The sequence below is a fragment of the Methanohalophilus levihalophilus genome (assembly GCF_017874375.1).
Classification (GTDB): domain Archaea; phylum Halobacteriota; class Methanosarcinia; order Methanosarcinales; family Methanosarcinaceae; genus Methanohalophilus; species Methanohalophilus levihalophilus.
On the sequence record NZ_JAGGLK010000001.1, the window covers coordinates 1 to 57,671 of the forward strand.

The window sequence follows — 57,671 nt, forward strand, 5'->3', positions numbered from 1 at the left end:
CCTCCTGTGGAATTTATATCCCTGGCAATGTAGCTGATTTTGAGATATATGACAGTGTCATCACCGATCCAACATATGGTATTCAGAGCTATTACCAGAATACCCTGAATGGTTTTGATGCTGTCAATGTTACCATTCTGAACCCCAGTTCCCGAGGAATATCTCTTCGCGACTCCTCTTCGTGGGGCAGTTTCATCAAGGACATTTATCTTGAAAATGTGACTGTTGACGGTTCTTCCGGTGAAGGCATTTACATCACTAACAGTCATCCTTCAAGTTCCAACACAACCATTGTTAACAGCAATGTAAATGGTTCTTCAAGTCATGGTATCTCTTTAACTTCCATGAAAAGCGTCATTCTGCTTGATAGCAACAATGTGACCTCTAACGGAGATTCTGCTTCAGAGTATGGTATTTATGTAACCAATTCCGGTATAACCAATCTGACTGTGGTTGATAATGTCATTACTCGCAACTCTTATGGTGCATATCTTCAGGCAGCTCTCTACTCTGATGTAACCTTGCTTGACAACCAGGTTTCAGACAATGATAACGGAATCCATCTACTTGGCTTCTCTAATCACACTTTATCCCCCACAAACCAGATATTCAACAACACTGGCACTGCATTTTCCCTGACTTCAACTGACAATGTAACTCTCCAGGATATTGTTATCAATTACCCGCATACTACCGGTGTGTATTTGAATGCAAACACCAATTTGACGCTTTCAAATGTCAGTATTTTGTACTCTGCAGGAAATGCAATCTCTTTCGGTGGTACAAGTTCCAACATTACATTTGAAGATCTTACCATTACCGATCCTGCCTCCTGTGGAATTTATATCCCTGGCAATGTAGCTGATTTTGAGATATATGACAGTGTCATCACCGATCCAACATATGGTATTCAGAGCTATTACAGGAATACCCTGAATGGTTTTGATGCTGTCAATGTTACCATTTTGAATCCAAGTTCCCGAGGAATTTCCCTTGAAGAATCTTCTTCATGGGGTAGTTTCATCAAAGATGCTTATCTTGAAAATGTGACAGTTGACTGTTCCTCTGGAGATGGAATCTATATCCAAAACAGCTACTCTGCCAGTAGTAACACAACTATTGTTAACAGTAATGTAAACGGCTCCTCTGGCTATGGCATTTACTTGGGTTATATGCGGGGAACAATTGTGCTTGAGAACAACACAGTCAGTTCCAGTGGATCATATGGACTTGACCTGCATAACTCTTCAATTACAGAAGTTACCCTGTTCAACAACACATTTGATTCCAATGCCAACGGATTCCGGGCCACACGTGTGACTTCAAACCTTAATGAATCTGTTTTCAACAGTTCCGGTGGTGTTGACATCACACTGAGTTCATCAGATATTGATGCATACAACACAAGCTTCAATACTTCCAGAACAAGTATTGATTCCAATTCAGAACTCAATGTCTACTGGTACATGGATGTGACTGTAGTGGATGGTTTCAGCTCTCCGGTTTCATCCGCTTCAGTGAGCATCTACAACTCAACCGACTCACTTGTTTACTCCGGTTCAACATCAGGAAGCGGTGCAATCCCTACTCAATTGTTCAGGGAATTCATGGACAATAGTTCAAGGTACTATGACTCCCCTTATCGTATCCTTGCGACTAAAGCAGCTACGGGTTCCAATGAAAGCACTTTTGATCTGAATGCATCTGCAGGATTCACTTTAATGCTTCTTCCAGAACCACCGATAATCACTTCATGGGGAAACAACCAGACTTCAGACAATAATCTCAATTTGACGATTGAAAAGAATTCTGTAGTCCGCTTCAATGCTACATCTGATCTGGTTGCAAACTGGATCTGGACAAATGCAACTTACATTTCAGGAAACACTACCGTCTCATCAGAAGCTGAATCTGCATTCAACGATGTGGGTAATATGCTTGTTTATGTAGTTGCTTCCAACTCTAATGGTTCCAGTAATATTTTGCAATGGAACTGTACGGTTGTTGATACCACCGGCCCTGCTTCAGTATCAGGTTTGGATGAGGATTCTGTAGGATACACCTGGATTAACTGGACCTGGACTAATCCGATTGATGCTGACTTTAACCATTCTATGGTTTACTTGAATGGTAGTTTTGTCCAGAATTCATCAGATGCTTTCTTCAACGCTACCGGTCTCAATGACAACAGCAGCTATGAAATTGGAATAAGGACTGTGGATCTTTCCGGCAACGTTAACTCCACATGGATTAATGACACGGCTTCAACACCGCTCATTCCGGATATTACAGCACCTGCCTCGGTTTCAGTTCTTGGTGAAGACTCTATAGGATATACATGGATTAACTGGACATGGACCAATCCTTCGGACTCTGACTTCAACTATAGCATGATTTACCTGAATGGCAGCTTTGTCCAGAATTCATCAGATGCTTATTTCAACGCCACCAGTCTAAACGATAACAGCAGCTATGAGGTTGGAATAAGGACTGTAGATACTTCAGGTAATATCAACTCTACATGGGTTAATGATACGGCTTCAACATTGCTAATGCCTGATACTAATGCACCTGCTTCTGTCACAGGTTTGGGTGAGGATTCTGTGGGGTATGAATGGATTAACTGGACCTGGACTAATCCGGTGGACGCTGACTTCAATTATTGTATGATTTACCTGAATGGCAGTTTTGTCTTGAATTCTTCGGATACTTACTTCAATGCAACAGGACTCGATGAAGACAGCTCTTATGAACTGGCTATTCGAACTGTTGATACTTCATACAATGTGAACTCTACATGGGTAAACGACACAGCTTCTACAGCTGATGATTCAACTGCACCAGCTTCGGTTTCAGACTTGAACGAAACTGCTGTTTCACATAATTGGATCAATTGGACATGGACGAATCCTGCAGATTCCGACTTTAATTATAGTACAATCTATCTGAATGGAATATTCCTTGAGAATGCTTCATTGGAATATTGCTACGTCAGCAACCTTGACAGCAATTGTACCTACGAAGTTGGTATCAGGACAGTCGATATCTATGGTAACGTCAATACAACCTGGATGAATGATACTGCAACAACTGATGTAAATCCTCCAGTTTCTGAGAAGAAGTCATCTGGAGGAACTGGAAGTGCTACAATTCGAACCAACGTGGACAACGTTAACGACACTGTAACAAATTCATCTGTAGTAGTTGATGCTGATAAAGGAGAGAAATCAGGTTCAATTGGAGATAGTACTTCAGGGAATAAAACTTATGCTTCAGTTCTCGGAGCAGAAGAAACTGATGATTTAGGAAATGGGACAAAGCCAGAACAGCAATCTCCTGGATTTGGTTCTTTGTTCATGGTTGCTGGTATCAGCATTGCTTTCATAATTCTCAACCGTTGCAGGAAAGCCTAAATTGGCTTTCCTTTTTCTTTTTTAATCCTTAACCACAAGAAATATATCTTACTAAATAAGGACTCTTTATGGGGGTTTTGGGAAACTTAAGGTATCACGGTTGTATTTTCGAAGATGTATGTGTTTGGAAACAACATGTGTGTCCACACATCATACCTAAAAATAGGTGATAAAATGTTCTGCTACCAGTGTGAAGAAACAATGAATTTTGAAGGCTGCACAAAGAACGGTGTTTGCGGCAAGAAAGGGGAAGTTGCAGACCTTCAGGATGATCTAATATACGTTCTAAAAAGCGTTGCATTCTACAATCAGAAAGCAAGAGATGCAAAACTTTCTGAAGAAAGTACTGATGAGTTTATGTTTGATTCATTGTTCTCAACCATAACAAATGCCGATTTCAGTGCCTCTGCAATTCAGGCACGCATTGACAGGGGATTCGAAATTCGGGATGATATCAGGCAGAAACTCTTGGATAATGATGCACTTGATGAGAGCGATTTACCTGAGATTGCCACTGTCACACCGGAAAATCTCAAGGACAGGAATACCGGTGTACTGGCGACAGAAGATGAGGATATTCGTGCACTGAGGGAACTGATAATTTATTCACTTAAAGGAATTGCAGCCTATGGATCTCATGCCATGATGCTTGGAGCCAGAAATAAGAAAATCACTAAATTCGTGGAACATGCCCTTGTTGCAACCACAGATGACAGCCTGACTGACAAAGATCTCATGTCACTGGCACTAAAATGCGGTGAACATGGTTTTGATGTAATGGCAGATCTCGATAAGGCAAATACCGGTGCATTCGGAACGCCTGAGCCTACAAATGTCAATATAGGAACCGGGAATAATCCCGGAATTCTGGTAAGTGGTCATGATCTAAAGGATTTGAAAGAATTACTGGATCAGACTGCGGGAACAGGCATAGATGTCTATACGCATGGTGAAATGCTGCCTGCACACGCATATCCGGAATTTAAGAAATACGATCATCTGGTAGGCAACTACGGTGGATCGTGGTGGACACAGAGAAACGAATTTGAGAGTTTCAACGGGCCCATACTGCTGACAAGTAATTGTCTGGTACCTCCAAAGGATACCTATCTTGGCCGGTTATACACCACAGGTGCCGTAGGTTTTGACGGTGCTACACATATTGTGGCAGAGGATGGCAAGAAAGATTTCTCGGCGATTATCGAGCAGGCAAAGGCATGTGAACCTCCGGTACAACTTGAAGAAGGTACTGTTCTTACCGGTTATGCTTACAACCACATATTGACCAATGCAGACAAGATAGTTGAGGCAATCCAGTCAGGTAAGATCAAGAGGCTCATGGTAATGGCAGGCTGTGACGGCCGTCAGAAAGACAGGGAATATTACACTGAGTTCGCAGAAGCCCTGCCCAAGGATACTGTGATACTTACGGCAGGATGTGCAAAATACCGTTTCAACAAGCTTGACCTCGGGGATATTGATGGAATCCCAAGGCTCTGGGATGCAGGGCAGTGTAACGATTCATTCTCTTTGGTCATCATTGCTCAGGGATTAATGGCTCGCCTTGGCTTTATTGATGTTAACGAAGCCCCATTCTCATACAACATTGCATGGTATGAGCAAAAGGCAGTACTTGTGTTGATTACTCTTCTGAGGCTTGGTGTAAAGGACATTATGCTGGGTCCGAAACTTTTCCCATTCATCACACCGAATGTTTACAATACTCTGATGAAGGAGAAGTACGGTATGGTTCCAAATAGCACTCTGGAAGAGGACATGAAGACTCTTTTAAAACAAGACAATTAATTGCTAAAGGGAAGCCTCTCCGGGCTTTCTTTATTTCTTCTTTTTGTTTCTTAACTCACTTCTTACATCATAAATTATTTATCATAACAATCTCTATTTGTTTCCATGAGCTGGTATGTAGCAGATGCCCTGGATGGGGCTTATCGGAGAACAAAAAGTTGTCTTCTTGAACCATTTGATTTCTGGAAATGGATGAAGCTTGCCATCATTGTCATGCTTATTGGTGGCAGTGGGAGCAATTTCAATAGTGGTGGAGATATTTTTTCATCAGATTACTCTGATTCAGGTACCTCTGATGAGTTTAATGTTCTTTTCGAAGAAATCTTTGAATTCTTTTCAGATCCAAATCTCGTTCTCATCCTAACGATAGTTTTCTTTATATTGATCTTAATCCTGTTCTTCTCATATGTATCAAGCGTAATGGATTTCGTATTTGTGGATTCGCTTGTGAGCAATGACGTGCGATTCTGGGAATACACACGCAAATACCTTGGAAAAGGTCTGGGACTTTTCGGATTCAGAATACTGATAACAATAATCTTCCTCGCACTTATCGCACTAGTTTCTCTCCCGGTAATACTTCTACTGATTGAAAGCTCAGCCAATGGTTTTTCAGATTTTACTTTTGCAGGCTACTTTGCTTCCATAATGCTTGCTCTTGCAGGAATTATAGTTTTGTCTATCGTGGGAGCGATGGTAGATTCTTTTGTAAATCTGGCAATACCTGTAGCTCTTTACAGGGAATCCGGAATTATCAGTGCTTTCTCTGATGTATTCAGACAGTTCAGGAAAGACTGGAAGCAGATAGTTGTATATTGGTTCGGAAGAATACTTCTGGGTCTCGGTGTTGGAATTGCATTTGGCATACTGTTGCTGATAGTGATGCTTGCTGTGGGTCTTGTTTTTGCAATAATGGATGTAATGATTTATTTTGCACTATCAGCCCTGATTCCGGGTTCAGATACCTTGATCTGGATTATTCTCGGACCAATAATTGCCATACAGTTTATCATTCTGATTCTGGTACTTGCCCTTGTGGGTATGCCTGCAAGTGTATTCATGAAATATCACATGCTAACCTTCCTGCAGCAGTGGTATCCGGAAGTGGAAATCCCTGTATTTGACATGCAGGAAATCACTGAGAAGGAAATGCTTATTTCAGAAGAGTGAAAGTTGCTTATTCGAAAAAAGAGGAGATGCAGCAGTTAAATGCTGCTGCATTCTTTGGATTTCAGGAATTATTCTTCATCGTTATTCATATCTCAAAGCATCCACGGGTTTTAGTTTTGATGCCCGGTATGCCGGTACGGCTCCAGAAACAATTCCTATCACAACAGCGATAGCCAGGCCGGATAGCATGAGGGTGGGTGAAAGGACAATTGAAGCACTTCCTCCCATTAAAGTCACTCCCAGCATAGGGAATAGTGAAGTTGCCAGTGCCCCGCAGGCCACTCCTAGGAGTCCTCCTACAAGTCCCACAAGGGCTGAATTGACAATAAAAATCATCATTATATCGTGATTTTTTGCACCTATCGCCTTCATTGTCCCGATTTCTTTTGTGCGTTCAAGAACTGAAGTAAACATGGTATTGGCAATTCCCACGGCACCCACAAGCAACGACACGGCCGCTATGGCACTGAGGAACAATGTCATGGATTCGGTCATTTCGGATACACTGTCTGCCATTGACATAGAAGATGTAACACTAAAATCCCTGTCATCCTCATTATGAATCTGCCTTGAAATCATCAGCTTTTCTTCTATTTCTTCCGTGACTGAATCAACAACATCAGTGCTTTCGACTTTTATGGAAATGGAATCAAACACATCTTCCTCGGCATCTTCGATAACTTCGACTGCGCCATCAAGGGGCATAATTATTCCATTATCGGATCTTCCACCTTCAGATGCCAGTATTCCTACTACACGGATAGATTTTCCGTTAATTGAGATAATCTGGTTTAAACCTATTTCCCGGCTGAATACGTCTGTGGCGAGACTACTGCCTATCACAGCGACATTTTTATCAGCTGTTTCGAGCATCCTCCCGCTCTCCAGCTCCGAGGTTGTCATGTACTGCCATACCTGCGGATCAACACCTGTGATAGACAGGGATGCTGTTTCTCCCGCATAATTGATATCCTCCTGTCCTGATATCTGCCCGGATATGTATAATATGCCGTCAATGTTCTTGATAGCGTCAATATCCTTGTCTGTTATTTCCGTGTCATCGGCTGTGGAACTTCCTCCGCCTCCCGGGGGACCCATCATGGACTGGGCTCTTGTATATCCCGGAGATATGGATATGGTTGTCAGATCCATATCGTTCAGACGGGACTGGATATCCTGTTCCATACTGTCACCCAGGGAAATAATGCTGACAACCGCTGCAACCCCTATGACAATGCCGATAATAGTCAGCCAACTGCGGAGTTTGCTGTGTATCAGTATGTTGGTTGCCATCTTCAGGTAGGTTCTTTTTCTCATTCTAATCCTCCCTGCGGCAGTTGCACTTCAGTCTTTATTCTCTGGCTTTTCTTTTTTCAGGTACATTTTTATCCGGTTAAAAGGAAGTTCTTTTTCTTTCCTATAATAGACAACCCCTCCGATCAGCAGTAATACAACCGCCCCTATAAGGTATCTATTTGAAAGCAGGCTGCTATCGCTATTTCCTCCGGGTCCTCCGGTGGGCATATCTCCCATAGTGCCGGACGACGACATAAGATCGATTTCTACTTCTTTTGTAACTGAATGCCTTGTACCGATAGAGTCCGTGTACTCAATTACAACCTGAAGAATATTGTTTTGGGAATTCATGTCCTGCATCCCTATTTCCTCGGCTGCCCAGGCAACTCCTTCCTCTTCCCCACTCATAGAAGATGGGCCCGAAGCTGAACTCATCAGATCAAAAGATGCTATGGTATAGTCACCTTTTTCCAGGTTCCCAACAATTGTTGATGAGCTTCCGGAAACGGCGAAATTATCCTGTTCGGGAATTGAAACTTTTATCGAATAGGCCTGATTATTTCCCACATTAGCAAGTGATAATGATACGGTTCCGCTGTCACTTTCCGAGAATGAAACATCAAAATCTGTTTCTCCTCCCACAAAAAGCCCTGCGGTTGTTTGGATAGTGCTAACTGATGAGGTATCATAATCTTCAAATTCAAGGTTTATATTGAGGGTATACAACGCCGGATCAGCATTTACGTCAGCCATAATTGTATAAGAAACATCAATAGATTCCCCTGCATCCAGATAATTTATATATTTTGTATTATCCGAATAGACAGGAAGAATAACACCTTCAGGATCTTCCCATGAAATAACCATGTTCTTTAGGGCTGAATTACCTGTATTTGTAACGATAAACTCAAGCGGTTCTTCCGATCCCGGGTTAATACTTGCTTTGTTGATAGTTACAATCTGGGCATATTCCTTACCATGTACTTCCAGTTCTACGGTTCTCGTGGTAGTATACGAGTCTCCGTCTTCATTTGTCACGGTAGCCCGGATGTCAATTTCATAAGTTCCCGCTGCAGCACTGGAATCTGTCATTAACCTGAATTTCAGGGTTACAGCATCATCTTCATCCTGTCTTGCATCAAGATAGGCAATTTCCTTTGACAGGGATTCGCCTGTAATTTCACTGAATGGGTATTCAGGTTCAATTTCTATCGTAATGTCTTCAAGGTCTGAATTTCCATTATTTTGTACACTCAATACGATTTCTACCGGTTCCCCCGGTCGGGCCGTATCGGGATTCTGGGATGTAAGATCAACTTCAAGCGAAGGAGTATTGATATATGCGCTGGCATTACACACTAACGCAAGCATTAAAAAGGCGGCTAGCAGACAACTTTTCTTCATACAATTCCTCTTGTTAATTCTTTTCTTTATGTTCGATTTTTTCTATCATTCCGTCTTTGATATGGACGACACGTGTTGCATACCTCACAGGTAGCCTGTCGTGTGTTACAATGATGATTGTCTTGCCTTCTTCACGGTGCAGCTTGTCTAGGAAATCCAGGATATAGGCACCGGTTTTACTATCGAGATTTCCAGTGGGTTCATCTGCAAGAAGTATGGGGGGATTGACAGCCAGGGATCGAGCAATTGCTACCCTCTGTCTCTGCCCTCCCGAAAGCTGTGAGGGGAGGTTCTTGAGTTTGTCAGAAAGTCCTACGATTTCAAGTAAGAATTCAGCTCTTTTTTTTGCTTCTGATGGGTTAGCTTCCTGAAATTCCAACGGAAGAAGTACATTTTCAAGTACGCTTAGTGTAGGCAAGAGGTTGAAACTCTGGAAGATGAAGCCGATTGTCTGGCCCCGGATACGGGACAGCTCAGATTCATCCATTATGGCAATGTCATTTTCATTAAGGCAAACGATACCTTTTGAAGGGATATCCAGACACCCGATAAGGTTCATAAGTGTACTTTTCCCACTTCCACTGGGTCCCAGAATTACGATGAATTCACCTTCATAGATTTCCAGATCAATTCCCCGAAGAGCTGCAAATTCAACTTCCCCCATCTGGTATATTTTCCAGGCATCTTTTGTTTTGATTAAAGGACTTGCTTTTGAGGCTAGCATATTTTTCTCTCATTATCTTTTCAAAGGTTGTAATAGGAAATCTTTTACAGGTGGGAGACATCCTCTGGAAAGGATGCCTCAATGTAGGGTGGTGGCTTGTTAGGCTGGCTGATATTCTTCTTCCAGCATTCAAAAAAAGGCACAAAAGTCAATAAAAAGATACTTATTTCGATTTATCGACAAATATGAAAATATATGCTCAGAAAACTTTACAATTCTTTATTTGCAAAAATAAAGCTTAATGGTAAGCTATTCTGTAAAACAAAAGGATAATGGAGCTTTTATTTAAGAAAAACTCTATTAATTAACTATTTAATAAACAAATTCAAAAAAGGAAGTCGCGAACTCCTTGGAGAAATGCTCCATCACTTTAGCAGCTTTTCCATAATATTTTTGAATCTTGTTTTGCTGATGGGATGATCAGCAATAACTTTCCCGTTGTAAACTATATAAAAAACTCCAAAAGGACATCCTGCGTTCTGGACTTCTTCGTTGTTATCAAATTCCACAATTTGTGCCTTTAAGCCATAGAGCTCTTCGGCAACAGGTGGAATCTCTGACACGGGTTTTGCAGATGCCGGACATTGGCCAGAGGTTACAATTGTCAGGCCTTTTTCATATTTTTCGAGATTTTGATCCCACTTTCCTGTAAATTCAGGATCTGGTGCATCATCAGTAAATTTTCTTGCGACAAGCTGGAATCCTGGCGGAGCCTCATCGACAATTTCAAATCCGTTTTTCAGGAACAACTCATTGCCTGCCATCCATGTTCCCTTGCTTGTAACCACAGCTACTCCTTTCATGCCGGATTCTTTTGCGTCCTTCAAACATTCCTCAAGTAAAAGTGTTCCGTAACCTTTTCCCTTATAGTCTTTTTTGAGGATGAATATGCAATGTATGAACATATAATCAGGAGCTATTACAGGTCTCCATGCGTGTTTTCCCGGAATGTATTCGATGGCACCCAGAGCTTTCCTGTCTTCTGACACCAAAACCTTGTATCGCAATCCTTCTGCGAGCCTCTTTTCCATCCATTCCAGTTTCTTGCGATAACCTTCCTGCTTTTCATTCTTAAAGCCACAAATACCAAAATCTCGAATATTTTCAATATTTGTATCAATTATTTCTACTTTTTTCATGCTTTTGAATTAATCACAGATTGTATCTATACTTTTGTGCCTCATCTTTTGGAGGAAATATTTCTGAACTCTTCTCTGAATCCCTGATTTCTTCGTTGCTTATATTCAGTTTCACAAAAATGAAACATGAAACACATCTTCTGAAACTGGTTTTAAGGAACTCCAAAGTACTGTTTCAACGTATAGTCAATTGCAGTAATGGGTGTCAATCATCCATTCACATGAAGAAAATGAATGAAAAATACACAAGAGGTTATGTATGATGCATAGAGAAACGAAAAAAATGATCTCAACGGCACTTGTATTTTGTCTGTGCCTGAGTTTTGTGCTGCCTGTCAGTGCCAGCGCAATCAATGGTTCTGAGCAAGAATCTGAAATTGCATTATGTGAGATAGACGATACGTGGGAAGAGTGGTACGATGAAGATTTTGACTACAGTTATTCTTTCCCCGTAGAAATGTTTGATGACGATTTCTATGGCGACATTCTTGAGCAGGTATGGGAAGAATATCCTGATGATGTAACTAAAGTTGACAATACATATCAACAAGTTCTAATCAAAGGGGAAGCTCTTGAAATGTTCGATGAGCTTTGCATGGAAGGTCATGAATTTGAAAATGATTTTTTTCCATTTTCTCTGGAGATACCTGATGATGAACACTTCGATGTATTCTTTGGACAGGCTCAGAACGGCTCTTTGAATCTTGTTGAAAGCGAAGATTGTGAAGTAATTCTCAAGGGTATGGCTGTTGTAAAACCGGATGAATTCTTCTCCGGAGAACAAATCGTTGAAGGAATTCCTTTCCCTCCTGAGATGCTTGATGAAGAGCATCTAGATTCGGTTTTTGTGCAGGTTCAGGATGGGTTCCAAAAGCCTTTTGAAAGCAAAGAAGGTGAAATAATTCTCAAAAGCAAATCCATTGTAAAATTTGATGAATCCGCCTTTGAAGAACAAATGTCTGAAGGTGTTTCTTTCCCTGCCGAAATGTTTGATGATGAGTTCTACAGTGAGATTCTCGATCAGGTGAAGCAGGAATTCCCAGAACTTGTCGAGGAAGAGAATGTAACTTACACTGAAATTGTCATTGAAGGAGAAGCAATGGATCTGTTCGATGAGCTTTGCTACGAGAAAGAACTTGCTGAAGGTGTTCCTTTCCCTGCTGTAATGTTTGATAATGGGCTATACAGTGAGATTCTCGATCAGGTGAACGAAAAATACCCGGACCTTGTTGAAACCAAAGATGGTGAAATCATAATCAAAGGAGATGCTCTTCAGATGTTCGATGAGCTCTGCTGGGAAAACATGGAATTTGAAAAATGCTTTGTCTGTGGTATGGAATTTGGTGAAATGAAAGACGATGAAAATGGAACCGCTGCATTCATTGCGGGCATCGATTTGGGATGTATGCTTGTTCCATATTGAAAAAGCAGGAGAATGCATAATTCCTGAATTAAAGTAATATCCATTCTTTTGCCTGTCCTTGTCACAGAGACTGTTCAGGGGACACAAGGGAAGATATTGCATGAGAGGGCAGGTCATACCCCACATAACAAGTCACCATACACCTGCTCCCTCTTTTCCGTTAATCCTGGGATTTTTGTCCCTGTATATGCAATATGCCACTGGCAGGATAGATAAAAAAAATCACAATCATTTATAAATAATGGCCTGTAGAATAATCATGCAGATGGAGATATCATGGATCTGAGTAACAGCAGGACAATGGTTCTGTTAATTTTATTATGTCTGGCTGCGGCACTTTTGGGAGCTGCAAGCAGCTATGTATTTCTTGGATTCGAAGAACCCGGCTATCCGCCGGAGAGTTCGGAAGAATTGCATATTTCCACAAATCTTCTGAATAATAATGTATCCCTTGTTCTTGAGGAACTTGAAAATAAATATCCTGATGATGTATCTATTGGAACGGATGAAGTTGTCATCAGGGGATTTGATGCCATAACAGCATTCGATTCTTCATATTTTGAAAATGAACTCGAATTTAACTGGGACTTACTCGAATCTCAGGACGGTTACATCACCTACATTATTGATGTTGATGGTATTCGTTATTCACAGAACATTTCTGATTACTATAGGATGAGTTTAGCAGTTGGAGAACTGTATATTTCCAGGAATCTGGTTAATGACGAGATCAACATGACATTAAGTGAAATTAATGAAACATATCCGGGTTCTGTCTACATCAGCGATGGCGAGGTTGTTATTACAGGCTCGGAAGCACATGTTGAGTTTGATACATCCTATTTTGTAAATGAAATATCATTTGATTGGGATTTCAACTCATCTGAAAAACAACAGGTGATGTTTGTAGTAAAGGATGATGATTATATCCTGCATTCTTCAGATGTCAGCGGCCTTTACATGAAGGGATTCAAGGATCCGTTCCTGGCTGGTTATGGAATGGGTTTTGTTACAATTGATGAACCGGATCATATTTTTGTTACCTATGAGGAATTGGAAAATTTGCTGAATGGGGACAATGAAACAGTGCAGCATTTCCAGGGAATACTTGACATGCATCACGAAATGCAAAGTGATAAAATACACAATCATGACTGAATCCGGATAATAAGCGTGAAGTTTTGTATTGGTGGCAAAGATGGAAAAGAAAGATACAATATACGTAATTCTTCTTGCATTTTCTCTCTTTTCCTTATCTCTAATGCTTTTTTCACAGGGAATTACCAGCCTGTCTGTCTCCCTTCGTGACGGGAACAATGTTGCTGTGGAAGTTCCAAATTTATTTCCCCTGACACATGTTGTGGGAATGTTGTTCATGACAATGATTGCCACTTTTTGCCTGACAATGCTGATACAGGATATTCTTGTATCAAAAAGTGTTATCCCTTCATCCAACAGGCAAATTGCTGCTTCTCTTCCATATATTGAAGATCCCCGGATAGTTTCCGGACAGGTTCAGGATTGCAAAACAGTGGATGAAGCTACTTCCTCTAATCCATATGTTCCAACCAAAACTTCACATCTGCGAACTGATCCGGAACAAAAGACTATGATCGCATCTAAAATTCTGGAAGGCGATGTGCGAAAGGTCTACAAAATAATCGCTGAAAATGGAGAAATCCTTCAGAGTGATCTGGTTCTTGAATCCGGATTTTCAAAAGTAAAGGTTAGCCGGACTCTTAAAAAACTGGAGGATAAATCCCTCATTGAAAGGAAACCATATGGGAATACTAACAAGATAATTCTGTCAAAATAACAAAAATTCGAATTTGTTTTTCTTACCTCTGCAAACATTATAAATCTCATGAAGAGGTAGTTTTTATCGGGGTTTGAAATATGCCAACAATAACTCACTTAGACATCCCAGCGGATGATGTTGAGCGTGCAACGAAGTTTTATTCCGACGTCTTTGGATGGAAAATAGAGAAAGTTCCCGGACCGATGGATTACTACATATTTGAAACAACAGACAATGAAGGTAATCCAGGCGTAGGTGGTGGAATTGGTGAACGTTCCATGCCGGATATGCATACTACCAGCTTTGTTGATGTTCCTTCAATTGACGAATATATTGCAAAAGTAGAAGACAACGGGGGAAAGATCATCATGCCGAAAGCCCCTGTTCCCGGGATGGGCTATATGGCAGTTTTCCTTGATACTGAGGAAAATCCAGTTGGGTTGTGGGAAACCGACGAGACTGCTACAGAATAAATTTAAAAATGAAATTATGCTTGATTGCCTTTAAGCAATCAAGTCATCGATTTTTATTGTGTGATGATGTTCACAGGATTCGCCTTCTTTTTTGAAGTGTGCACCATGCCTTTTCAGTGACTTTTCAGTGAAATCCTTCATGAAGGACTTTAGTTTTTCCTTATCAATATTCGTGACTGCGCAAAGCAGAGCAAGGAATGGGCTTGTCCTGGCCTGGTTCTCCAGAACCTGTATGCCGATTTCCGCTTCTGCGGATGTTATACTTGCACGAATAAGTTTGCTACCTGTATTTACTGCAATTTTCATATGTCCTACGAATTCAGGATTAAGTTCAAGGATTGCTTCTTTCAGATTAGTAAGAACACCGATTGCAATGTTTTCTGCAATTTCTTCGTTAATTGTTCCTTCCTCTAGCTGGTATTTGATGGAATAAGCTGCAACGCCAGATTCTTCAATGGAGTTTCTGTCTGTGTCTTTCCTTGCTCTTGTGCTACTATGAGCAAGAATATCAATCAACTGCTGGAAATTCTGGTTTTCTTCGGTAGCTGAAGTTTTAAGAATAGTCGCTTCCGGGTTAATTTCCTGTAATGCATTGAAAACAGCTTCCACTTTTTCCTCGGGGGCAATATCAATCTTGTTGATTACAAGGATTTCAGCATCTTCTATCTGTGTCTGGATAAACTTTGGTGCCTGTCGGATTTCCGCACTGAAGCGAGTGCCGTCAATAATATTTACCAGAGGAGCAAATGTAACTCCTTCAAGATCCATTATTTCCAGATCATCCTTGATTTGTTTTGGAAAGGCCAATCCTGTAGGCTCCATTATAATGGTATCCGGTTCGTATTCTTCCTTCAGGCTCTGGAGAGTGTATTCCATGCTGATTTTGAGAGTGCAGCAGATACATCCGTCTGTTATTTCCCGGGTCTGGATGCCGGAAGTCGCAAGCGTAGTTCCGTCAAGTCCCACTTCTCCGATTTCGTTTACAATAATTGCGATTTTACGTCCCTGCTCGGTCAGGGTTTTTCCAAGGTTTAATAGTGTAGTTGTTTTTCCGCTTCCTAAAAAGCCGCCAATGATTATAATTTGCATAAGTACACCTGATTATCCTGAAGTAATGAGAAAAAAGCTTGAATATTTATCTTTTTGGACGTCTGGCATCTTTTTATTTTTTCCCCTTAGTGGCATGGTAGAGACCAGCTACATAGAGTAAAAATCCCAATGACCAGATGTCAGTATTTGTACCTGCACCTGCCACAGTCAGTAAAAACCCGACTGTAAAAACCAGCATTTTTTTTGTGAAAACCAGATTCATGTCCATTTTTTTGGTATGAACGAAAAATGCAGTGACGTAAAGCAGCAGTGATGTGATGAGATATTGTCCTCCGGATATCGATCTAATATCTCCTATTAAAAACAATGCACTTAGTAATGAAAAGAAGATTCCTCCCACTGCAAATAAGACTGTCCATATTTTCAAAGAGTTCGCTGCCATAGTCTGGTTTAGATTCATGGATATTAAAATGCGGAACAAGAACATATATTTTATTATTCCGTGAGGAGAAGATTCTTATCTAAAGCTTAAGAGAAGTATATACTAAGGGGTAAGATAATGTCGTCTTCAAATGAAGAGAATAAACCAACTATCAAAGTAACAAAAGATGGTCCTTATATTGTTAGTAATCTGGAAAACCTGAGGAATTCCAAGGGCGTTTTCATTGAAACGAAACCTGTTATTGCTCTTTGCAGATGTGGGGGTTCAACAACAAAACCATTCTGTAGCGGAGCACATACTACAAATGGATTCTCTGGTGACAAACAGGAAGATCGAGTTCCTGATCAGGTAGACACGTATGTGGGAGAAAAGATTACAATTCATGACAACAGAGGTGTCTGCTCTCATATGGGTCATTGTACTGACAATCTGCCAAATGTTTTCCGCATGAAAACCGAACCCTGGATTGATCCTGATGGTGCATCCCCTGAGGAAATAGAACATGTAATCAAGATGTGTCCATCGGGAGCATTAAGTTATACTAAAGATGGGGTTCTTCACAAGGAATATCCCCATGAACCGGAAATCTTTGTGGGTAAAAACCGGTCTTATAATGTTGTTGGCGGAATCGAACTTGAAGATCCCGATGGTTCAAAACCCGAAACTCAGGATCATTATACCCTCTGTCGCTGTGGTGGCTCCAGGAACAAACCCTTCTGTGATGGTACCCACTGGTACAATGAGTTTGACGATGAAACTAATTAATCGAAATTTAAGGGTGCAGCAACGGCATAATATAATTTATATATAATAAAGTGGAATATTAGTCTGAGTTTGCGGCTCAACGTTCCCTACTCATGGGAACACTTTTATTTTTTTGTTTTTCATGATGATTTAAAAGGAGAATATTATTTTGTCTCTTCCTGAATTGCGCGAAGTATCCATGACATCATTGCTAACTCTCTATTGTCACGCAATTGAAAGTCAGTCACGGGAACCCATCCTTGAAGATGAAAAGGCTGTTGAAATTACATCCTTGCTTGATAGGGAATTGTCGGATTCCAGAGATGCCCTTGCTCAGGTTCTTGTTCAAAGAAAAATAAAAAAACAGATGTTTATTCATATTGCTATCCGGGCTAAAAAGTATGACAAATATGTGACTGATTTCCTGCAACAGAATCCTTCAGGAGTTGTCGTAAACATTGGTTGTGGACTTGATTCCCGTTTCCTGAGGATTGATAATGGCAAGGTTATTTTTTATGATCTTGATTTTCCTGAATTGATTTCACTTAAAAAACGGTTCTTTGAGGAAACCGGAAGGTATCGTTTCATTCCATCTTCAGTACTTGATTTTGAGTGGATTGTTCAACTGAAAAATGAAAAAGGGCCATTTCTGTTTGTTGCAGAAGGAGTTTTCATGTATCTTCCACAAAAAGATGTGAAGGCTCTGGTACTCAAACTGCGTTCCGAATTCCCGGACTCGGAGTTGGTTTGTGAAGTATTCAATTCCTTCTGGCTCCAGAAACCTTTTAAGAAAATAGTAAATTTCAAAATGCAAAAACAACTTCACCTTGGAAAAGATGCGGAATTTCTTTCGGGGATTCGTAGTAGCAATGAGATGCAGCAATGGGGTTGTGGCATTGAATTGCTCGACGACTGGTCATATTTCGACAGTAATGAGAAGAAACTCGGATGGCTTAAACTATTAAGAAATTTTGGTTTTATCAGGAAAACCCAGTGGACGGTTCATTACCGGCTGGGAGGGTGCAAACATCCCTGAATAAGCATTCCACTTTATTATCTGGATGAATCCCCATGGGTAGCCATATAAATCATGATTAACATAATACAACAGTGAACAGAAATCTGATTATTTTCGGGGTAAATGAACTAAAATGAATCTAGTTGTCTGGATACTGATTTTTCTTTGTTTGGTACAATCTGCTATATTTTCCGGGCTCACAATAGGGCTTTTCGGATTAACCCGTTTAAGGCTTGAAACTGAAGCCGAAGCCGGGAATAAGAGTGCAGGAAAAATCCTGAAAATCAGGAAGGATTCAAATTTCCTGCTAACCACACTATTGTGGGGTAATGTCAGTGTCAATGTATTGATAGCGCTGCTTACTGATTCCGTTATGACAGGAACTGCAGCATTTATCTTTTCAGCAGTTTTCATCACCTGTTTCGGGGAAATTGCTCCTCAGGCTTATTTCACAAGAAAGGCTATGAGGGCTGGCGCATATCTTGTTCCACTGGTCAGGTTTTACCAAGTATTATTTTATCCCGTGGCGAAACCGTCGGCCATGATGCTCGATCACTGGCTTGGAAAGGAGCAGATGACTTATTTCAAGGAAAATTCTTTCCGTATAATGCTTGAAAAACACATTAAATCTTCGAAAACAGACATCGGAACCCTTGAAGGCATTGGTGCCCTGAATTTCCTTTCAATAGATGACATAAGTATTTCCGATGAAGGTTCTATAATAGATCCCCGCAGCATTATTACCTTACCAATCGATAATGGTAGACCTGTTTTCCCGGAAATCGCAAGGGATCCTTCTGATCCGTTTCTCAAACGGATTGATATGTCCGGCAAAAAATGGGTCATTATCACAGATCACCTTTTCCAGCCAGTCATGGTTATGGATGCCGATGGTTTTCTCAGGGCAGTTTTGTATACAGACAAACCATTCTATCCATTTACGTACTGTCATCGCCCAATTGTGATAACTTCTCCGGAAACAAAACTTGATAGTGTAATCCCCAGACTCAAGGTCTATCCGGTTCATCCCGAAGATGATGTCATCGATATGGATCTACTTCTCTATTGGGGGCCTGATGAAAAGCGCATTATCACAGGTTCCGATATCCTTGGAAGATTGCTGCGTGGAATCGTTGTGAGGGTTTGATTTGGTATCCCCTTCCAGAAGAAGAAAAAGGGAACGCAGATTCTGGACAAAAGTCTCCAGTGGATACGATGAGTGGATTAACAGGGATTTTGCAGATCAATACGAAACATTCAAGCCAAGGGTTGCATCTGCTGTGCTTCCGGAAGATGAAATCCTGGAGGTGGGAACCGGTACCGGAGAAATCGCAATTCATCTTGCACCAAAATGCCGGAGCGTGAACGCTGTTGATATTTCACCGGAAATGATTGCGATTGCAAACAGCAAGAAAATGGAATCCGGGACTGAAAATATCGAATTTAAAGTGGAAGATGCCTACAGTCTTTCTTTTGATGATTGCAGTTTCACGAAAGTGATTGCCGTTAATTCCCTGCAGACGATGAAACAGCCATCTGAAGCGATGCTGGAAGGTTACAGGGTTTTAAGAAATTCCGGTGAATTTATCAGCATAACGTATTGTTACGGTGATACAGGTCTTTTTGAAAGACTTAAGCTAATGAAATGGGCTTTCCAGTATGGTATTCCCGGCTACTGGAACAATTTCAGGAAAAAGGATCTGGTTTCAAAATTCAAGGAAGCTGGATTTGAGATACTTGAAACCGAATGGGTCTGGAAACATCCCCGAGTTCTGTTTCTCAGGTGCAGGAAAAATATCGGTTGTAATGATTATTCATGAAACATTCAAAGCCACTTTTTCTTCCTGAAGTAATATACCATTGCCAGCAGAATTGCAGTCATCACAAACCAGACTGCAGGGTATCCCCATCTCCATTGAAGTTCCGGCATGTATTCAAAGTTCATGCCGTATATTCCAGCAATAAATGTGAGTGGAATGAATATAGTAGCTATAATTGTCAAGATCTTCATGACTTCATTCATACGGTTGCTGACGCTGGAAAGATACAGTTCCACCATTCCGGAAAGCATTTCCTTGTAGGTTTCAACAGTATCAATGATTTGTATGGTGTGATCATAGAGATCTCTCAGGAAAATAACTGTTTTTTCCTGTATCAGAGGAGAATCCCTTCTCTCTAAATTGCTTATCACTTCCCTCAGGGGCCAGACGGCTTTTCTCAGGAATATCATCTCTCCTTTGAGGTAATTGATTTCTTCGAGAATTTTTTGGTCTGGATCTCCTATCAGCTCTTTTTCTGTGTCTTCAAGATATTCTCCCAGCTTCTCAAGCATCAGGAAATAATTGTCTATGATTGCATCCAGCAAGCTGTAGGCAAGGTAGTCAGATCCCATTGTCCTGATTCGACCCTTTGATTTTCGAATCCTTTCCCGAAGGGGATTAAACACATCCATTTCGGCTTCCTGGAATGAAATCACGTAGTTTTCCCCCAGTATCAGGCTGACCTGTTCTGATGTAATGTCATTTTCCTCTTCCTCAAAATAGAGCATTTTCAGGACTATATACATCAGATTCCCAAAATCTTCCATCTTTGGGCGTTGGTTTGTGTTAAGAATATCCTCAAGAACAAGGGGGTGCAAACCGAAATTTGAACCTATTTTTTCAATAACGTCGATGTTGTCAATACCGATTACATTGATCCAGGTAATTTCAGGTGTATTTTTGTATGGGTAAAGTTCCTCTACATTTTCGATGATTCGTTCTTCAAATTTTTCCGGACTGTAGTCAATAACAGTAATAATAGTCTTATCAGATCGTTTTTCCCCCACTCTCATCAATGTACCAGGGGGGAGACCTGCCTTCTTTGAAACCTTGGACGAATATCTTAACAAAAGGTTCACCCTCACATTTTGAATATAATATCTTCATTAATGTCTTCAAGTCTATTGCATGAAGTCATTACCATGGCTTTTTTGAGGTCAGCTTTCATGAAATCAATTAGTCGCTTTACTCCTTCACTGCCATGGGGAACAGCTTCTCTCACAAGCGGTCTTCCCGCCAGTACAAAATCAGCTCCAAGAGCAAGCATCTTCATAATGTCAAAACCTGTTCTGATTCCACCGTCAGCCGTGATGACAGCATTTTTTCCGTTTTTCGTGTTTCGTATTGTATTCACAATTCCGGGCAGCACTTCGGCAACACCGGGGTTTGCATCCAGCACACGTCCACCGTGATTTGAGATCCCTATTATATCGGCACCTGCTTCAAGAGCAGCCACTGCATCTTCTTCACACATTATGCCTTTTACCATAAAGGGCAGAGTTGTTGATTTTTTCAATTCCCTGAGGTCTTCAATTGTTTTCCTGTAAACCGGCTTTCCTGCAAGTGTAAAATTCACGGAACCTGCGCCATCGAGATCAATTCCTGCTGCAATAGCGCCTGCTTTTTCGGATTGTTTAAGCAGATCAAGCAGGACTTCCTGCGATTGGGGCTTGAAGATATTAACTCCGTTTCCGCTATATTCCTTTAAAGCATGAATTCCCGGATGTTCTGTGTATTCTTTCGCAGTATCGCCTGTGAATCCGATGGTTCCTGCTTCCTCACATCCTTTCAGGATAAATTTGATGAAATCCTCTTCCTCAATACTTTCAAAATAGCTTAATCCACCCATTGGTGCTCCGAAGAGTGGTATTTCCACTTCCTTTCCGAAAAAATCAGCTTTTGTAAAAGGTTCGTTGTGTTCTGAAATAAGCCGGGTACGTAGCTTGATTTTTTCCAGTGCCTTGAAATTATTGAGATATGATGAACCACTGCCAATTCCCGCAAGTCCAAGAGGTTTTCCGTATTCCTGTACAAGTTCAGGTCTCACCAGTGGGTTATCGGCAGCAATTGTGACAGTGACTTTTTTATCATTTCTGGAAGCCTCAGCCTGATCCCTGGTTTCATCAACTGGCCTCAGTTTGTCCTTTGTTGCCCCGCAAACAGGGCACTTCCAGTCATCAGGAAAATCATCCGGTAATGTTCCCGCTTCAATTCCGGTTTCCGGATCTCCCGTCCTGTCATCGTAGTGATAAATATTGCATACGGTACAATACCATCTTGTCATAATTCCCCCGCTCATTTAAATCTTAGAGAGGCTTTCCAAACCAGAAAGCTGAAAACTTTTATTTAAACTATTTTTTTGTAATATGACTTAAAGCTATCCGGGTACACAAACCGATTAATAGAATTGTTTCCAAAACTTACCATGGAATAAAATGGGGTTTTTTATGGAAGGTAATATGCCAAGGGGTCTTGAGAATATAATAGCACTTGAGTCCGAAATTACATTTATTGATGGTGAGCAGGGGATTTTGAAATACAGGGGTCATGATGTCCAGTCGCTCTCTTCACATTCTTATGATGAAGTTTCTTATCTTCTCATAAACGGGAGACTGCCGGATAAGTTTGAGCTGGATTCTTATTCGAAAAAGCTTAAACAGGAGCGTGTAATTGGGGACGATGCCATTGCAATTCTCAAATTCTGTAATTTCAATATTGAAGCAATGGATGCTTTAAGGACAGCGGTCTCATACATGTCTCATTGTGATCCGGAACTAAACGATAATTCTGCGGAAGCAAATGTAAATAAGGGAATACGGATGATAGCCAAATTTCCAACTATGGTAGCCGTATTTTCAAGACAAAGACGGGGTCTTGATGTGATACAACCTGACCTTTCCCTTTCACATGGTGCAAATTTCCTTTACATGCTCAAAGGTAGCAAACCAACGGATCTGGAATCCAGGGTACTTGAATCGGATTTTATCCTGAGCGCTGATCACGAATTGAATCCTTCAGCTTTTACGGCAAGGACAATTGCTTCCACATTGTCTGATATTTACTCATCTGTTATCGGTGGTCTTTGTGCACTCAAAGGGCCACTGCATGGCGGAGCCCGGATGGCGGTTATGGAAATGATAGATGAGATTGGTTCCCCGGAAAATGCTGAACGATATGTGATGGATAAAGTCTCCAACAAGCAAAAACTAATGGGATTCGGGCACAGAGTCTATAAAACATATGATCCAAGGGCAAGGGTTTACAAGCAGCTTGCACGGGAAATTGCAATTGAGAGTGGAAATATGCTGTGGTTTGATATTGCGGAAAAAATCGAAGAAATTGCTTACCGGGAATTTGTTGAAAACAAAGGCAAACCTATTTATCCAAACGTTGATTTTTACTCCGCAGTCGTCTATAAATACCTTGATATTCCGCCCAAGCTCGCAACAGCGGTTTTTGCAATTGGCAGGAGTTCGGGGTGGATAGCGCATTGTCTTGAACAGTATTCAGATAACAGGTTGATACGACCACGTGCAAAATACGTAGGTCCTGATCTTGACTAATTGCAGGTGTAATGATGAATAATGATTCCGGCGCCTTTGGAGCCAAAGATACATTCAAACTTAATGAAAAGGAAATTACTATTTACCGTTTGAGCAAACTTGAAGAGGAAGGAGTTTGTACCGTTTCCTCTTTACCCTATTCAATAAGGGTGTTGCTTGAAAACCTTCTGAGAAATGTTGATGGAAGCGTTGTAACCGAAGATGATGTCAAAAATCTTGCAGGTTGGGTTGCAGACAATGTTCCAAAAACTGACATCCCTTTTACTCCTTCAAGGGTTATCCTGCAGGATTTTACAGGTGTGCCGGCAGTTGTTGATATTGCAGCAATCAGATCTGCTATGGAACGACTTGGCGGGAACCCCGAGGAAATCAATCCGGTAATCCCGGCAGATCTTGTTATTGATCACTCTATACAGACAGACTGCTATGGAAGCTGCAATGCACAGGAATGCAATGAGAAATATGAGTTCCAGAGAAACAGGGAAAGATATGAACTCTTGCACTGGGCACAGAATGCTTTTGACAACTTCCGCGTTGTACCTCCAGGTAGCGGAATTATTCACCAGGTAAACCTTGAAAACCTCGCAAATGTTGTTCACTTTAAGGAGCAGAACGGTGAACTTGTAGGTGTTCCTGATACTCTTGTAGGAACCGATTCCCACACTACCATGATCAACGGTCTCGCCGTTCTTGGTTGGGGTGTTGGCGGAATTGAAGCTGAAGCCGTCATGCTTGGCCAGCCATACTACATGCCGATTCCGGAAGTAGTCGGATTCAAACTATACGGTGAATTGCAGGAAGGCGTAACTGCCACAGATCTTGTACTTACCGTAGTTCAGATGCTAAGGGAGCATGGTGTTGTAGGTAAGTTTGTCGAATTCTATGGTCCCGGTTACAGGGAACTTACACTTACAGACAGGGCAATTCTCGCAAACATGGGTCCCGAATACGGTGCAACCATGGGATTCTGTCCGGTTGACGATGTTACTCTTGATTACATGCTAATGACAGGCAGAAGTGCAGAGCATGTGGAAATGGTTAAAGCATACTGCATGGAACAGGGCTTGTTTGCAGCAGCAGATGCACCTGATCCTGAATACTCTTCAACACTTGAGCTTGATATGGGAACTGTCAGGCCTTCCCTTGCAGGTCCAAAGAGGCCACAGGACAGGATATTGCTCGAGGACATGTCATCCAGTTTCCACCAGACAATGAAAGATGTTTTTGCCCTGAAAAAAGGTGGGGAATTTGAGGAAGATTCCGAATACAGTCAATGGCTTGAAGAGGGTGGCTACAGTTGCGTGGAAAAAACCCACGAACACCACAGTGGTATTTCAAAGATGAAATGCGAAGATAACACTTCAGTCCTCTCACATGGTTCAGTGGTCATTGCATCAATTACTTCCTGCACCAATACCTCAAACCCTGCGGTTCTTATGGGTGCAGGTTTGGTGGCAAAAAAAGCTGTTGAGCGTGGATTAAAAGTCAAACCGTTTGTGAAAACAAGTCTCGGACCGGGTTCACGCGTGGTAACCGATTACCTGGAAGCTGCAGGTCTGATGCCATACCTCGAAGCACTGGGCTTCCACCTTGTAGGTTATGGCTGTCTTACATGTATCGGAAACAGTGGCCCACTTCATGAATCCATCTCAAAACAGATTGAAGATAAGGAATTGACGGCTGCAGCTGTTCTTAGCGGAAACAGGAATTTCGAAGGCAGGATAAGCCCTCATGTCAAGGCAAACTATCTCGCATCCCCAATGTTGGTTGTTGCTTTTGCTCTTGCAGGTAACGTTGACGTTGATCTGACTTCCGAGCCAATTGGATGTGATCCAAACGGACAGCCAGTGTATCTCGAGGAAATCTGGCCAACAAATGATGAGATTGAACAATACATCGCTGATTATGTGAAACCGGAAATGTTTGAAGCGGAGTATTCCAATGTATTCGAGGGAACCGAACTCTGGAGGGAACTCGATGCTCCAAAGGGTCTGCTTTATGACTGGGATGCAGATTCCACATACATTCAGGAGCCACCATTCTTCCAGGATTTCCCGCTGGATATCGGGAATATGGGAGATATTAAGGATGCCCGTGCACTTGTATTCGTTGCTGATAGTATCACAACAGATCACATCTCTCCTGCAGGTGCGATTCCACCGGAATATCCGGCAGGTAAATACCTGATTTCAAAGGGTGTTCTCAAAGAGAATTTCAATTCATACGGTTCCAGAAGAGGAAACCACGAAGTTATGATGCGTGGGACTTTCGGTAACGTTCGCCTCAAAAACAAACTTGTTCCGGGTAAGGAAGGCACTTGGACCATTTACTTGCCAGATGGTGAGGAAATGGCAATCTACGACGCATCCATGAAGTACATTGAAAACGATATTCCACTGATAGTTGTTGCAGGTAAGGAATACGGTACAGGCAGTTCACGTGACTGGGCTGCTAAAGGAACCCAACTCCTGGGTGTTAAAGCTGTAATTGCTGAATCCTATGAGAGAATCCACCGCAGTAACCTTGTGGGTATGGGTGTTCTCCCATTGCAGTTTAAGGAAGGCGAAAGTGCAGAAACCCTTGACCTGAATGGCAATGAGACTTTCAGTATTCTTGGCATTCCAAACATGCAGCCAGGTGGGGAATTGCAGGTTGTGGCAAAAGCTGCAGACGGTAACGAGAAAACTTTCAATGCAATTGTAAGACTTAATTCCAACATCGAAGTTGAATACTGCAGGAACGGTGGCATTCTGCACAAGTTCCTGAGGGATAAAGCGAAAGGGGAGTAACTTCCCTTTTCCAGATTCTTTTTTTTCTTTTTCCCTGCCGAAAATTCTTAAATCCTCTTGACTTCATAGTTTATTCAATGCCCTCTAACAAGGAATTGGTTACAATTCTCCAATCCCGGCTGGAATCAGTCGCGAAAATCAAGACAAAGGACTGGTGGGAAAAGTACCTGAAATATACCATTGAGTTTCGGGGTGTAAATCTCGCTGTAATCCGGGATGAACTCAAAGTCTGGTATACTGAACAGGGAATCGATAATCTTTCGTTAGATGATCAGTTGGATCTTGCCCTGTCCTTTTTTGAAGAAGAGTATGCAGAGGATAAGCTTGCAGGTGTGCTTTTCCTGCAGCTTTACCTCTATGATAGGTTTGAATGGAAGCTCCTGTTTCCAAGGTTTGAGGGGCTTTTTGAGAATAATTACATTTTTGACTGGAATGTCAACGACTGGTTTTGTGTCCGGGTTCTAGGTCCTATAATAGAGAAAAATGGAATGGAATGTGCAAAAGCAATTTCCGGATGGCATAGTTCTGGAAATGTATGGCAGGCAAGATGTTCTCTTGTGGCTTTTGCAAATCTGACCGGCAACGAAGAGTTTCGGACAATGCTTCTGGAATCATGTTCTATCCTGATTCAAAGGGAAGAGAGGTTTGCAAAAAAAGCGGTTGGGTGGATTATGAGGGAACTAGCCAAATCCGATGAAAAAGTTGTTGTTGGTTTCATTCAGGAAAATGGAAGCTTTTTTTCACGGGAAAGCCTTGAAAATGCAATAAAGTATTTCGATAAGGAAGAAAAGAAATACCTTCGTAAGTTCCGTTCATCCTGAGACTCTTATCAGGAAAGTCAATATATGAAGATACTACAATAAATTGTTTCAGTAAGCTGGCCTGCCGTGATTCAAAATAGTTATTAAGATTGCAGAGTATTATTTACATACCTATTTAGGAAGGGGTCGATATGAAGAAAACAATATTGATGTTAGCAATAGTCTTAGTTGCTTTCCTTGCAATCGGATGTACGCAAGATGGTGGGGAAACACCGGTAGTTGAAGAAGAAGCTCCGGCTGAAGAGACGCCTGAAGATGCTACGGAAGAATTGCCGGTTGATGATACTGAAACCACAGAGGATGAAGAAGAGCCTGCTGGTGTGGTTGTTGAAGTGGCAATAGAAGACTTTAAATTCGTACCTGAGTCCGTCACAATTACAACCGGGGACACTGTGATGTGGACAAACTTTGATTCTGCTCCACATACGGCAACAGGTAATGAAGGTGAATTTGATTCAGGTACTCTCCAAACAGATGAATCATTCAGTTTCACATTCGAGGAAGCTGGTTCATTTGACTATATTTGCACCATTCATCCGAGCATGGAAGGTGTAGTGATAGTAGAATAAGATCAGATTTTTGTTTAATCAAGGGCTGATATTTCCAGCCCCTGAACTCATTTTATACATGTTCAATATTTGTTCTATCTGAAATTTCGGAGTTTACAGTGCAGAGGTCTTCAGAGCTCAGCATGTGGACATCGTCGTTTCCTGTAAGCCTTGCAAAATCTTTCAGTTCATTGGTTGAAACCCGGAGGAAATTTTCCAGCTTTTTGGCAGAAAACGGAACCTTCAAACGCTTGCGCAATTCCGGATCCTGAGTAGCTACTCCTACCGGACATTTTCCTGTATCACAAAGCCTGTACTGCTGGCAGGCACATGCCATCAAAGCAGCGGTACCAATTGCAATTGCATCAGCGCCCATTGCCAGTGCCTTGGCAAAATCGGATGAAACCCTCAATCCTCCCGTTATTATCAGGGATATATCCTTGATATGATGTTCGTCAAGGTATTTCCTTGCCCTGTACAGCGCAAAAATGGTTGGTACTGAAGCAGTTTGTTTGACAAATTTATTGGAAGCTCCGGTTCCTCCACCTCTTCCGTCAATTGTAATAAAATCAGGATTTGCAAAAGTCGCTACCTCCATGTCGGCTTCGATGCTTCCGGCAGCGATCTTAATTCCTATTGGTTTACCTCCGGACATCTCCCTTAAGGATTCAACTTTTTTCCTGAGATCAAACTTGTTATTTATATCATCAAATCTTGCAGGACTGATTATGTCCACGCCTTCAGGGAATCCGCGGGATTTCCCGATTTCAGCAGTCACTTTTTCAGCAGGCAGATGACCTCCCATGCCCGGTTTTGTTGATTGCCCTATCTTAATTTCAATGGCATCAACAGCCTGCAGTGTCTCTTCATTCACATTATACTTGTTGGGGACGTATTCAAAAATGTATTTGTATGAACGCTCAAAGGATTCTTTCAATATTCCCCCTTCTCCGGAGCACATTGCTGTCTGCATTGCAGCACTTCCACTTGCAAGTGCCATTTTAACTTCTTTTGAAAGGGCACCAAATGACATGTGGGTAATGAAAACAGGAGTCTCGATAACAAGGGGATATTTTGCTTTTGGGCCGATAACAGTTTTGACACTGACCTCTTCATCAGGATTCAGAGGCATTTTCGCCAGCTGTGCACCTTTTACAAGAATCTCATCCCATGACAGAATGGGTAATTTGGTTCGCATGGGTTCATAAAGTGATTCACCGGTGACGGAAATCAGGTGAATATCACCCATGTGTGTTTCCAGGGCATCAGTCTCACGTCGCCATTCGCCAAGGTATCCACCTAATTCTTTTTTGGAGACCGTAAGCATAACTGAAAGCTTCTTGCCTTCCTTTGCGTCGTAAAGCATCGCTTCGGTTGGCTCAATGATAGTCTCTTCTTTTTCAATAACCGGTTTTAAGTGCGAACGTTTTGCCTTACAGATCGGGCACTCCCATTCCTCGGGGAAATCCTCGGGACTGGTTCCGGGTTTGATGTCAGTAAGAGAGTTTCCTCTTGTGTCATCATATTCAAAAGTCTGGCAAACATCACATCGGTATCTTGTCATGTAGTCCCCTCGTGTTAGAAAAAAATAATCATGGATGCAGTTTTACATCCCAAGCTGCTCTTTTTCTGAACCGCGTGTACAGAAATAAACGTTTTTAAGCCTCAATTCTTCGGTAACAGGGCAACCACCGCAAATACATCCACTTTCATCAGTTATGCAGTTGCTTTTACCGATTGCCGGTAAACAGTACCCGCCTTTCTCATCACATTCCACCCATGAAGGACAACTGGAACAAATGCACATGGATAGCACCATTTCCTCCTTTTGTTCCATTTCTTCAGGACTCATTACCATTTTTATATCCTCTATAAAATTTATTGGCTCGCTCGTAAGAATATCAACTCTAATAAGACGCGCTAATATGCCGATCGACCTAAATAATGTAAGTAAATAAAGAACTGTATTCTACAGTTTCCATTACGGTTTTTGTTTAATGCTATAAACAATTAATGGAAGTAATCCTGTATTTATTGGTAGTATCAAGTTAGTTACCAAATCATTCATTTTGGTTGACTGGAATTTACACCACACGCTTATTTATGGTTGCGGTGTTTTTTTCAATCAACTTTCATATTTATAGTTGCTAAAACTTCGTTTTTAATTACGGTGTTTCAGGTTTGGCATCATTTAATTAATAGATACAATTAAATAAACGTGTCAATATATTTAGGAAGGGTGTTTTTATGATCTTTAACGCTAATAAAAAATTATTACTTATCTTTATCTTGATTATAGCTTTATGTTCTTCCATTGCTTCGGCAGAATCTTCGACATTCGAACCTTATAGTGTCGCAGTTTATGATAAAATAATCGACAGTGAGGTTTCGGGCATAGAAATATTTCATAATTCTATGAGCAATGATGGCAATGTGATATATTTTAATGGAATTGAAGTGGCAACTGATGAAATGATTGTGGGTCGCATTAATTCGGATGGATCAGGACTTGAAACATATCCTGCTCCTTTTGGTTCTGCAATGAATATTGTTACAAATGGTGATGGTTCGATCGCTTATTTTAACAGCCTTAATGCCGTCCACAAAATAGAAGATGGAAGTATAGATGTTGTTGTAGAATTTGATGATGAGTTTTATGTTTGGATGCTTCAGACAAATGACAAAGGCGACTATGTGTACATAACCATTGAAAGCATAGGGAATATATGGAAAATAAACTCTGATGCAACTCATGATGTCTCTGTGGTTGACAAAGATGATGTCGAAGTGGATGATAAAAACGTTTCTAAAATTCTTGATTTCCGCGTCGCTGATGACGGAATAAAAACCAGTTTCATTCCTCATGGATATAGGGAAGGCGTAAATGTCAATGGATATTGGGAAGGCGGAGATACGCACGAATTAACTGAAGTGTTCTATTCTGAATATGGTAATTCAAACCAAATGACATTTGATGATGAAGAAGATGATGGAATTACAAAATTCCTTTTTGATATGAGTGGGAATGGTGCTGTAGTTCTATATGGTGTTGAAGAAGACACTTATATTGTCAAACCGGGAACTAAATTTGTTACAAAACTTGGGTCATTTACAGGTTGGGGGCACCTGAACTATGACGGTTCTATTATGTTTACTTCAGATGATAGCGATGGGGTACTTGTAAGCACACTTGATAAACAGCTTTTCCCTCTTTCACTTGGGGACCACCTTGAAGAAGATGTTGGGAGTATGGATGGAACTCTGATCAATAACGATGGGGATATTGTTTCCTTCATTGTAATGGCAGACGACTATTCCTCAACATCACTCTACGTCGGCCATTTCTACAGTAGCGCTGATGATGTCCCGGCAGCATCTCCAAATGCTCTTTATTCTGCAACGATTGCATACTCAGGTGAGCTTCCAGAGCCAGTCCTGATTTCTGAAGAAGTGGATGCTCTTGTCTTCGAGTCCCGTAGCAAACCAGCAGGGAGCAGTGTACAGATTCCGATTACACTATATGGGAATGAGGAGCCTGTCGGAAACATGGATCTTGCATTAAGCTATGATCCAGAAGTTCTCGAATGTGTGGAACTTATTAAAGGCGGTTTGACTGAGAACTCCATTTTTGAATATAATATAATGGACGAAACTATCAAAGCAAGTCTTATTGATATGGATGGTTTCAGTGGTGATGGCTCTGTCTGCTATGTAAAGTTTAATGTTATTGGTTCTGCGGGTGATACTTCCCCACTAAGAATCGATAATCTTGCAATCAATAGTGCTTCTGATCTCTCAGTTATCGACATGGAGGCTACTAATGGTGTCTTTACCGTTCTTTCAAGTGATGAAGGGAAGGGTGATGCAGAAGGAGATGGTGGTGAATATTCCGCATATGATGCATTATATGCGTTATTGATGTCTGTTGACAAGATTGATGCACATGAATCTATGGATATAAATGATGATGGGATTGTATCTTCTATTGATGCAAGACTCATACTAAAATTAGCTTCTGAAGACAAATCAGTTGAATAATAAAAGGTGATATGATGATCAAAAAAATAATTTTATTAGTAGCTTTTATTTGCTTGACAGCAACAACAGTTTCTGCAGCTGTCGTTCCGGTAACCGTCTATACTGCTGATATGGAAGCGTCAAGCGGTGGTACCGTTGAAGTGCCAGTTTATTTTTCAGGTGCAGATGAAGTTGGAAGTATGGACCTTGTCCTGAACTATGACAGTGGGGTTCTTCAGGCAACAGGTGCTTCAACTTCCGATATTGGCAACAATGCATTCGTCGAGTCTAACATTGCAATTCCGGGAAAGATCACTTTAGCAATGGCTGATTCTTCCGGTATTTCCGGTGATGGAGAAGTTTTATTGATATCATTCACAGTTCTCGGAGATGTTGGTTCATCAACAACTGTTAGCATTGAGAGTGTTGAGCTTCACAACGTTGAGCTTGTAGAAGTTATGACCGAGACTGAAAATGGTATTGTAACCGTTGCAGATGCTGCATCTGGTTCAGAAAGTGCCGGATACGGTGGAATGATGCTGATAAGTCTGGGTGTATTTTGTCTTTGTGCTTTTTTAATGAAGAGAAAGAACTGATAGTAAGCTAAGGAGTGTTATAGAATGAAGAAGATTATTGCACTTTCATTCATGTTATTAATGCTACTTGCCGCTCCTGTACAGGCTGACTTGTATTATGATATGGGTCAGAAGGTTAGCATATACAATGCAAATGTTGATTTGGTTCCCGATCTTGTCAAAGATCTTCTGGGCAACGAAGAGATCTATGGAATCATCGAAATGGAAGATGAAAGCATACTTGAAGTCAAAACTGTGACTTCTAATGGTGTGGTTGTTGAGTTCACCAAGGTCTCTATTGAGATTGAGGCAGGAAAAGGTGATCATAATTCCGATGGCAAATTAACTGCATTAGATGCGCTTTCTGCCATAAAGATGTCTGTTGGCAAGATTCCTGAAGATCTTACACTTGATGTTGACAACAGTGGCTCTGTAACCTCCATGGATGCAAGATCAATTCTCCAGTCTTCAGTGGGTCTGAGCTCAGAAGTAAATCCGACAATATTGCTAAAAACAGATGAAGAAACGTTAAGAAGTCTGATGATGTCTTCAACGCCTTCTAATGATTTCTTAGATGCATACAACAGCGGTGCTATCGAGATAGAGCCTGTAGGTTTTGGGAACAAAGTTAAGTTCAGCATAGGCAAAATTGTCTTGAAAATAACTGATGCATTAGGACTGGTCTAATCGACTGGTCCATTTTTTTGTTTTTCTTAATTTTATCTACTTTCTTAGGCTTGTGCCTTTGATTCGTGTTGAAACAATAGCTATTTGCAGAATAAAAAGTTTTTTTGTCAGTGCCAATAAGAACACAAATTGCCATATGTATGCATAATTTTTATTATGGGGTATTCGATTCACAGAGGTAAGCAAACCCGAAAATTGTTTCATAGGTAGAACCCATAGTAATAATTGGAAGGTTTGGAGTCTGGTCATTGGTAGTATTTCTTTGGTGAAAATATGGGAGTATACAAAACCATTAAAAACCCTGAAATTCGAATTCAAAAATCCAAAAGCGTTTGTCCGGTCTGCCTTCAAACAATTGATTGCAACATCATCTCCCGCAATGGAAAAGTTTTTCTACAGAAAACATGTGCCGAACATGGTGATTTTGAGACAATCTTATTTTCAGATTCAGATTCTTACATAAAAGCCATCAAAGAAAACGTTCCGGGAACAAAACCCAAATTTATCCAGACAAAGGTTTCCAAAGGATGTCCGAATGATTGCGGTTTTTGTGATGAGCATCAACAACATACGTGTGTAGGGATTATCGAAATAACTGATGTCTGTAACCTTCATTGTCCAGTTTGTTTTGCAGCTTCAGAAAGCAGTTTCAGTTTGCCTCTTGTCAAAGTAAAAGAAATGATAGATATCTTTGTTGAAAGAGAGGACAATCCGGAAGTACTCCAGATTAGTGGTGGTGAACCCACTTTGCATCCGGATATTCTTGAAATCCTTGAATATGCCGGGAAGAAAGGCATTCTTTATCCTGTGTTGAACACAAATGGAATAAAGCTTGCAGATCCACAATTTGCTAAACAGGTTGCTTCTACCGTTCCAGAAGACAGGTCTTCTGTGGGTAAACCTGTAATCTACTTCCAGTTTGACGGTTTTAGCAACGCGATATATGAAACCCTCCGGGGTAAACCTTTACTTGAAACCAAAATGAAGGCATTTGAAAATTGTAAAAAAGAAGGTATGACGGTTGCCCTTGTTTGTACTCTTGTTAAAGGGATAAATGATCATGAAATTGGCAGGATAATCGACTTTGCTATGAATGAAAGTTACATTAAGATGGTCAACTTCCAGCCCGCTACTCTTGCCGGAAGGCATGACCTGCCGGATAAACAAGACGGGAGAATGACAATTCCGGATGTGATTTCTGAGGTTGAAATCCAAACAAAAGGCACATTGAAGAAAGATAGCTTCATCACGACCCCTTGTCCGTACCCAACCTGTTCGGTATGTGCATATGTTTATAGTAACAATGGAAGAGATGTTGTCTTAACCAGATTCCTGAATTCTGCGGCTTGTCGTGATTATCTCGTTGGTCGTGCAATACCGGATATTGAGGTAGTTGCAAGAATAGAAAAATCCCTGACTACTTTTGGGAGTCTTCTTTCCAGATCTTCCATTTTATCGGGAAATAGTCATGATGATTGTTGCTGCAGTGGGAATTGCAGCGGAATAATCGCTGAAATTGGCAGTGTTCTGGATAACGTAACACTGGTTTCTATCCATGCTTTCATGGACGAGCATAATTTTAGCGTTGAGAGAACAAGGAAGTGCTGTATAACAGAAATAATGCCTGACGGGCGGATGATTCCTTTTTGCTCGTACAATATTCTTTATCGGAAAGAACTGGCTGAACAATTCAGGAACGATACCTATTCATTGTTTGATGCTTAATCGTCAATGGGTTTAAAAATGGATTCGAATGATGTCAAAAAACTTGTAAAAAAAGAATATGGGGAGGTGGCCAAACATGGCTCTTCCTGCTGTGGATCATTGAATTTGTGCTGCAGTCCGACTGATGTGGCTCAGGATATCAGCAAAGAAATAGGCTATTCTGAATCCGAAATGAGCAGTGTTCCCGGAGGATCAAACCTTGGACTTGGCTGTGGGAATCCCACTGCAATAGCATCCCTGCAAGAGGGTGAAACTGTATTGGATCTGGGTTCTGGTGCCGGATTTGATTGCTTCCTCGCAGCAGGCAAAGTGGGCCCAAAGGGAGTAGTCATCGGCGTAGACATGACTCCTGAGATGCTGGAGAAAGCCCGGGAGAATGCCCGGAAAAGTGAGTACGAAAATATAGAATTCAGGCTCGGTGAAATTGAGGCTCTGCCGGTTGCGGATAATTCTGTTGATGTTGTAATTTCGAATTGTGTCATTAATCTCTCCCCCTCCAAGGCGGATGTCTTCAGGGAAATTTTCAGGGTTTTGAAACCCGGTGGCAGGTTTGCCATATCAGATATTGTTCTTCTGCAGGACATACCTGAAAGCATAAAACAATCTGCTGCTGCCTATGTTAGCTGTATTTCCGGTGCTATACTCAAAAGTGACTATCTGGACTTGATAGAAAATACAGGCTTTAAAGACATTGAAATTATCGAGGAAGTGAGATATCCATTTGATCTGGTTGCTGCGATTCTTCCCCCTGAAGAACTGGAAAAAATTCTCGGTGAAGCAAACCTTTCAATGGAAGAAGCCAGAAGCTTTGCAGACTCTGTTATCAGTATCAAGATACATGGAATAAAATCTTAAAAGTTCTCCTTCCAACATCATTTATAAGTACTATTGGCAAGCTCTTTTATTTGGGTACTATTGGGATGTTGCATCCGGATATCGGAAGATGTCAATGTCTTTGTTTACTTGTCAAGAACTTGCAATCCGATTGAATTCTGGGGGAAAATGATGAAGTGGAATAATGTTCCTCTAAAGTCAAGATTGATCCTGTCAATGGTTTTAATTCTTTTTCTCGTTCTCGCAGCCACTACTGCGATTATTATTTCCACTGCAACTTCCCAGCAGGAAGAGCTTGCATATGAGCAATCTATTGAAACAACCAAAAACCTCGCGAATCGATTTAACGGGGATATGCAAAGCTATCATGCAATAGGTCGGACAATTGCCAATTCCATGGTTGAATATGAATCAGGAGACAGAGACGAGGTCAACGCCATTCTAAAACGCCTGATGATTGAAAATCCGAATTTGATAGGTACTTACGTTGCCTTTGAACCCGATGCTTTTGATGGAAAGGACGAATTATATGCCAATACATTCGGGCATGATTCTACAGGCCGTTTTATTCCATACTGGACGAAAATTGGCGGATCCCTTCATCTCGAACCATTGCTTGATTATGATACACTTGATTATTACCAGGGGCCAAAAAATACCAAATCCGAAGTAATAACTGAGCCATATCTGTATCAGGGAGAGTTGATAGTCAGTTACGTAACTCCTGTTATCCGGAATGATGAGTTTCTCGGGATAGGTGGAACTGATGTCTCACTGAATTACATTGATGAGGATGTTAATCAGGTACGGATTTTTGATACCGGATATGCTTTGGCAACCAGCAATGGCGGTATAATCCTGTCCCATCCGGTAAATAAGGAATGGATTGGAGCCAGGACTCTGGCTGATTTCGATGATCCTTTAATTGGACTGATGGCAGAAGATATTCGAAGCGGTAGGGGAGGAAACATTGAAACTCTGGATCCAACCACCGGCAAGGAAGTCATTATGTTCTATGAACCTGTTAAAACCGGGAACTATTCTTTCATTCTTGTTGTACCGAAGGACGAAATGCTTGCTGGAGTGACAGCTCTAAGGAATGATCTTGTTGTTATTTCCACAATCGCCCTGTTTCTTATGGGTGTTCTGGGTTATCTGATTGCTTTGTCAATTACAAGGCCAATTGGTACGATTGTGGACGATTTCAAACATATTTCGGACGATGCCCTTCACGGGAAACTTGATTCCAGGGCGGATACGGATGTTGAAATCGATTTCAAGCAGATACCCGTGGGTTTGAATGAAATACTTGATAGATTAAAAAACAATTCAGATCAACTACGAACTGCTAATATGGAGCTCAGGAAATACTCGGATGAACTGGCAAAGGCTAATGAACAGCTTCAATCCCTTGACCGGATGAAAGATGAATTCCTGTCCAATGTAAGCCATGAACTCAAGACACCTCTGGTTTCCATAATGGGATATGCGGAAGTTATGGATGATGGCTCATTGGGAGAAATTAATGAAGCCCAGAAAAATGCACTTGATACCATTGAGCGCAATTCCGACAGGCTCCGGCGTCTGATTGACTCGCTCCTGTATATTAGCATGGCCCAGTCAGGGCAGGTCAAATACATTTTCGGGCCTGTAAAAATTGATGCTGTAATAGATAACGTTGTTCAAGATCTTTCCATACAGGCACATAATAAGGGTCTGAGTCTGGAGCAAGATGTGGCAGAAGACATATCGCTAATTGACGGTGATCAGAATAAATTGACGGATATGCTCAGCAACCTTGTGGATAACGCTATTAAATTTACACCTACGGGTGGATCAATTACAGTTGAAGCCAGGGAAGATGTTGACTACGTACATATTTCCGTCATCGATACCGGTATAGGAATTCCTCGGGAATTAATGCCTCTTCTGTTCCAGAAGTTTTACCAGATTGATTCTTCAACAACTCGCAGGTATGGGGGCACAGGTTTGGGTTTGTGTATTGCAAAAGAAATTGCCCAGGCCCACCATGGCCATATATGGATTGAAAGTGGCAAAAATCAGGGGACTACGGTTCATATCAAGCTTCCAAAATGATTTTCTTGGGCAATACTTCGACGAAAAATGTAAATACATTTGATAAATATGGCAATTAAGTGCAAAAAACAGTTTTATAGTGAAACACTTTTATACTTTTAAAGAGATAGAAGATGTGTTTGCTTTCCCTTAAGATAAATCCGAAGGGATCACATAAGGCCGGGTCATCGGGGGGATGATCCGGTAACTCTCCTGTTTTGGATTACTTTGCATTATTCTACTGAAAAGTGCTATTGATGCTTATGTGCACCTTTCCGCAGTTCACTTTCAAATTATGATCCATTCCAGTTACCAGTCCTTTTGGAAAATCAGATATACAAAAACGGCTATCCTGAGTATGGACAATGGTAAAAGGGGCTAATAGGGGCAACCCGAACAAATCTTATTTATCGAATATGTGCACGATATCAAGAGACGGTGTTTCTGATCGGGGCAGAAACATCCATTTCCTCTTTATAGCACTTTTTTTAATCCTGATCTGGTCGATAATCCTCTTTTATTATTCCCCTGCGGAAATAGTTGAAAGTTTTGGAGTGCACAACATTTATCTTTTCGTTTTTCTGCTTGCTATGATTGGCGGTGTTTCAACCTTTACATCCACTACGTTTTATACGGTTTTAATTACACTGGCTTTAGGGGATGTGAATCCTATATTGATGGCACTTTTTGCAAGTATAGGCCTGACGTTTGGGGATCTTGTTTTCTATTATCTGGGTTCAAAGGGCAGGCAATGCATTCCGGGTAAGTATGAACGCACTGTTTTCCGGCTGACAACATGGATGGAAAAAATTGATGACAGGGTTACCATGCTTATCATTTTTCTTTATTCTCTCACCCCTCTCCCCAGTGATATAATTGCGATTGCCCTTGCAGTTGCAGGTTTTCCTTTCCGAAAAATGATTTTCCCCCTTCTTGCAGGTAACTTTACCCTGATAATCCTGCTTGTGGAACTTGCAAAGCTGGGCTATAGTCTGGTTTAATTAAATGGTAGTTTCTAAAGCGATTGCGAATGTCCTGGAAAACAAAGCTGTACGAATGGTTCTCAAGATGATATCAGTATCACTGCAATGAGAGCTGCAAGCACTCCTATCCATTGTTTGTGTGTCATTTTTTCCTTCAGTATCAGCCATGCAAGCAGCACAGTGCCTGCCGGGTAAAGGGAGGAAGTTATTGAGGCTATATCCAGCCTGCCTGCCTGGGATGCCAGCGCAAAGAATGTGTTTCCTCCGGTATCAAAAATCCCTGCAACAATAATTATTGGGAGAACACTTTTGGAAGGTGCTGAAACGGTGCCTTTGTAAGCAATAAATGCAAGTAACGTTACAACTGCCGCGATTCGTGCAGCAGTAAGCGGCCACAAAACAGCAGTGTCACTTACTCTATCTATGGAAATAAAGAAAAGGCCGAATCCTGTTCCTGCGATAAGGGGAAGTAAAAGATCGCTTCGATCAATTTTTTCCAGCCCTTCCCCGCCTCCGGCAATTAGCCAGACAGCTACGAGTGCGAAAGCAAATCCTAACATCTGGTAATATGCAGGCAACCCTTCATAGAAAGCGCTGAAGATGACCGGAACAGATGCTGCAACAACTGCGGAAACAGGCGCAACAAATCCCATTTTCCCCTGTGAGAGTCCGTGATACAGTGCGAGAAGTCCGATGCTGATGAAAATCCCTGCAACGACCCCCCAGATCATTCCACCAATTGGTGGCATCTCCTCAGCTATCAAATAAGCTGAAGCAGCTAAAAGAAACACGCCAACAGTTTGGGTTATCAGGACGACGCCATAAACGTTAGCTTTCTTTGATGCGAATCCTCCGCTGAAATCTCCTGCACCCCAGGATGCAGCTGCCATCAGTCCGAAAAAAACAACGAGAAATTCAGCGGGTATCATTTTTGCTCCTTAGTTGCCAGTGTATTATCATATGCCTTTTGCTGGTAAATGCATATAAGCTTAAGTCTGGCTTTAACAAAAAATATCATTTTTACTTTATTGGTGTGATTGAAACCATGGTCAGGCCGTCTTTCTCTTCTATGGAATAATCGACATTAATGAATTTTGAAATGATGTCCATGTTTGTTCTGGCATGGCTGCTCAATGATTTTGTAACAAATCGGGATGTTCCTTCAGCCAATGCCATATAAGGCAGAAGCTGGTCACTTAAGAATTCGTCAACGCTTACACCGGAATCGATGTCTGATGCGAGTTTTTTAGAGCAATTCCGACCTACAACTTCTGCCGGCACTCCTCGTTTTCCGAGGATATCTGCACCAATGATGGTATTTTCAAATATTGCACGAAGCAGAATCCCAGAACCTGTGGAATAGCACTGGGAATAGGCTGCTTCGATGTTTATGGGAACATTATATTTGCTGGTTAGGTGCTCCCTAGCAGTTTCAGCCTCGCGGGAAGACACTTCTGCCTTTTCAAGATCTGATGACGAATGAGAAATTCCGTCAATCCTTAGCAGTTTTCCTCTTTCAGACAAATCAAGAGCTCTCAGTGCTCCACCACTTAAAGGTTCCACAGAAACGTAGACTCTGGCTCCACCTTTTGGGTAATAACCTTCTCTTTCAGTACGAATTGCTATTTCATAACCCATTTTTGAAAGCATATGGCACAGGATATCCCTGATATATACAAGTGGAGGGCTCCATTTTCCATATGTTCCACCGCCTTTGATGGTAATATCAACTTTCTTTTGAATCCCTGTCAGAGGTATCATGAGTGCCTGAAGAACAAGCCCGATGGATCCGGCAGTGGGGATCTCTATTTGGATATCGTTTGATACGATTGATCCCGGTATAAACTCAAGTTCCTTAGAACCTATGACTGCTCCTTTGACTTCTGCATTGCAAATTTTTGCAACGGCTAGTATTCCGGAAACATGTTGGGCTTTTAGTCCGGGTGTTTCCCGTCTCAAACGTATGTTCTCGAGTTTTAGCGGAGTACCAGTAACAGCTGAAAGAGCGACAGCAGTCCTTACAATTTGTCCGCCACCTTCTCCATGGGATCCGTCGATTGTGGTCATGGTATGCATAGGAATAGAAACTTCCTTTCTTTGAAAAGTTTGGTGTTTGTTCTATCAATGTTCTTTTGCTAATCGATAGGTGCAATAATTTGTAGAATTTTCAATTTCTTTATTTTTTTTGATGACTTATGGTTCTGATGAATACTTATGCTATACAAATTAATTACTTTCATTCAAAATTAATTCATTTGATGTTTTATTAATGTGGGCGGTGGTGTAGTGAAAATTAGTATCTGGATAGTTCTTTCTTTAGTCTGCTTATTATTCATGTCAGTTCCAGTGTCAGCGGATGAAGTATCTGAATTTCCGCTTATTCTTAGAGGGAATGTATCTATAAACGGAGACCCTGCTCCTGCAGGTACCGAGATTGTGGTAAAGCTGGATGGGATTATTGTTGGACAGGTAACTACAAATCAGGAAGGCGTATATGGTGATACTCCAACCAGCAGGTTGCTTCTTACACCTCCATCTGAACGGTATGGAGATCTAGTTTTTTCGATTGATGGGATTAAAATCAATATCGAAAATATGGCAGTAATCACAAATGCAAGTCCCGGTGATTCTATAATTTTTGATATTGATGCAACTATTCCTGAAGACGATATTACTTCGATAAATACTGCCAATCCCTATCTGACAGCAAGCATTTTCGGGATTGTCCTTGTGCTCTTCTTAAAGAGAAAACAGGATTAAACAGTGAAATACTGCTTTTCTGAGAAATATTTGTATGAATATAAGTGGGAATATGGTTTACTCCATACTCCCATTTATGTGCCCTATACCACCCCGCTTACAGTTTAAGTCCCCCAAGACCTTTCTCTGTATTGGTCAGAGCCCCTTCATTGGAATTCAGCTTCCAAAAGCCAATTTATTTTTTTTGGATATAACCTAATGCATGTGGTATCTTAAAGATAAGTTGAAAATTATAAGGGGAACTAAATACATTTAAAAACAAGTAGGAGACACGTAAATAATCTGAAAAAGTATACTGTTGGATACTTAGTATATATGTTGTTGAGGCTAAATACAGTCAGCTTCCAAAAAGGCAATGAGTATCTTTTTATATTACTCATTATTAAATAAATACTCATCATTTCATAAAACAAATCTGAAATTACTTCACATTGTCATTATTCATCAGGTGGTATTTATATAGAAAAACGTTTAGGGAACTCTAAAACAACTGAACCACTTTCCCTTTTTGAAGTGATGGAAGAGGGGGTTTGTCTTCATGAATTCATATATGATGACGCCGGCAATGCCATAGACTATGCAATAACTGATATTAATCCCGCATACGAACTCATTCTTGGTTTGAAAAGGGAAGATGTTGTTGGAAAATGTGCAACTCAGGTTTATGGTTCAACGTCCCCATATAAGGATATTTTTTTGGAGGTTGCTGAATCCGGTATTTCCACACGTTTTGAATCATATTTCCCGCCAATGGACAAACACTTCAGCATTTCTGTATTCTCATCTAAAAAAGGTACATTTTGTACAGTATTTAGCGATATCACGATCCAAAAAAAGAATGAACAAGAGCTTCAGGAAGCAAAAAAGAGTCTTGAGTTTGCAATGGAAGTAGCTGAAAATGGATTTTGGGACTGGAACCTGGATACCGATGCAGTCTTTTGCAGTCCTCAATGCATGGCAATGCTGGGTTATACAGCTGATGAATTTCCACAAACCCTTGAATTCTGGGTAAGTCTCTTGCATCCTGAAGATCGTGAGATGGTGCTTCAGACGATTGAAGACTATACTCACCAAGCCCGGCCCTATAGCATAGAGTGCAGACTACGTACTAAAGATCGAGGATGGCAATGGTTCTCAGATTCTGGTAAATCTTTTGAGTTAGACGAAAACGGTCACCCTCACAGGGCAATTGGGGTTCTAAGTGATATAAGTGAAAGAAAAGCACATGAGGCAAGACTAAGGGAAAGTCGGGAGCGTTATAAAGGTCTGGCTGAAAGCACGCCTGTCGGTATCCTGACCTGCGACACAAAAGGCAATATCGATTATGTAAATCCGAAATTACTGGAGATTCTTGGGTCCCCGGGTGCAGAGGCAACCAAGAAAATCAATCTTTTTACTTTTCCTCCGGTTGTAAAACTTGGCTTCCCTGGATATCTGGAAACTGCTTTTGAAACAGGTATTGAAATCACTTTTGAGGATCAATATAAGACCAAATGGGGTAAGTCCCTTCATTTCAGGTGTCACATTAATCCGATAAAAGTAGATGGTTCTGTAAAAGGTGCAACCGTAGTATTTGATGATATTACTGATCGAAAGAATGCTGAACTGCGCCTTCAGGAAAGTGAAGAATTATATCGGGCTGTAACAGAAAATAGCCAGGAATGCATCTTCATTCTGCAGGATAACAAGGTTATTTTTGTTAATGGTACTTTGTGTGGTATGCTTGGTTACACAAAAGATGAAATTTATTCGATGGATATTTGGGACTTTGTTCATCCTGAGTGCATACACGATGTGCAGACAAAAATTAACTCTATTTCAATAACAAATCCTGTGTCGTCAGTTTGTGAAGCTAAAATTCTTACTAAAGATTACAGGACAATAGAAGCAGAGTTTTCCATAACTGCGACTCTTTACAAAAGCAGGCCTGCTTTGATAGGAGCCTTCAGAGATATAACACATCGAAAAAGTGCAGAGGAGGCTCTCATTCAGGGAAAAGCCCTTGCAGAAGAAGCAAGTCGTACTAAATCCGAGTTCCTTGCCAACATGAGCCATGAACTCAGAACACCTCTAAATTCCATCATTGGTTTCTCCCAGATGCTTGGTACAAATTCTTTCGGTAACCTTAACGAGAAACAAAACAAGTACCTTTCAAACATCCGGCACAGTGGTGAGCTTCTTCTTGAAGTGATTAACAATATTCTGGATATCTCAAAGGTCGAAGCCGGAGTCATGGAACTAAATATTGAAAACATACTAATCCATGAGATTCTGGAAAGCACGGAGACACTGGTTCATCCTCTTGCCTTGAAGAAGAATATCACTGTAGAAATCGATGTAAATCCTCGGAATCTCGAGATATGTGTTGACAGGATCAAATTAAAAGAAATAATCTATAACCTCCTTACAAATGCTATCAAGTACACTCCTGAAGGGGGCAGAGTTTGTATCAAAACCGGTTACGTTAATAATGAACTGCGGTTTTCAATTTCTGATAATGGAATTGGCATTCCTCCCCATATGCAGGATGATATCTTTGAACCGTTCAAACAGATAGGTTCATTTTCCAACAAAGAATACAAAGGAACAGGTTTGGGACTTGCACTCGTGAAAAAGTATGTAGAACTGCATGATGGTCGTATCTGGGTGGAAAGTGAGGAAGGAAAAGGTAGTGCGTTCAGCTTTACAATCTCCGATTAGAACAAGTGAAGTGCATCGATCATTTGATCAATATTCCTAAAAATTGACCAGAAAAAACTTGTGGTGCGAGGGAAGGGATTCGAACCCTCGAATTCCTACGAAACTAGGCCCTGAACCTAGCGCCTTTGGCCTGGCTCGGCAACCCTCGCATTTTGATGGCTATACATAGCACTTGTGATTATTAAGGGTTTTGGTAATTTGAAAAAGCAGGAGAAGGTGTTGGAGACGTGAAGGCGCCTCCAAACTAACACTACTGTCGAATTAATGAGGATGACAGCTTGGGGAGGTTGTCGGCTGGAGGTATGGAGCACCTCCAACCATTTGGATCTGGTCTTGGAAAGATTCTGTTGACCATATTCTTCTAGAATTAGATATTATATAGCCTCTTTTGGAAGGATTATTCACCAGACTCTTTAAACTGACAAAGGCTTTAAAATAGTAGTCAGGGATGAAAACCCAGTTATTACTGTTTTGAAAGGCAAGAAAACGAACAAATGATGGCAATTACGCCATCAGTTTGAGAATAAGTGCTTTTTGTGCATGAAGGCGGTTTTCCGCTTCATCAAAAACCACTGAGTGAGGACCGTCCATTACTTCTGCAGATATTTCTTCTCCCCTGTGTGCAGGAAGGCAATGCATAACAATAACGTCGTTCTTTGCAGTTTCTACAAGGCGGGAATTAATCTGGTAAGCTTCAAGGTCACTAAGTCTTTTATCCCTTTCATCCTCATCACCCATGGAAACCCAGACATCCGTATAAAGAACATCCGCGTCATTTGCAGCTTCCAGTGGATCAGACGTAACAAGTACATTTCCACCCATTTCCCTTGCCTGGGCTACGATGTCTTCATCAGGTTCATATCCCGGCGGGCATGCAACAGCTATCTCCATGCCCATCAGGGCACAACCGAGGATCATGGAATTGCAAACGTTGTTGCCATCTCCGACCCATGTTAGCTTTAGGCCTTTAAGGTGGGATTTGTATTCTTTTATGGTAAGGAAATCTGCCAGGATCTGACAGGGATGTTCCTTATCAGAAAGAGCATTAATAACAGGAATAGAGGAGTATTTTGCGAGTTCGGTAACAGTTGAGTGATTGTTTACCCTTGCAGTAATGGCTGCAAGATATCGTGAAAGCACCTGGGCAGTATCAGCAATTGTTTCCCCTCTTCCAATCTGGAGATCCCGGTAATTCAGGTACAATGCATGCCCTCCCAGATCAGCCATTCCGACTTCGAAGGATACACGTGTCCTGGTTGATGATTTTTCAAAAATCATTCCAAGACTTTTGTTTTTGAGAAGGTCTGTAACCTTACCTCGCATACGTTTTTCCTTGAGGTCTTCTGCCATTTCCAGGATTTCCATGATCTCATCATGGGAAAGGTCTGCCATTGAGAGCAGGTGTTTCATCTAATCAACTCCGTAAGTCTTAGTATCCCCGGATCTCTTTCATGTGGTTAACTTTCTTTGCGATCAAGGCTTCAGTTCCAATGTCACTTCTGTAATGAAGATCGCCTATGATATTCTCAATACCTTCCTGTGCAAGCAGCTCTGCTTTCTTGATGCTGTCTGCAACAGCGACTACGGCAGCGGATCTTGATGAGGTTGTGTAGATTTTTCCGTTCATCTCATACACGCTGGAGTAGAACAGGATTGCATCGCCCATATCTCCGAAAATAACTTCCTTGTCAGCATCAGGGTTGTCAGGATAGCCTGCGGGTACAACATACTTGCACACGGTTGCTTTCTTTGCAAACTTAACTTCCAGATCGCCCAGTTTGCCGTTTGCGATGGCATCGATGACATCTGTCATGTCAGTTTCGAGAAGTGGCAGAACGTTCATAGCTTCCGGATCACCAAAACGTGCATTGAACTCAATGACTTTTGGTCCGGCCTTTGTTAGAATAAACTGTCCGTAAAGAATTCCTTTGTAACCGACACCTGTTACTGATTTAAGGGCTTTTACAGTCTGTTTCATGATCTTCTTGCCGGTCTCCAGATCCTCTGCTACCATGAAAGGAAGTATTACATCGACATCCGAGTATGCTCCCATTCCGCCGGTATTTGGTCCGAGATCATTCTCAAATGCACGCTTGTGATCTTGTACGCATGGAGCAAAAGCAAGATTTTCTCCATCAACAAAAGCCTGCAGGGTGAATTCTTCGCCCTTAAGGTTTTCCTCAATTACAACTGAATCATTTTCAAGAAGCTCTTTTGCATACTCGTAAGCTTCATTTGTATCGGTTAGCTGATCCCCCATTATCCTGACACCTTTACCACCTGTAAGGCCGGCAGGTTTCACAGCCACATCCTTTAGCTCTGCAATGAATTCCTTTAATCCTTCATCAGATGAAAATACCCTGTATGCAGGACAACCATCAATATTGTTATCATTCATGAAGTCTCTTGCCCAGGCTTTATCAAATTCTATACAGGCAACTTCCTTCTTTGGACCAGCGACCGGAATTCCTGCATCTTCAAGGGAATTGGCAAGCCCTGCAGCCAGGGGAGCTTCGGGACCGATTATTGCGATATCGATTTTATTCGCAGTGGCGTAGTCCACTACCCATTTAACATTTGTTTCTTTTTCAAGCAGGAAATCCTTGCATAGCCTTGCGATTCCCGGATTTTGTTTTGCCATTACTGCATATATTTCAGGGTGTTTTGGACTTCTGGCAATGGCTTTTGCAATAGCGTGTTCTCTCCCTCCGCCGCCGATAACAAGAACTTTCATTTATAAACCTCATTTCTAAAAAAGTTTAACATAAATTTCAATAGGTGCTTTCTCTGATTTTGATAGATTGATAGATTCCTGATACACAATAAATAGTTTCCGATCTATGTTTTCACACATCATCGCCTGCTTTTTCAAGAATCCGGGAGGCTCTGGCAAGCGGAATCAACTCTATGTTTTTAGCCTTAAGGTTCTCCAGTGCTCCCTCTTCCCTGTCAACTACCGTAATCACCGTGTTGACAACAACACCTTCGCTCCTGAGAACATCGATTGCATCAATAACTGATCCACCGCTTGTTGTGACATCTTCTATCAGGATCACAGTTTCTCCCTTGTTAACATCCCCTACAAAACGTCCACCTGTTCCGTAATCCTTCTCTGATTTTCGGATCAGGAGTAATGGATCTTCTGTTATCAATGACACAGCAGTTGCGAGAGGCACCCCCCCCAGGGCTACTCCGCCGATTCTGTCAACCTGCATATCCCTGATCTTCTCTGAAGCCATTTCTGAAATCAGTTTCAGGACTTTTGGCATGGAAGTTGCTTTTTTAATGTCAATATAATATCGGCTCTTATTCCCGGAAGCAAGAGTGAAATCCCCGAATCGAATGGCTTCGCAATCCCTGAGAGCTGTAATCAAATTATCTTCTGTATATTCCATGTAAACCATCTCCCCTCACCAAGGTTCTTTTTTGACCCCAAGCAGGTATCCGATTATGTTTGTTGTGATATGAAGCAGAGGTGTAATGATAATTACTGCCAGTGCCACAGATGAAGTAAAATTGCTGAAAAACCAGGCAGGGCTTGTAATAATCGTAATTAGCCATGCACCGGCAACGAAATCAAGCTGGTCGACCCCGGGCAGGGGTGCACCTCTTTTCTTCCCGATTCTTCGCTTGACAAAACTCATGGCCATATCCCCAAACAATGAACCAACTGCCAAGGAAGCCGTGACTAGAAAAGCTGAAAAAACCGAATCTCCAAAAGACGGAAGGTTAATTCCGAAAACCTGGATGTCTCCCATCCAGAAAAGCATCATTCCCAGAATTATTCCGCAAAGAGAACCGGCTACAAATCCGCGAATTGTCTTCCCGTCGCCGAGAATCCTGTTCCCGTCAGCCATGGTCCGGCCACCATCGATGGGTCTTCCTCCACCAAAAAGGGCAGCACAGGGGCTGGGAATGTATGCGGGTAACATTAACCAGAGTGCAATAACAATTATCTCAAGCGTAATATCAGTCCCTAATCTTTGTTTCCAATATAATGACCCTTTATTAAGATTTTTCCATCCGGCTAAAACGATGGCTTATACGAGCTCTTCAATTGCCTTATGGCATTGATTTATATACTTCCCATTCTAATTCCAGTTCAGGTTTGAAGAAGGGATGCATTTGGAACTGGATTCTGATTTAATATCAAAAAACAATCTCGTATCTGCAACGGTTTTTTCGTTTACTGCCCTTGTAATTTTAATAACAATTGGAATGCTCACACCCCTTATTGTAAGGTTCACTATAGGTGTGGAACTCAGCATGGATGCTGAATATTTCAATCTCCGTACAGGTCCATTTGCGATACTTCTGACCTTGATTTTATCCGCCTGTCTTCTTGCAGGAAAATACTCGCAAAAACAGGTTGGCCTATTTGTTGGAGGCGTTATCTTAGTTTCCCTTCTATTTCTGTTTATCTCACCGACGGGAGACTGGAAAACAGATTTAATCCTGCCAATTTTTATGGGCTCGCTTCTGGTAGTCTTGTACAGATTGGTTACGATTACAAAAGAGCGACAAGGAAACGCACTTGTCCGGGGAATAGGGGCACATATTATTCATATAGGTATCCTATTGATTATTTTTGGTGTAATTGCCAGTTCTGCTATGAAAGTTGAAGACTCTGCAATACATTCAGAGAACACTCCCGTTTAGTTTGAGAATCTGGATTATAACATAATAGTTACAGGTATGAGTTCAGGTTATGAAGGAACTCCCTACAGGGAATATCCGGGTTCCTCTTATGTAACTCACATAGGATTTGATGTCTACAAAAATGGTGCCTACTTTGATTCAGGATCACTTGATTACATAACCGATATTAAATGGAGGCAGACTTACACAACCACTTACATAAATCGCGGTCTTGGCGAGGAGCTTTTCATAGCACCGCGCGCGATTGATGAGGAAAATAGTGCTATTGATCTTTATGTTCGTGTCGTGCCTTTCATAACTTTTGTCTGGGCCGGAATTTCACTGATGCTTCTGGGAATGATAATACTTCTTGCTCCGGGATTGCTTCCAGCAGGTGATAAAAGGGAGGCTAAAAAATGAATTTCGGTATGGTTTTTATATGGGTCTCATTTATTCTTGCGCTTGGAGCTGCGGTTCTTTCCAGTTCATATGCCGGTAAGTTCCAAAACAAACAATTATCTGGAAGGCTTGAGATTGCAGCTTTTTCCTTGATTTCACTTGCTTGCATCCTGATCCTGTATTATTTGAACGCAGTGAATGCTTCCTATGCCTATGTGTACCAGCATTCAAGTCTGGATCTTCAATGGTACTACAGACTATCGGCAATGTGGGCAGGACAGCAAGGTTCACTCTTGTTGTGGGTATGGGGAATAAGTGCAATATTGCTTATTATCAAATACAAATCAAAAAACCTTCCTGAAAAATTGATGGAACACACAAGAACAATTTCCTTTCTCATAATTTCAGTATTTTTACTGGTTCTTGTGCTGGATAATCCATTCGCCGTGTATTATGCAAAAGCCCAGTCTATAGCTGTATCCAACTGGAATCCTTTTGTTCATGCTTATCATCTGACAGATGGTCAGGGAATGAATCCACTCCTTCGCAACCCATGGATGGCTGTCCATCCGCCAGTTTTGTTTATGGGCTATGCAGCTTTCACAATTCCGTTTGCTGCAGCGATTTCCGGAATGCTGCTAAATGATGATGGATGGAAGAATATTGCCGGGAATTGGATGAGAGTAGGTTGGCTTTTCCTGACTGCAGGAATAGGTCTCGGGGGTTTCTGGGCCTATGAAGTTCTCGGATGGGGGGCATGGTATTGGTCATGGGATCCGGTTGAGACTTCTTCACTCATTCCATGGATTGCTTCGACTGCTTACCTGCATACGCAATACAGCAAAAAGGAAGCTTTTAGGTTTACTGCACCACTACTTTCGGTTTATTCATTTATACTGGTGGTCTTTGCAACATTTGTGACCAGAAGTGGTATGTGGGTTTCCGTACACTCATGGCAGGACTTCACTGCAGAAAGCCTCTTGATTGGCTTGTTTTTAGTAACAATTACTGTTTCAAGCACTTATCTTCTTGCAAAAAGGTACTTTGAAGAACAAAGATAATTTTTCTTCATTTCCAGATTGTTCAAAAAAGGAATCAGTTGTTATATCCGCAGGAGCCCACCGGTAATTTTGCAAAGTTTTCAGGTACCATCTCGGGATTCTTTGTTGGTAGGGAAATTGTAAATGTGCTTCCAACTCCCACCTGGCTAGCTACAGAAATCGTTCCCATATGCTGCTCAACAACTTTTTTGCAAATATATAACCCGACACCTGTGCCATCGTATTTACGCGTGGTTGAGCCATCAATTTGATAGAAACTCCTGAAAATATCGTTAATTTTCTCAGGAGGAATTCCTATTCCTGTATCTTTAATTGCAACTTCAATGGAGTTGTCTTTGGGTAATGCCAAAACCTGAATGATTCCGCTTTCAGGGGTAAATTTAATAGCATTATCAAGTAAATGGAAAAATACTCTCTTAAGGTGTGCTTCATCTCCCCACATTGTAGGAAGTTCTTTAATCTGTTTTTCGATTGTGATCTTTTTCTTAGAAGCCAGAGGTTCCATTTCCTTGATGATATCGTCCAGATTCTCCTGAAGATTTACTGAGCAAAAATCAAAATGTACTTGCTCAATGAGTTCTTCACTTGTATAAAGAAGGGAATCTATTAGATGATGAAGTCTTTCGGCGTTCCGGGAGACAGTTTCAACAGCCTTTTTTTGTGAAGGTGTTAAAATGCCGATTTCATCTGAATTAAGGAGCTTACAAAATCCCTTTATGGATATAATTGGTGTTCTTAGTTCCCGGCTGAGGTTCACCATGAAATCGTTTTTCATTTTGTCGAGAACATAATACTCCTGATTTGCCTGCGTCAGGGCTTCTTCTACTTGTTTGCGTTCAGTGATATCTTCGCCTGAACTGATGGTTCCTATGATCTGGTTATTGTCATCACGCAGTACCACATCATGCCAGAAAACTAATCTCTCCTCACCACTTTTGGTGAGAATCGGTTTTTCGGAGAACTCAGGTGGCTCCAGTTTTCCTTCAAGTACCTGTATATAGCCTGCTTTGATGAAGTCACGAACCCTCTCCGGCAGGAAAATATCAAACCAGTTTTGTCCAATAATTTCTTCCTGAGGATACCCCAGTACTTCTGAAGCTCCTTTATTTGCCAGAATAATGTTCAGGTTTGTATCCACGACACCAACAACACAATTTGCCACATCTATGTATGTTTGTGCCTGATCCCTTTCACGGAGCAAGGTATCGTGAAGTTTCTTTATCCTCATAAGTGAATTAATTCTGGTTTCAAGTTCCAGTGTGTCAACCGGTGCAATGATAAAATCATCGATGTAAGACGTCATTTCTTCATCAATGTTATCAGATGTAATCAAAAGAATGGGGACGTATTCATCTTTTTTCAGGCTCCCTGCGTGCTTGCAAATTTCATAGCACTTTTGTTCATCATGGGAAATGGCGATAATAAGATCCGGATTTCCAGTTTCTTCCTGTGGTTTGGTATCGCTGGAAATTTTATGGATTTCAAAATCATGCCGTAGTCGATTTTCAATATCTGCAGCAAGTGTATCTGATTCACAGATTAAAAAGACGCTGGGTTTCTCGCTTTGAGATATTTTCATTAACGGCACCTGATAGCTTTTAACAGACACAGTTTAAATCCAATTATATATATAATTATGTAAAAAGCTTGCCTGACAAAGTTTAATTCTGTATCAGGCCAATATTCTCTTTTTTGATGACATGATCATAATTCTTGTAACCAAGGATTTCTGCAATCATGTCTGTGTGTTTGCCCTTAATTTTCTGGAGTTCCTCGGAATTATAATCAGTAATTCCTTTAGCAAAAATTTCCCCGTTGCAGTCAATCTCCACAATATCCCCACGATCGAAATTACCTGCAATATCGAGAACTCCTGAAGGGAGTAAACTCATCCGGTTCTGGAGGGCGTTACATGCGCCTTCATCAACAATGATTTTTCCGGTTGTGCGTGCAAGTAATATCCAGCGAATCCTGTTTGAATGTACATCCTTATCCGCAACGAACAGGCTTCCAATATCTTTCCCTTCAACAATATCCTCAATCACTTTTTTTATCTGGCTATTGGCAATTACCATATGACAACCTGCAAGATTGCATATTTTAGCAGCTTCTATTTTTGTTCTCATACCACCAATGCCTTTGGTGCTTGTAGGGCTGCCACCGTAACTTTCAATTGTAGGCGTGATTTCCTCAATTGTTTTTAGCAATTTAGCATCTGGATTCCTTTTAGGATTTTTATCGTAGAGGCCGTCAATATCTGAAAGCAATATGAGTATGTCAGCTTCGGTTTTGCTGGCTACCATTGCTGATAGCTTGTCATTATCCCCAAGAGTTGCTTCAATTTCATGAACGCAGGTGGGATCGTTTTCATTAATGATGGGAATAACTCCATAGTCAAGCAGCGTGGAAATGCTGTTGCGCAAATTCAGGTAAGTAAGCCTGTTTGTAAAAGATTCGTAAGTCAGCATTATCTGGGCAACATTTAGATTATATTCCCTGAATGCTTCCATCCATTTCTGCATGAGGATACTCTGGCCCACCGCAGCTGCTGCCTGACGTACTGGTATTTCTTTTGGTCTGCAATTCAGGCCCAACACTTCAATACCAACGCCAATAGACCCGGAACTTACTAAAATAACCTGTTTTCCTTCAGCATGAAGACTGGATACCTGTGAAGCCACTCCTTTCATAAAGTCAAGATCAAGACTTCCGTCTTCCCTGCTAATTGAAGTGGTTCCGATTTTGACCACAATTTTTTGTATGTCTCCCAGTAATTCTTTCCTGGATTTCAAATGTGTTGGCTCCTCAGTAATATCGTAATCCATTTCAAAGCGCATCTTCAATTTTCAAATTCAGTTCTTGATGCGTATAGCTCTTTGCATCCGAACCGCTGTAATCGGCAACTTTGTCACCGTTTCCGATGAGAATATACTTGTAAATAACCAGTCCTTCCATTCCAACAGGACCCCTTGCATGGATTTTGTTTGTGCTTATTCCTACTTCAGCACCTTTTCCATACCTGAAACCATCAGCAAATCTTGTGGAGGCATTTATCATCACACTTGATGAATCAACAAGAGCGGCGAAATCCTTCTTTTTCTGTTGGTTTTCGGTGACAATTGCGTCGGTATGATGTGATCCGTATTTATTGATATGATCAATTGCTTCTTCCATATCGCCTACAATTTTTACTGAAAGAATCAGATCATTGTATTCGGTACGCCAGTCATCATCTGTAGTGCTTTTTGCGGATATTGCTTCTTTGTATGCAAAACCCATTGATTTCTCATCAAGTCTTAATTCAACATCTGAGTTTGTGAAAGTCTTGAACATCTCCGGCAAAAACGTCTCTGCGATTTCAGAATGCACCAGCATGGTTTCCATGGCGTTGCAAACCGCAGGATACTGGACTTTTGAATCAAGACATACATTAACAGCCTTTTCGATATCAGCTTCATTATCAACATATACATGGCATATGCCATCAGCATGTCCAAGTACAGGTATTTTTGTGTTATCCTGTATGTATTTCACAAATTCGTTGGAACCCCTTGGGATAAGTAGATCGATGTGGTTATCAAAAGAAAGAATGTCCATCACTTCTTCCCTTGTTTCCATCAACTGGAATGCTTCCTCGGGAATTCTTTCGGTATTCTTAATTGCATCCTTGAGGATGTTGAAAATGGTACGATTGGAATTGAGAGCTTCACTTCCGCCCTTGAAGATAGTGGCATTCCCACTCTTCAGGCAAAGTGACATGACCTGTGGGACAACATCAGGTCTTGATTCAAAAATGACTCCTATAAGGCCGATTGGACAGCTGACCTTGTAAAGCACGAGTCCTTTATCAAGTTCAAGACATTGCAGGGTTTCGCCGGTTGGATCATCAAGCTTCATCACATCCTTTATTCCGGCAATCATTCCATCAATCTTGCTGTCATTTACTTTCAGCCTGTCAACAAGAGCCTGTGAAAGCTTGTTTTCCTGAAGCATTTTCCCGGCAATTTCCAGATCCTTTTTGTTTGCTTCAAGTATTGCTTCCCTGTTTTTCCCGAGTGCTTCTGCCATATTTTCAAGAGCTTTGTTCTTAATGGCAGTATTTACACTGGAGAGTCGGATGGATGCGTTTTTTGCTTCAATGACTTTACTTTCAATATCACTGGTCATGAGTACCGCCTGTTTATGGAGATTATGAATAGAATGGCCATATACAGATAAAACTATCGGATTTCAGATAGGTTACCCTATGGGTTAATGAATAAAAAAAACAGGAATTACAGGTGCAAAAGCACCTGCAATTAGATATTTCAAATTTATTTTGCTGGAATGACGAGTGATCTTTCTCCAGCAGGCTCGAACTCTCTGAGAGCTCCTCTTCCGAACTCCTTCCTTGGTGCGGTGAAGTCGAAAGGCAGCAAGTCGTCTGCGAAACAGATCTTGATGAGTGGGTTGAGCGTGAATGCGTCCCCACGACCTGCGTGTGCAGCGGCTGCAATAGCGGTGTAACCACCCTGGTGACCTACGTTCATAGCGTAGTTTGGATAGTTTGGACCACGGAGTTCAGCTGGCAGACCTTCGTCTCCCTGGTAGGAGAGAGTGTTGGTTGCACCACACTGATCCTGCAGGTCGTATCCGAAGAAACCAAGACGGCCGTGGCCTTCCTTGTGGAGGTACATTGAAAGGTACCATGCGGAGAGACCTGCGTTTCCGTTTCCGGTTGCGAGGGATACTGCGCTACCTGCTGCAGCGGACATGACTGTTGCTCTCTGGGAACCACCAAAGTGGTCTTCGAGTGCTGTTGGGTATTTCTCGTAGTTCTCAAGACCGTAGAGTGTGGATTCGGTTGCGATGTCTTTGACAACTTCAAGGGTTGCTTTGATCTTGTTGTCAGTACCCTTGTTTGCTGCACCATCGTACTTGTCGTTGATGTAGTCAACGTCATAGTAGAGGTTGTCGTCAAGGATGTTGTTGGTGTATGCAGCGGTTGCATACTGTGTGAAACCAACACCACCAGACATGTAGGAACCGAGCCAGATCTGGTCGTAAAGCATACAGCCTGCACCGACTACCTCAAGGGGTATGTGTGCAGGATCTTCTGGGTCTACACGGCTTGTCTGAATGATATCTGCCATGTTACCGAAGGTAATTCCTCCAGGCTCGTTTGGTGCACGTGCACGTCTTGCAGGAAGCATGTCACCCATGTTGACAACACCAGCGTGTTTTGCAGCAAAGGAAAGGTCAGCTACTGCTGCTTCACCGGCGCACATTCCATATGCTGAAATGTAGGACATACCTATTTGCATTGCAACCCATCTGCTGGTCTGACCACCGTCTGTAGTTCTGGTTACGATGGTTGGAATGTGAGCTGCCTGCCAGGTTGTCTTACCGATAGCGGCTTTGAGCTGTTCTGCCTGTTCTGCAGGGAACTGCTTGTTGATGTCAATGAGGAACTGGTCATCGATTTCATCTGCAAGTTCATCGTCACCGGTAAAGACCTTTACGTAACAGTCATCCACGAGTGCTGGATGTGTTTCTACCATGTGTTCCTGAACGACTGCTCCACCAGGGAGTGCGTGGTTGAGGGTTTCAAGGTAGTGGTTGATGGTCTCCGGGGTAACTTCGAGGCCGAGACGCTTCTCGAGGGTCTCGTGTGCCATGTCCATACCGACAATTGTGGTTCTTCTGATGTCATCCCACATCTGCTGCATTGCAGCGTTGTTGACGTAGTGAAGGTCATCTGTTTCTACCATCATGTCAGTGCCGGAAATGAATGAAGGTGTGAGTGCTCTCTGTCCGAGTGGGATACCACCGCAGTGCATCATTGGGTTATATCCGACAAGACCCCTCTTTGAAGCCATTTCCTGGCCTGCTTTCTTCATTTCAAGTTTTCTTGGATTCTGGTCTACACCAAGACGGTGGTACTTAATCCTCATATCGGTGATTTCGCCGCCTTCCATCTTGTTGGTGCCGTGTTCCTTTGTGAACTTAATTTCTAAATCTTTCTGGAACATTCTCTTTCTATCATCTGCCATTTATATCACCTCAGAGTGGCTGGAAGCCATACTTGGTCCTCTGGTCAAATACCCTGTGAACCCACTCGATGACTTCTGCGTCATCCCTGTAGGCTACATTGTCCACACGGTAGATGGTAGTTCTCTTTGCAGCTTCTTCGTCAGACATAGGTTTGCCCATGTCGACCTTCTTGTCGATTGGTCTTCCTACCTGATCCTTAACTGCCATGATCTGTCCGTTTTCAAGGACTGTCCTCTCAAGCATGTCAAACATTACACCATCTTCCTGGAGACGGAGTGAGTGACCGTGGACAGTAGCGCCACGAAGGCTTGCAAGTGCTGGACAGGTCATTTCTGTCTCGAGCTGGAATTTTGCAATAGCTTCCATGTCCCTTTCACGGGCCTCAACGACCTGACGGCCGGAGAGTGTACCTGGGTCTACGCCTCTGAAGTTGATTGCAGCGTTGTATGACCTGAAGTATGGGGTGGAAGGTGCGTTGTACATTGAGTCTACAAACTGTACGTACCTTACCCTGTCACCAGCTTTTGCGCCAGCTGTAGGTTCGACGAGTTCACGGATTGAGCATTCTGGTTCACCCATTTCTGCAAGTGGTGGGTGGGTGCTTGGGTAGTCAGTACCTGGTGCACGGTGTCCAAGAACGGTTGTTAAGTCGTCATCAGAGATTTCCCTGAGCTTCTCAACATCACCGGACATGTGCTTCCTTCTGTTTTCTGCAACGGATGTTGCGCCTGGGTAGAATTGTGGTTCATATGCCATAATGATTACACTCCTCTATGATTGATTGATTTCATGGTGGAATTCACTGCTTTGACAAGTTCATTTAATTTGTCTCTAGGACAAGTTTCACCTCTTGTCACGCCAGTTACAATTTCCATCACTTTTCCCTTTGTCTGGATGTTATTTTCCTGTGGTTTCACCAGTCTTGTCTTAGTACCGATTTTAGCAAAATCCTCAAAATCGACCATAGTCTGAGTGACGACTACAGCGGGGACTTCTGCATATTTCAGTATTTCCCTGACCTTCTTCACAACGTGATCCCTGATATTTCCCGTGTGGATAACAGCCATCTTATGCCTGTTGATCTGCTCTACTTCATCCGGGCTGATTCCAAATGAACCTGATTTCATTTCTGCATTAGGTTCCCCGGAACCGGTGTTGAGGACAAGTACACTCACCTGGATGCCTTCTTTGCGCATTCCATAGGTGAGCTCACATACCGGTTTGGTAATGTGCCTTCTGCCGGGGCTCATAGCAACTGCAACAACATCGGTGTGTCCGGCTTCTGAAAGAGTGCCGCGCTGTGCAAGCCCTCCTCCACGGCCAAGACCCATACCGTGTCGGCAATCAACTACCTGAGTTTCCCGGTCAAAAGTTACCATTTAATTATGCCTCACTTTCCTCGGAGTTCAGTACAGTGATATTGTCCACTTTGCTTTTTGGATCATAAAGGCCCAGAAGCTTTGGATCAGCTCCCGGACCCCTTTTGGCGTAGTCTGAAACAGTTTGTTTCTTCTGGATGAAGAGTCCCTCCCGGAATTCAAATCCGAATGGAAGTACTCGCTCACATACTTCCCGGAGGTTTTCTTTTACATCTTCATCTTCTATTTCCAGACGTATCCTACCAACCAATACTGATAATTCAATATCGGTATCCCCAATCTGGATGTGCTCTCTTGAAGGGTGATTTACCACACTTCCTTTGGCAGGTCCGTATGGGACTTGAGTTGGCAATCGGGGTCCCT

Annotated in this window: 50 protein-coding genes and 1 tRNA gene (1 of these 51 running past the window's edge); 27 read left to right on the forward strand and 24 right to left on the reverse strand. The window is 41.7% G+C overall.

What is annotated here, in order from left to right; all coding sequences use genetic code 11:
* The 3 genes from J2755_RS00005 to J2755_RS00015 all read left to right on the forward strand — a co-directional run.
* Positions 1-3,413 (forward strand): right-handed parallel beta-helix repeat-containing protein (locus tag J2755_RS00005; RefSeq protein ID WP_209677725.1); only part of this gene is annotated, 3,413 nt, incomplete at its 5' end.
* A gap of 174 nt (positions 3,414-3,587) precedes the next feature.
* Entirely contained in the window at positions 3,588-5,219 is a 1,632-nt protein-coding gene (gene hcp, locus J2755_RS00010) for a hydroxylamine reductase (RefSeq protein WP_209677728.1), read from the forward strand.
* A 105-nt stretch (positions 5,220-5,324) separates the two neighbouring features.
* Positions 5,325-6,389, forward strand: coding sequence for a DUF7544 domain-containing protein (locus J2755_RS00015; RefSeq protein ID WP_209677731.1), 1,065 nt, complete (start codon positions 5,325-5,327; stop codon positions 6,387-6,389).
* Between the two features lie 81 nt (positions 6,390-6,470).
* Here the strand turns inward: J2755_RS00015 and J2755_RS00020 are convergent, their stop codons facing one another.
* The 4 genes from J2755_RS00020 to J2755_RS00035 form a co-directional block, all read right to left on the reverse strand.
* Positions 6,471-7,706, reverse strand: a complete 1,236-nt coding sequence (locus tag J2755_RS00020) for an ABC transporter permease (RefSeq protein ID WP_209677734.1) — start codon at positions 7,704-7,706, stop codon at positions 6,471-6,473.
* A 27-nt stretch (positions 7,707-7,733) separates the two neighbouring features.
* Positions 7,734-9,089: a COG1361 S-layer family protein gene (locus J2755_RS00025; RefSeq protein WP_209677737.1), complete on the reverse strand. Its 1,356-nt coding sequence runs from the start codon at positions 9,087-9,089 to the stop codon at positions 7,734-7,736.
* Between the two features lie 13 nt (positions 9,090-9,102).
* Positions 9,103-9,813 (reverse strand): ABC transporter ATP-binding protein, encoded by a 711-nt coding sequence (locus tag J2755_RS00030; protein ID WP_209677740.1) that lies wholly within the window; start codon positions 9,811-9,813, stop codon positions 9,103-9,105.
* 365 nt (positions 9,814-10,178) lie between these two features.
* A complete protein-coding gene (locus J2755_RS00035) occupies positions 10,179-10,952 on the reverse strand; it encodes a GNAT family N-acetyltransferase (RefSeq protein ID WP_209677743.1) in 774 nt (257 codons plus the stop codon).
* Positions 10,953-11,211: 259 nt separating this feature from the next.
* Here J2755_RS00035 and J2755_RS00040 point away from each other — a divergent pair, with 259 nt between their 5' ends.
* From J2755_RS00040 to J2755_RS00055, 4 genes are all read left to right on the forward strand, one after another.
* Positions 11,212-12,375: a hypothetical protein gene (locus J2755_RS00040; protein ID WP_209677746.1), complete on the forward strand. Its 1,164-nt coding sequence runs from the start codon at positions 11,212-11,214 to the stop codon at positions 12,373-12,375.
* 276 nt (positions 12,376-12,651) lie between these two features.
* The gene (locus J2755_RS00045) at positions 12,652-13,533 is read left to right on the forward strand and encodes a hypothetical protein (protein ID WP_209677749.1); all 882 of its coding nucleotides are present in this window, start codon (positions 12,652-12,654) and stop codon (positions 13,531-13,533) included.
* A gap of 40 nt (positions 13,534-13,573) precedes the next feature.
* Positions 13,574-14,191, forward strand: a complete 618-nt coding sequence (locus tag J2755_RS00050; protein WP_209677752.1) for a helix-turn-helix transcriptional regulator — start codon at positions 13,574-13,576, stop codon at positions 14,189-14,191.
* Positions 14,192-14,271: 80 nt separating this feature from the next.
* Positions 14,272-14,646 carry a VOC family protein gene (locus tag J2755_RS00055; RefSeq protein ID WP_209677755.1) on the forward strand — a complete coding sequence of 125 codons (375 nt, stop codon included), beginning with the start codon at positions 14,272-14,274 and terminating at the stop codon, positions 14,644-14,646.
* A 30-nt stretch (positions 14,647-14,676) separates the two neighbouring features.
* On the opposite strand, the gene J2755_RS00060 is transcribed toward J2755_RS00055, so the two are convergent.
* Both J2755_RS00060 and J2755_RS00065 read right to left on the reverse strand, forming a co-directional pair.
* Positions 14,677-15,735: a GTP-binding protein gene (locus tag J2755_RS00060; RefSeq protein ID WP_209677759.1), complete on the reverse strand. Its 1,059-nt coding sequence runs from the start codon at positions 15,733-15,735 to the stop codon at positions 14,677-14,679.
* 73 nt (positions 15,736-15,808) lie between these two features.
* Positions 15,809-16,156: a hypothetical protein gene (locus J2755_RS00065; protein WP_209677762.1), complete on the reverse strand. Its 348-nt coding sequence runs from the start codon at positions 16,154-16,156 to the stop codon at positions 15,809-15,811.
* A 99-nt stretch (positions 16,157-16,255) separates the two neighbouring features.
* On the opposite strand from J2755_RS00065, the gene J2755_RS00070 reads away from it, so the two are divergent.
* The 4 genes from J2755_RS00070 to J2755_RS00085 all read left to right on the forward strand — a co-directional run bounded on the left by J2755_RS00070 (position 16,256) and on the right by J2755_RS00085 (position 19,720).
* Complete coding sequence (locus J2755_RS00070) at positions 16,256-16,903, forward strand: CDGSH iron-sulfur domain-containing protein (RefSeq protein WP_209677765.1); 648 nt, start codon at positions 16,256-16,258, stop codon at positions 16,901-16,903.
* A 148-nt stretch (positions 16,904-17,051) separates the two neighbouring features.
* Positions 17,052-17,918, forward strand: coding sequence for a class I SAM-dependent methyltransferase (locus tag J2755_RS00075; protein WP_209677768.1), 867 nt, complete (start codon positions 17,052-17,054; stop codon positions 17,916-17,918).
* Positions 17,919-18,033: 115 nt separating this feature from the next.
* Positions 18,034-19,047 carry a DUF21 domain-containing protein gene (locus tag J2755_RS00080; RefSeq protein ID WP_209677771.1) on the forward strand — a complete coding sequence of 338 codons (1,014 nt, stop codon included), beginning with the start codon at positions 18,034-18,036 and terminating at the stop codon, positions 19,045-19,047.
* A gap of 1 nt (position 19,048) precedes the next feature.
* Positions 19,049-19,720 carry a class I SAM-dependent methyltransferase gene (locus J2755_RS00085; RefSeq protein WP_209677774.1) on the forward strand — a complete coding sequence of 224 codons (672 nt, stop codon included), beginning with the start codon at positions 19,049-19,051 and terminating at the stop codon, positions 19,718-19,720.
* Positions 19,721-19,725: 5 nt separating this feature from the next.
* On the opposite strand, the gene corA is transcribed toward J2755_RS00085, so the two are convergent.
* Together corA and J2755_RS00095 are read right to left on the reverse strand one after the other, a co-directional pair.
* The gene (gene corA / locus J2755_RS00090; protein WP_245312563.1) at positions 19,726-20,790 is read right to left on the reverse strand and encodes a magnesium/cobalt transporter CorA; all 1,065 of its coding nucleotides are present in this window, start codon (positions 20,788-20,790) and stop codon (positions 19,726-19,728) included.
* An 11-nt stretch (positions 20,791-20,801) separates the two neighbouring features.
* Positions 20,802-22,004 (reverse strand): alpha-hydroxy-acid oxidizing protein, encoded by a 1,203-nt coding sequence (locus J2755_RS00095; protein ID WP_209677777.1) that lies wholly within the window; start codon positions 22,002-22,004, stop codon positions 20,802-20,804.
* 163 nt (positions 22,005-22,167) lie between these two features.
* On the opposite strand from J2755_RS00095, the gene J2755_RS00100 reads away from it, so the two are divergent.
* The 4 genes from J2755_RS00100 to J2755_RS00115 all read left to right on the forward strand — a co-directional run bounded on the left by J2755_RS00100 (position 22,168) and on the right by J2755_RS00115 (position 27,462).
* On the forward strand, positions 22,168-23,283 hold the full coding sequence (locus J2755_RS00100; RefSeq protein WP_245312565.1) for a citrate/2-methylcitrate synthase: 1,116 nt from the start codon (positions 22,168-22,170) through the stop codon (positions 23,281-23,283).
* Positions 23,284-23,297: 14 nt separating this feature from the next.
* On the forward strand, positions 23,298-26,072 hold the full coding sequence (acnA, locus tag J2755_RS00105) for an aconitate hydratase AcnA (protein ID WP_209679798.1): 2,775 nt from the start codon (positions 23,298-23,300) through the stop codon (positions 26,070-26,072).
* Between the two features lie 77 nt (positions 26,073-26,149).
* On the forward strand, positions 26,150-26,893 hold the full coding sequence (locus J2755_RS00110; RefSeq protein ID WP_209677780.1) for a DNA alkylation repair protein: 744 nt from the start codon (positions 26,150-26,152) through the stop codon (positions 26,891-26,893).
* 131 nt (positions 26,894-27,024) lie between these two features.
* Positions 27,025-27,462: a cupredoxin domain-containing protein gene (locus J2755_RS00115; protein WP_209677783.1), complete on the forward strand. Its 438-nt coding sequence runs from the start codon at positions 27,025-27,027 to the stop codon at positions 27,460-27,462.
* Positions 27,463-27,514: 52 nt separating this feature from the next.
* On the opposite strand, the gene J2755_RS00120 is transcribed toward J2755_RS00115, so the two are convergent.
* Together J2755_RS00120 and J2755_RS00125 are read right to left on the reverse strand one after the other, a co-directional pair.
* Entirely contained in the window at positions 27,515-29,005 is a 1,491-nt protein-coding gene (locus J2755_RS00120) for a glutamate synthase-related protein (RefSeq protein WP_209677786.1), read from the reverse strand.
* Between the two features lie 42 nt (positions 29,006-29,047).
* Positions 29,048-29,293 (reverse strand): DUF2769 domain-containing protein, encoded by a 246-nt coding sequence (locus J2755_RS00125; protein WP_245312567.1) that lies wholly within the window; start codon positions 29,291-29,293, stop codon positions 29,048-29,050.
* A 563-nt stretch (positions 29,294-29,856) separates the two neighbouring features.
* Between J2755_RS00125 and J2755_RS00130 the strand changes: the two genes are divergently transcribed.
* From J2755_RS00130 to J2755_RS00160, 7 genes are all read left to right on the forward strand, one after another.
* Positions 29,857-31,479, forward strand: coding sequence for a cohesin domain-containing protein (locus J2755_RS00130; RefSeq protein WP_209677788.1), 1,623 nt, complete (start codon positions 29,857-29,859; stop codon positions 31,477-31,479).
* A 53-nt stretch (positions 31,480-31,532) separates the two neighbouring features.
* Complete coding sequence (locus tag J2755_RS00135) at positions 31,533-32,054, forward strand: cohesin domain-containing protein (RefSeq protein WP_209677791.1); 522 nt, start codon at positions 31,533-31,535, stop codon at positions 32,052-32,054.
* 24 nt (positions 32,055-32,078) lie between these two features.
* A complete protein-coding gene (locus J2755_RS00140) occupies positions 32,079-32,720 on the forward strand; it encodes a hypothetical protein (protein ID WP_209677794.1) in 642 nt (213 codons plus the stop codon).
* 273 nt (positions 32,721-32,993) lie between these two features.
* Entirely contained in the window at positions 32,994-34,445 is a 1,452-nt protein-coding gene (locus tag J2755_RS00145; protein ID WP_209677797.1) for a radical SAM protein, read from the forward strand.
* Positions 34,446-34,463: 18 nt separating this feature from the next.
* Entirely contained in the window at positions 34,464-35,300 is an 837-nt protein-coding gene (locus tag J2755_RS00150; protein ID WP_209677799.1) for an arsenite methyltransferase, read from the forward strand.
* Positions 35,301-35,447: 147 nt separating this feature from the next.
* Complete coding sequence (locus J2755_RS00155; protein WP_245312569.1) at positions 35,448-37,376, forward strand: sensor histidine kinase; 1,929 nt, start codon at positions 35,448-35,450, stop codon at positions 37,374-37,376.
* A gap of 569 nt (positions 37,377-37,945) precedes the next feature.
* A complete protein-coding gene (locus tag J2755_RS00160) occupies positions 37,946-38,356 on the forward strand; it encodes a VTT domain-containing protein (RefSeq protein ID WP_245312570.1) in 411 nt (136 codons plus the stop codon).
* A 62-nt stretch (positions 38,357-38,418) separates the two neighbouring features.
* Here the strand turns inward: J2755_RS00160 and J2755_RS00165 are convergent, their stop codons facing one another.
* Together J2755_RS00165 and rtcA are read right to left on the reverse strand one after the other, a co-directional pair.
* A complete protein-coding gene (locus J2755_RS00165; RefSeq protein ID WP_209677804.1) occupies positions 38,419-39,267 on the reverse strand; it encodes a DMT family transporter in 849 nt (282 codons plus the stop codon).
* Between the two features lie 91 nt (positions 39,268-39,358).
* Positions 39,359-40,405: an RNA 3'-terminal phosphate cyclase gene (gene rtcA / locus J2755_RS00170; RefSeq protein ID WP_209677807.1), complete on the reverse strand. Its 1,047-nt coding sequence runs from the start codon at positions 40,403-40,405 to the stop codon at positions 39,359-39,361.
* Positions 40,406-40,672: 267 nt separating this feature from the next.
* On the opposite strand from rtcA, the gene J2755_RS00175 reads away from it, so the two are divergent.
* Both J2755_RS00175 and J2755_RS00180 read left to right on the forward strand, forming a co-directional pair.
* Positions 40,673-41,098, forward strand: a complete 426-nt coding sequence (locus J2755_RS00175; protein WP_209677810.1) for a hypothetical protein — start codon at positions 40,673-40,675, stop codon at positions 41,096-41,098.
* 516 nt (positions 41,099-41,614) lie between these two features.
* Positions 41,615-43,798 (forward strand): PAS domain-containing sensor histidine kinase, encoded by a 2,184-nt coding sequence (locus J2755_RS00180; RefSeq protein WP_245312640.1) that lies wholly within the window; start codon positions 41,615-41,617, stop codon positions 43,796-43,798.
* 61 nt (positions 43,799-43,859) lie between these two features.
* On the opposite strand, the gene J2755_RS00185 is transcribed toward J2755_RS00180, so the two are convergent.
* From J2755_RS00185 to J2755_RS00205, 5 genes are all read right to left on the reverse strand, one after another.
* Positions 43,860-43,947, reverse strand: a tRNA-Leu gene (locus J2755_RS00185).
* 355 nt (positions 43,948-44,302) lie between these two features.
* Positions 44,303-45,208 (reverse strand): ornithine carbamoyltransferase, encoded by a 906-nt coding sequence (gene argF / locus J2755_RS00190; RefSeq protein ID WP_209677815.1) that lies wholly within the window; start codon positions 45,206-45,208, stop codon positions 44,303-44,305.
* A 19-nt stretch (positions 45,209-45,227) separates the two neighbouring features.
* Positions 45,228-46,532, reverse strand: coding sequence for a phosphoribosylamine--glycine ligase (purD, locus tag J2755_RS00195; RefSeq protein ID WP_209677817.1), 1,305 nt, complete (start codon positions 46,530-46,532; stop codon positions 45,228-45,230).
* 112 nt (positions 46,533-46,644) lie between these two features.
* Positions 46,645-47,193, reverse strand: coding sequence for an orotate phosphoribosyltransferase (gene pyrE / locus J2755_RS00200; RefSeq protein ID WP_209677819.1), 549 nt, complete (start codon positions 47,191-47,193; stop codon positions 46,645-46,647).
* Positions 47,194-47,208: 15 nt separating this feature from the next.
* Entirely contained in the window at positions 47,209-47,751 is a 543-nt protein-coding gene (locus J2755_RS00205; RefSeq protein ID WP_342591046.1) for a CDP-2,3-bis-(O-geranylgeranyl)-sn-glycerol synthase, read from the reverse strand.
* A 172-nt stretch (positions 47,752-47,923) separates the two neighbouring features.
* Here J2755_RS00205 and J2755_RS00210 point away from each other — a divergent pair, with 172 nt between their 5' ends.
* From J2755_RS00210 to ccsA, 3 genes are read left to right on the forward strand one after another with little or no spacing between them, the layout of a single operon-like run.
* Positions 47,924-48,457 carry a cytochrome c-type biogenesis CcmF C-terminal domain-containing protein gene (locus J2755_RS00210; protein WP_209677822.1) on the forward strand — a complete coding sequence of 178 codons (534 nt, stop codon included), beginning with the start codon at positions 47,924-47,926 and terminating at the stop codon, positions 48,455-48,457.
* 36 nt (positions 48,458-48,493) lie between these two features.
* Positions 48,494-48,856: a hypothetical protein gene (locus tag J2755_RS00215; protein ID WP_209677824.1), complete on the forward strand. Its 363-nt coding sequence runs from the start codon at positions 48,494-48,496 to the stop codon at positions 48,854-48,856.
* A complete protein-coding gene (ccsA, locus tag J2755_RS00220; protein ID WP_209677826.1) occupies positions 48,853-49,896 on the forward strand; it encodes a cytochrome c biogenesis protein CcsA in 1,044 nt (347 codons plus the stop codon). Before J2755_RS00215 ends, ccsA begins: the two co-directional genes overlap by 4 nt.
* 34 nt (positions 49,897-49,930) lie before the next feature.
* Here ccsA and J2755_RS00225 read toward each other — a convergent pair whose 3' ends face one another.
* The 7 genes from J2755_RS00225 to mcrD all read right to left on the reverse strand — a co-directional run.
* Positions 49,931-51,475, reverse strand: a complete 1,545-nt coding sequence (locus J2755_RS00225; protein ID WP_209677829.1) for an ATP-binding protein — start codon at positions 51,473-51,475, stop codon at positions 49,931-49,933.
* An 82-nt stretch (positions 51,476-51,557) separates the two neighbouring features.
* Entirely contained in the window at positions 51,558-52,688 is a 1,131-nt protein-coding gene (gene proB / locus J2755_RS00230; RefSeq protein WP_209679806.1) for a glutamate 5-kinase, read from the reverse strand.
* Positions 52,689-52,722: 34 nt separating this feature from the next.
* Positions 52,723-54,063 (reverse strand): glutamate-5-semialdehyde dehydrogenase, encoded by a 1,341-nt coding sequence (locus tag J2755_RS00235; RefSeq protein WP_209677832.1) that lies wholly within the window; start codon positions 54,061-54,063, stop codon positions 52,723-52,725.
* Between the two features lie 146 nt (positions 54,064-54,209).
* Positions 54,210-55,928, reverse strand: a complete 1,719-nt coding sequence (mcrA, locus tag J2755_RS00240; RefSeq protein ID WP_209677836.1) for a coenzyme-B sulfoethylthiotransferase subunit alpha — start codon at positions 55,926-55,928, stop codon at positions 54,210-54,212.
* A 10-nt stretch (positions 55,929-55,938) separates the two neighbouring features.
* A complete protein-coding gene (gene mcrG, locus J2755_RS00245; protein WP_209677852.1) occupies positions 55,939-56,685 on the reverse strand; it encodes a coenzyme-B sulfoethylthiotransferase subunit gamma in 747 nt (248 codons plus the stop codon).
* A 5-nt stretch (positions 56,686-56,690) separates the two neighbouring features.
* On the reverse strand, positions 56,691-57,308 hold the full coding sequence (gene mcrC, locus J2755_RS00250; RefSeq protein ID WP_209677856.1) for a methyl-coenzyme M reductase I operon protein C: 618 nt from the start codon (positions 57,306-57,308) through the stop codon (positions 56,691-56,693).
* 4 nt (positions 57,309-57,312) lie between these two features.
* Positions 57,313-57,671 carry the 3' portion of a methyl-coenzyme M reductase operon protein D gene (mcrD, locus tag J2755_RS00255; protein ID WP_209677859.1) on the reverse strand. The gene runs 136 nt beyond the window's last position, so only the last 359 of its 495 coding nucleotides appear in the window; the start codon falls outside the window, past its right edge; it ends in the stop codon at positions 57,313-57,315.

Coding starts and splice junctions, on each gene's coding strand:
- hcp (WP_209677728.1), top strand. CDS start 3,588: ATGTTCTGCTACCAGTGTGAAGAAACAATGAATTTTGAAGGCTGCACA.
- J2755_RS00015 (WP_209677731.1), top strand. CDS start 5,325: ATGAGCTGGTATGTAGCAGATGCCCTGGATGGGGCTTATCGGAGAACA.
- J2755_RS00020 (WP_209677734.1), bottom strand. CDS start 7,706: ATGAGAAAAAGAACCTACCTGAAGATGGCAACCAACATACTGATACAC.
- J2755_RS00025 (WP_209677737.1), bottom strand. CDS start 9,089: ATGAAGAAAAGTTGTCTGCTAGCCGCCTTTTTAATGCTTGCGTTAGTG.
- J2755_RS00030 (WP_209677740.1), bottom strand. CDS start 9,813: ATGCTAGCCTCAAAAGCAAGTCCTTTAATCAAAACAAAAGATGCCTGG.
- J2755_RS00035 (WP_209677743.1), bottom strand. CDS start 10,952: ATGAAAAAAGTAGAAATAATTGATACAAATATTGAAAATATTCGAGAT.
- J2755_RS00040 (WP_209677746.1), top strand. CDS start 11,212: ATGATGCATAGAGAAACGAAAAAAATGATCTCAACGGCACTTGTATTT.
- J2755_RS00045 (WP_209677749.1), top strand. CDS start 12,652: ATGGATCTGAGTAACAGCAGGACAATGGTTCTGTTAATTTTATTATGT.
- J2755_RS00050 (WP_209677752.1), top strand. CDS start 13,574: ATGGAAAAGAAAGATACAATATACGTAATTCTTCTTGCATTTTCTCTC.
- J2755_RS00055 (WP_209677755.1), top strand. CDS start 14,272: ATGCCAACAATAACTCACTTAGACATCCCAGCGGATGATGTTGAGCGT.
- J2755_RS00060 (WP_209677759.1), bottom strand. CDS start 15,735: ATGCAAATTATAATCATTGGCGGCTTTTTAGGAAGCGGAAAAACAACT.
- J2755_RS00065 (WP_209677762.1), bottom strand. CDS start 16,156: ATGAATCTAAACCAGACTATGGCAGCGAACTCTTTGAAAATATGGACA.
- J2755_RS00070 (WP_209677765.1), top strand. CDS start 16,256: ATGTCGTCTTCAAATGAAGAGAATAAACCAACTATCAAAGTAACAAAA.
- J2755_RS00080 (WP_209677771.1), top strand. CDS start 18,034: ATGAATCTAGTTGTCTGGATACTGATTTTTCTTTGTTTGGTACAATCT.
- J2755_RS00095 (WP_209677777.1), bottom strand. CDS start 22,004: ATGACAAGATGGTATTGTACCGTATGCAATATTTATCACTACGATGAC.
- J2755_RS00100 (WP_245312565.1), top strand. CDS start 22,168: ATGGAAGGTAATATGCCAAGGGGTCTTGAGAATATAATAGCACTTGAG.
- acnA (WP_209679798.1), top strand. CDS start 23,298: ATGAATAATGATTCCGGCGCCTTTGGAGCCAAAGATACATTCAAACTT.
- J2755_RS00110 (WP_209677780.1), top strand. CDS start 26,150: ATGCCCTCTAACAAGGAATTGGTTACAATTCTCCAATCCCGGCTGGAA.
- J2755_RS00115 (WP_209677783.1), top strand. CDS start 27,025: ATGAAGAAAACAATATTGATGTTAGCAATAGTCTTAGTTGCTTTCCTT.
- J2755_RS00120 (WP_209677786.1), bottom strand. CDS start 29,005: ATGACAAGATACCGATGTGATGTTTGCCAGACTTTTGAATATGATGAC.
- J2755_RS00125 (WP_245312567.1), bottom strand. CDS start 29,293: ATGAGTCCTGAAGAAATGGAACAAAAGGAGGAAATGGTGCTATCCATG.
- J2755_RS00130 (WP_209677788.1), top strand. CDS start 29,857: ATGAGCAATGATGGCAATGTGATATATTTTAATGGAATTGAAGTGGCA.
- J2755_RS00140 (WP_209677794.1), top strand. CDS start 32,079: ATGAAGAAGATTATTGCACTTTCATTCATGTTATTAATGCTACTTGCC.
- J2755_RS00145 (WP_209677797.1), top strand. CDS start 32,994: ATGGGAGTATACAAAACCATTAAAAACCCTGAAATTCGAATTCAAAAA.
- J2755_RS00150 (WP_209677799.1), top strand. CDS start 34,464: ATGGATTCGAATGATGTCAAAAAACTTGTAAAAAAAGAATATGGGGAG.
- J2755_RS00155 (WP_245312569.1), top strand. CDS start 35,448: ATGATGAAGTGGAATAATGTTCCTCTAAAGTCAAGATTGATCCTGTCA.
- J2755_RS00160 (WP_245312570.1), top strand. CDS start 37,946: ATGATTGGCGGTGTTTCAACCTTTACATCCACTACGTTTTATACGGTT.
- J2755_RS00165 (WP_209677804.1), bottom strand. CDS start 39,267: ATGATACCCGCTGAATTTCTCGTTGTTTTTTTCGGACTGATGGCAGCT.
- rtcA (WP_209677807.1), bottom strand. CDS start 40,405: ATGACCACAATCGACGGATCCCATGGAGAAGGTGGCGGACAAATTGTA.
- J2755_RS00175 (WP_209677810.1), top strand. CDS start 40,673: ATGTCAGTTCCAGTGTCAGCGGATGAAGTATCTGAATTTCCGCTTATT.
- J2755_RS00180 (WP_245312640.1), top strand. CDS start 41,615: ATGGAAGAGGGGGTTTGTCTTCATGAATTCATATATGATGACGCCGGC.
- argF (WP_209677815.1), bottom strand. CDS start 45,208: ATGAAACACCTGCTCTCAATGGCAGACCTTTCCCATGATGAGATCATG.
- purD (WP_209677817.1), bottom strand. CDS start 46,532: ATGAAAGTTCTTGTTATCGGCGGCGGAGGGAGAGAACACGCTATTGCA.
- pyrE (WP_209677819.1), bottom strand. CDS start 47,193: ATGGAATATACAGAAGATAATTTGATTACAGCTCTCAGGGATTGCGAA.
- J2755_RS00215 (WP_209677824.1), top strand. CDS start 48,494: ATGAGTTCAGGTTATGAAGGAACTCCCTACAGGGAATATCCGGGTTCC.
- ccsA (WP_209677826.1), top strand. CDS start 48,853: ATGAATTTCGGTATGGTTTTTATATGGGTCTCATTTATTCTTGCGCTT.
- J2755_RS00225 (WP_209677829.1), bottom strand. CDS start 51,475: ATGAAAATATCTCAAAGCGAGAAACCCAGCGTCTTTTTAATCTGTGAA.
- J2755_RS00235 (WP_209677832.1), bottom strand. CDS start 54,063: ATGACCAGTGATATTGAAAGTAAAGTCATTGAAGCAAAAAACGCATCC.
- mcrA (WP_209677836.1), bottom strand. CDS start 55,928: ATGGCAGATGATAGAAAGAGAATGTTCCAGAAAGATTTAGAAATTAAG.
- mcrG (WP_209677852.1), bottom strand. CDS start 56,685: ATGGCATATGAACCACAATTCTACCCAGGCGCAACATCCGTTGCAGAA.
- mcrC (WP_209677856.1), bottom strand. CDS start 57,308: ATGGTAACTTTTGACCGGGAAACTCAGGTAGTTGATTGCCGACACGGT.